Origin of the sequence: Mesorhizobium sp. M2A.F.Ca.ET.043.05.1.1, assembly GCF_003952445.1 — a bacterium.
In the GTDB taxonomy this organism is placed as follows: Bacteria; Pseudomonadota; Alphaproteobacteria; order Rhizobiales; family Rhizobiaceae; genus Mesorhizobium.
Genome location: NZ_CP034446.1, coordinates 1,582,646 through 1,640,316, shown reverse-complemented (window position 1 = coordinate 1,640,316; position 57,671 = coordinate 1,582,646). Strand labels below are relative to the sequence as shown.

Sequence of the window (57,671 nt, the reverse complement as noted above, 5' to 3'; positions counted from 1 at the left end):
AGTCGTGCTTGGGCCGAATGGCGCCGGCAAATCGAGCCTGATCAAGGCCATCGCCGGCCTTGTCCCGATCAGCCGGGGCAAGGTGCTGCTCGATGGCAAGGACATCACCGCGGCGCCCGCCCACACCATGGTCCGCCTCGGCCTTGCCTTCGTTCCGCAGACTGAGAACGTCTTTCCACGGATGTCGGTGGAGGACAATCTGAAGGTCGCCTGCGGCATCCTCGAACGGCGCCAGGCGCCTGCCCGCATCGAAGAAATGTATGCGGCCTTCCCCGACCTTCTGCGCCAGCGGCGGACCCCCGCCGGCAACCTCTCGGGCGGGCAGCGGCAGATGCTCGCGGTGGCGCGGGCGCTGATCGTTCATCCGAAGGTGCTGGTGCTCGACGAGCCCTCGGCCGGACTGTCGCCGAAATTCGTGTCGATGGTGTTCGAGATGCTTTCGGACATCCGCAAGCACGGCGTCACCATCCTGTTGGTCGAGCAGAACGCCAAGGCAGCGCTCGCCATCGGCGATCGCGCATACGTGCTGGTCGAGGGCAAGGAACGGCATGAGGCGGCCGCCTCGACGCTATGGGACGATCCGGTTATCGCAGAGCTCTATCTTGGCCAGCGGCCGCTCCGTAAGGACAGCGCACCGCACACCGAGACGGGAGGCGCGGCATGAGCCTGCAATTCGTCGTCGACGGGCTGCTCACCGGCTCGATGATCGGACTTGGCGCCATCGGCGTAACGCTGACCTACTCCATCCTGCGCTTCTCGAACTTCGCCCATGGCGATTTCATGGCCTGGGGCACCTATGCGACCTTGACCGTCGTCGGCGCCATTGCCGCCATGTTCGGCAAGGTAGCGCCGATCGCGCCTTTGTCATTCGGCTGGCCGCTCATCGTCGCGCTGGTCGTCGGCGTGGCGTTCACGGCCCTGCTCGCGCTACTGCTCGACGAGGTGCTGTTTTCGCGACTGCGCAAGCAGGAGCAGGCGATCATTGCGGTTATGGGAAGTTTTGGCGCCTCAATGGCGCTCAGAAGCCTGCTCGAATTCATCTTTACCTCGCGCCCGACCTATTTCAGTCGCGCCATCCAGATCGCGATGCCGGTCGGCTTCGGCATCCGCATCACGCCCGATCAGATCGCGCTCCTTATTCTGACCGCGGCGCTAGTGCTGGGCGTCCATCTTCTGACGACACGCACCCGGACCGGCCGCTCCATGCAGGCGATGAGTCAGAACCCGGCGCTTGCCCGCATCGCCGGCATCGACGTCGCCAGCGTCGTGCGCGTCACCTGGGTCATCGGCGCAGCGCTGGCCTGCTTCGCCGGCGTGATGATCGGCGTGTTGGTTCAGATCCGTCCACTGATGGGTTTCGATATGCTGTTGCCGATGTTCGCCGCCGCCATACTGGGTGGCATCGGCAGCATTCCGGGCGCGGTGCTGGGCGGTCTGATCATCGGCCTCGCCGAGGCCGGCGCGGTACAGCTGATCGGCGCTGAATGGCGCGCCGCGGTCTCCTTCATCATTCTGATGGTAGTGCTGATCGTGCGCCCCATCGGGCTCTTCGGGGTGCGTGAAAGATGATCGATCTGGTGGGCTACGGCGCCTTCTTCCTGACGACGGCATTGATCTTCTCGCTGGTCACGCTCGGCCTCAACCTACAATGGGGTCTGACAGGTCTGTTCAATGTCGGCCCCGCCGGCTTCGTCGCCATCGGAGCCTACACCTCCGCGCTGCTCACCACTCCCGACGACCCCGCCCGGCTGGGCGGCCTCGGCCTGCCGATCCTCGTCGGCTGGCTGGGGGCGATGCTTGTTGGCGGGGTTGCCGCCGCGCTGACCGGCGTTGCCACGTTGCGGCTCAGATCGGATTATCTGGCAATCACGACTTTCGGTGTCGCGGTCGTCGTGCAACTGGTCGCGCTCAACGCACAGAAGCTCACGGGCGGCCCGTTCGGCATCGGCTTCATCCCGCGACCGTTCGGCGACCTCGCCGAAACACCGCTGCTCTTCAACCTGTCAAATCTGGCCATTGTCTCGGCGGTGATGCTCGCCGCATATCTGGCGCTCGAACATCTGACGCGCAGTCCGTGGGGCCGTGTCCTGAAAGCGCTGCGCGAAGATGAGCGCGCCGCGATCTCCCTCGGCAAGAGCGCACGCTTCTATCGTGTCCAGGCCTTTGCCGTCGGCGGCGCGATCATGGCACTTGCCGGCGCGCTGCAGGCGCATTTCATCGGCTTCATCGCACCCGACAATTACCTGTCGATCCTCACCTTCCAGGTATGGGTGATGCTGATCGTCGGCGGCTCCGGGAGCAACGCCGGCGCCATTGCGGGCAGTGTATTGGTCTGGGCGATATGGGCGGGCTCTGGCGCGCTCACAAGCGTGCTTTTCGCGCCAGAACAGCAGGCGCGAGCCGCATCTCTGCAGATCGTCGCAATCGGCGTGATGCTGTGCGTTATCCTATTGGTTCGGCCGAACGGATTGTTCGGGAAGCGGCCACGGCGGGCGCGTTTCGGCAAGCGGACGAAGGCCACAGCCAGCGAAAGCGGATCCTGAACGGAATGGCGGGGCAAGAAGCGCTTTCCCTTTGGCATGCGGTCAGCCGCGACCACCGCCTCCGGCCGGCGTTGGAAGATAGCCTCGATGTCGACCTTGCCGTTGCTGGCGGCGGCTTTGCCGGCCTGTCGGCGGCACTGCACGCGGCCAGCAAAGGTCTTTCGGTAGCTGTGCTCGAAGCAGAAATCATCGCCTGGGGCGCCAGCGGCCGCAACGCGGGCTTTGTCGTCCCAAATTTCGCCAAAATGGATCCGGACGCCATAGTGGCGCATCTCGGCGCGGAGCGCGGCGAGCGGCTGATCGGGGTCGCCGCGGGCAGCGCCGACCTCGTGTTCAACCTGATCGGACGGCATAACATCGCCTGCGACGCCGTCCAGAACGGCTGGATCCAAGCGGCGCACTCATCGGCTGCTCTCGAAAGAATCGGATCCCGCGCCAAACAATGGGCGGAGCGCGGCAGGCCTGCGGTGATGCTGGACCGCCAGCAGACCGAGGCACTGACCGGCGCGCGAGGCTATGTCGGCGGCTGGATGGATCGCTCGGGCGGCGTGCTCAATCCGGTCGAATTCGCGCGCGGACTGGCCGAAGCGGCCGAAACCGCCGGCGCGCGAATTTTTGAGCACACGCGCGTCACATCGATCGACCGTTCCTCCGACAACTGGACGTTGACGACTCCCTCAGGTTCGCTGCGTGCCGGCAAGGTGCTGATTGCCACCAACGGCTATGGCGGAGCCCTCAACCCGACTCTGGAGCGCACATATTTTCCGTTGAAGGTCTTCCAAATCGCGACGGCGCCGCTGCCATCGAAGGCGCGTCAGCACCTGCTGCCCGGAGGCCACGGGTTCTCCGATACCAGGCGAAATCTCATCACCTTCCGCTTCGATGCCCACAACCGGTTGATCAGCGGCGGCATGCATGTAGTGGGCGCGGGCGCCGACGGACGCGTGCCGCGGACAATCTGGCGGCGGCTGGTGAAGCGCCTCGAACTCTCCGACCTGACGCCGATCGAGTACAGTTGGTCGGGGATCGCCGCCATTGAGCCGGACTTCCTGCCGCATCTGATCGACCTCGGCCCAGATCTGTTGGCGGCCCGAGCCTGCAATGGACGCGGCATCGCCATGACCACGGCGATGGGCAAGGTGCTTGCCGACTGGGCCGCTGGAACAGAAGCCCGCGACCTGCCGCTGCCATTCGCCCCGCCGGCGCCGATCCGCTTTCACGGCTTGCTACGCTACGCGCCCAACATGCTGCTGCCCTGGAGCATGTTGCGCGACTGGCTTGATCGGACTGGTTAGGACAGGTTTGAATCAAAAAACCCTAGATTCTGTTTCACTGCAAAATTCAAGCCATCGCCCATTTCGACATCCCAAAAAACGGCCCCAATATCCGACCTTGCCCATGAGCAGCCGCAATTCGGGCTGAAGCGCGACTCAGAAAGCTCGAGAAGGTTCCAGAAACCCCGGCAAACCGCACGCCACACCGGACACTAAGGTCCCGCGGACATCGTAGCGAACGTCCTCGACCGAGCGGCCAATTTCGTCGCCAAAGGTGCGTCCGAAAAGGACTGTCGGCGGCTCTGTCGTGAGAACGAAAAAAGAAGAGAAGCAGAACTTTCGTGTGCGATTTTTGCACACGACCTCTCGTAAGTGGCTGGTTTTGCTTAATTGTCCGTCCAATCCATCATGGGCGCAACGGCTACCCTATGCTCCTGATTTTCAGCATTTTTCATTTAACATCAGTTTCTTAGGACCTGCCGAGTGCACACGAATTTGCGCCAGAATACGACCCTTTTCGCCAAGTTTCGATCTCTCAGTGCACGCGGAGCGCACACGAAAAAATGGCCACCTATACGAAGCTCTGATCCGGTTCCTGGCGCGTGCAGGTTCGTTGCAAAGGTCGCTACGTCAGCGAGACGTTCTTGCGCCGAGAAACGCACGACGATGGCCAACCGAAACCGAACGCCAAGTCGACCGCGGCGAGACACCGACCAAGTCTCGTGTAGCGCGCCTTAAAACTTTCGGCGAACTCATCGACCTCCATATCGGCGACATCTGCGATGTAGGCAAGTCCCCTCGCCGCTCCAAGGCCGCCGCCCTCGATATGCTCCAACGACACCTGGGGAAATGCAACATCGCGGCTCTCGATCGCGAACGGCTCATCCTATTTGGTCGTGAGCGAGCCGCCCAAGGTGCCGGACCGCTCGGCATCGATATCGGGATTATAGAGCCTATCCTGTCTCATGCTGCGGCCGTCCACGGCCATGAAACGATCGACTGACATCGGCGTAGCATCCTCTCATGGCAGATTGCATAGGGTAGATCCCACAATGATCGGCAACTTTCTGCAAAAGGCTACGATGGAGGATGGTGAAATCGATTCCTGGTTTCCGACCGGCCCGAACACCAACATCCGATCAGCTTAGACACGTCTCCCCCTTTTGGACGAACCCTCGATCCACGAGTCTCATTGACGAAGGACAATTGACCGATAGCTTGAGGCGAACTGAAAGTCGCCACCGGTTTGAAGCTATTGTTCGGGTTGCAACTTGCTGCATCTTTCCCACAGTCGGGGCATTGTCGAGAAGACAACTATTGCGGCGGCTAGCCTCACACCACTCGCCGGCGCAGCCGCAGGTCGGCTGCTCTTTGAAAACTCGCTATCGATTCTGAACAGGACCGGTGCTTGGCACATCGCCAAAGACCTTTGCCAGGAGTTCGTGCCCCACCACGCACAGGCTCGGTACTGGCGCCTTGGTTCGCGCGGCCCCGAAGGCCTAGCCCGCAAAATCGCGGCTCGCCTGATGATGCTGGAAATCAGTTGGCTCAAGGACAGCCGACACTTCTTGATCGGCGGCAAGACCGCCGGGGGCGACACCAAGGTCTTTCTCGATCCGCTCTTTGTGCTGAGATCAGAGCTGACTGAAAAAGATATCGTGCTCTGCCATGACGTAGGCCCTTTGAGTCATAGCTTCCTGTATGACACCGTGACGGTTGCGAATTATCGTATTGCGTACGAAAAAATTAGCAGAGAAAGACCCGGGATTGTTTTCGTGAGCGATTGGTCAAAGGATAAGTTCGTTTCCCTCTACGGGCTAAACTTTCGATTTCTTACCACCATTCCGCTATACGTGCGTACAGGCTTGTTTGACGGACCCTTGGAGCCCCTTTCAGGTATCGACGGGCCGTTCTTCTTGACTGTCGGCGCTTTTGAAACACGCAAGAACCAGATCGCTGCGCTCGAGGCGTATCGGGACTGCAGGTTCCGCGAGCAAGGTGTGCAATACGTTCTTTGCGGTCCGCGAGGCGACGGACGTGAAAAGATCATTGATCTTGCGAAATCGATACCGGGAGTTGTGATGCCGGGGTACGTTCCTGACAGCCAGTTGCGCTGGCTCTACGCGCACGCCGAGGCATTCGTTTTGCCGAGCCTCCTCGAAGGGTTCGGCATGCCCGCTTTGGAGGCCGCCTATATGGGCTTGCTTCCGATCGTATCCGAAGGCAGCGCATTGGTGGAAGCCGTAGACGGCGTCTGCGCACAAGTACCACCCAAGGACGTGGCCGCAATCGGACAGGCAATGCGGCATGCGCTTTCACGAAGCTCAGCCGAGAAAGCGAAGACTAGCCGCGAGCTGCGCGAGGTTGCCTCACGCGCCTCGAAAGAGCGCTTTCTGCAGCGCTGGAGAAGCCTGTTGCAGGCGCGGTAGGAACAAAATTCCACCTAATTTGCCCAAGGCATGTCCATCGAAGTCCGATGTTTCGAGGCACGAAATACATCCCATATTAGGCGTTATCCAAAAGTGGTAGCCGTGCTGCATCAAAATTGGCAAATAGCCGACAACGTGACCGCGCTCTTACATTGAGTTTTGGGGTTACTATCTGCGCTGCAGCGTTCAATGTATCTCGACCAACATGCATCATTGCCAAGACATGAAAGCGTCGCTTGAACCTCTTTCGGCGCGAAGCGCCTTGAGAATTCGCGCTAACGGAATCTAGATGAACACATGCGCCGACATCCATGTAGACGATCTGGCGGCGACGCCGCCCGCTGCCACGCGAGGTTGGTTGTCCCGCAAGGAACGCCCGGCAAGCGCGACTTCCACAATTGCCCTCTTCGGGAATTTTGGAAGCAACAATTTCGGCAATGAAGGATCGCTTCTTGCAATGGTGGAGTTCCTCCGCCGCGAGCGGCCCGAGGCGAGGCTTTTTTGCATATGCACCGACCCCTCCGCCATCAGGGACTCACTTGGAATGCCCGCCATTCCAATCCGGCGATCCGGGCGCTTTGGTGAGCTATCGCATAAGATTGTCAGGACTCCTCTCAAGGTATTGGGCAGGGTTCGCAACCTCGCCAAGGCATTCCGAGATATCCGGCGCGCCGACGTCATGATCATTCCCGGAACGGGAATTCTTGACGACTTCGGTGAGCCGCCGCATGGGATGCCTCTTGATATCTTGATGTGGTGTTTCGCTGCACGGGTGTCAGGCACGAAGGTGGCTTTTGCCAGCATAGGAGCCGGTCCGATTGGCCATCCCGTTAGCCGATGGCTGATGGTCTCGGCCGCGAAGCTGGCGCATTATCGATCCTACCGCGACGCCCGCTCGAAGGAATTCATGCGGAATGCGGGTTTGGACGTGGAGAACGACGCGGTTTATCCCGACGTCGTTTTCAAACTGCCTACCCCGAAGCCGGCCAATTCGGCGGAGTCGACCTCGGTCAGTTCAAGAACCGGCGTCCTGACCGTCGGCCTCGGGGTGATGAAATACGATGGCTGGTACGGATTTGCCCACGACGGCGGGGCAGTCTTCGATCTCTATCTGGATAAACTGGCACAGTTCGTCAACCATCTGCTGGAACGCGGACATCGCGTCAAATTGCTGACGGGAGAAACCACCGACATGGAGGCCGTGGATGCACTGCTTGCACGGCTGCGCGTGGTCGCCGCCGGCTCTGCGTCGGAACGCGTATCCACCGGGTTGGTGAGTTCGCTGCATGATCTGATGGAAGAGATTTCCGAGACAGATATCGTCATCGCCACACGCTTTCACAACATCGTCTGCGCGTTGAAGATGGAAAAACCCGTTATCTCCCTGGGATATTCGGCGAAGAACGACGCGCTGCTGGCAGAGATGGGCCTCGATGAATACTGCCAGCATGTCGACACATTCGACGTCGAGGTGCTTATCGCCCAATTTGAGAAGGGCATCATCGAGACCCAGAAGATCAAAAACGCGATCCGTGCGGGTAATCTCGCTTTCATGGAGCAACTCGATCTGCAAGACAAGCGACTTCTGTCGGAAATTTTGTCGTGAACATGCTGCTGGCTAGCAGTTTCTGGAGACTCTGGGATGCCAAGTGTGGACGTCATAATCCCCTGCTACAACTACGCGGATTATTTGCCTCAATGCGTCGACAGCGTGCTCTCGCAAGGTGTCTCCGAGGTCAGAATTGTCATCATCGACAATGCCTCGACTGACAACAGCGTCGAGGTTGCAAGACATCTGGCTGAGTCGGATCCGAGAATAGAGCTCGTCTGCCATCCGGAAAATCTCGGCCCGCATGCCTCGTTCAATGAAGGGATCGACTTGGCACGCGCAGACTACTTTGTCATTCTGTGCGCCGATGACCTCATGCAGGCAGGATCTCTGAAGCGTGGGATCGAGGCGCTCGAACAAAACCCTGGTGCGATTTTTGTTGTCGGCGCCAGCACGCCGTGGGCGGGCCAAATGCCACCCGAACCGACGGACCAGCCTGAAGGCTGGAGCGTTCAATCCGGGCTGGACTATATAGAGCTCTGCTGCCAGGCAATAGGCAAGAATCCCGGGGTGCACGCAATACTGGTGAGGACTTCGGCGCAAAAAGCAGCAGGGCATTACCGAGCTTCGCTGAAGCACATGGACGACCTGGAGATGGCCCTCAGACTCGGCTGCATGGGATCGGTTGTATGCCTTCACGCGGCCTTGGCAATTCAGCGCCTACACGCTGCGAATTTGAGTAATGCTCTGTGGGAAGATCGTCTCAAGGATCTTCGGGAGCAACAGGCAGCCTTCGACAGCTTCTTTCGTCGGGAAGGGCGAAATATTCCGCGTTCTCTTGAACTACATCGCGTAGCGACACGGCGAACAGCTGAAACCGCATTTTGGTCGGCGGCTTCGCACATCTACAGAGGCAAGACCGCCGTTGGCCTTGGCCTGTTCAAATACAGCCTCAGCCTAAGACCATCATTGGCACTGATACCGCCGGTAAGCCACTTGTTTCGCACGAATGGTGCCCTCAAGCGGGTAGCCGAACTCTTATCGGCCGGAATTCGCTGAACTCGCAAGTCGCCGAGCGTTACTGCTCGTCGCTGCAAATGCCTGCCCTGCTACGCCGTTTCCCAGGGAAATTGCCGCAAGACCCGCAAGACAAGGCGCAATGTGCCGTAAGCAGCGGAAGCTGTCTTGTCGGACGGGCAGCAAACAGCCAGGGCCACCAAAAAATAGGCGTGCCAGAGCCGGTTACGAAAACATGCAGCCTCTTTGAACAGCGCTATGGATTTGTTTCGATATCCTGATCTCAGTGCGAGGCAGGCCGTCTCGTAAATATAATGCTTCCGCAACAGCGAGAGTTCGGGATCACTGCGATTTTGGTTCCAATGAAGCTGGTCAAAATATTGCAGACGATTAACGCGAAAAGCGTAGGCGTTCGGCCCCGTCGCAAGGTGATCTTCCTTGAGGGGATCGGAATGCAAACCATGTTCGTGTTTGCGTGCGGAAGGTAACGAGATGAAATTCGTGCGGAAATGACGAGCGAGTAATGCCTGGAAGGGATAATCTTCCGCGCTGCGCTTGGAGGCGTCGAAGCGGCCGACGAGCTCCAGCGCCTGGCGAGTCATCACCGTGGCCGGAAGCCAAGCGAAATACCCCCAACGCGTGTAGCGAAAGATGTGCCCCTGGTAAAGAAATGCTTCGGACGCTTCCCTGTCGGTCGAGCATCGCGTCGCCCAAGTTCCGAGCGCGCGCTTTGTATGAAAAACGCGCAGATAGTCGTCGGTTTGGCCATCCGGGAGTTCGAACGCATCAGAGCCAATCACGCGGGCTATGCTCCGATAACAATTGACGATCGTCCCCTTGATCATCCGATGGTCGGTATCGTCCTGAAAAAACTCGAAAGTAAGGTACTGATCGTCCGGAAATTCATTGAAGAAGGCAACCGATAGGGACAGGAAATGCGGAAGCCACTCGTCATCAGAATCGAGGAAAGCAATCAGTCGACCAGTGCTGGCTGCGATGCCGGCGTTGCGCGCGGCGGCCACGCCCTGGTTGCTCTGCCGAATTAAACGGATACGCGAGTCGAACTCAAAAGTCAGTTGCGCGGTGTAATCGGTTGACCCGTCGTCAACGATGATGAGTTCCCAATCTTCGAAAGTCTGCCCAATTATACTATCTATCGCCCGCATGACTGTGTCAGCGCGATTGTAGGTTGGTAGTATAATAGATACTTCAGCGCGGGGTCGATACATCAAAGATCACTCTCGAATGTTGCCTGCACCCCCCGGCGTCGTGGCATGTTCGAAACGGGTAAGTCACCGTCTACTGTGGCAATGCGCCTAGGGTTGTCCAGGACAACACTTCCTCATGCCGGACCCTAGGTTCGGCAGGAGATGCGGCATCGACATAACTGTAGCTTTCATTTCACCTCGCTCGGCAGGACCGCCGCAGCCTGGACGGGTTCGGCGATCACCAACAAATCCGGATGGGGCTGCCGCCCTGTCCGCAGCATCCGGGCCAGCCACTCGGCGACGTGGTCTAGTTCGTGCATTGCCGGATGTTTGACTAGCCAGATCGCCAGCACCCAGCCTAGCCCCGAAAGGACGGCTGCAACCACTGCGGCAGCCAGGTGGATCTGCGCAGGGTAGCACGCAAGGGCGACCACGGCGGGACCAATGGCGCTGCCGATCGTCACCGCTGCACTCTTCCACAAGGCAAAGACGAACTCTGTCCAAGTCATGCTTATGTGGCGTCGTACGAAAAGTAGCGAAACCATAGCTTGGAAAGGAACCGTCAGAAGCAGGCTGAGCACCATGCCGCGCAAACCGAAAGGAGCAGCGATCAAAAGCAGGACGGCGCAAACCGGCCATATGACAAGCGAACGCAAGAAGGCATCGCGAATGGCGCCAACCGCCAGGAGCACGCAGTAGTTCAATGCATAGCTGAACGAGAAAAAGGAGGCAATCGCAGCGATCCGGACCAGCGGCACTATCTCGAGCCACTGGTCTCCATAGAGGAACGTCACGACTGGGTGCGCCAGGATAGAAAGCACGCCGAGCGCCGGCCAGTGGACCGCCGTGGTGTAGGTCAGCGCGGTCAGGTAATGATGTTTGAGGTCCCCACCTTTCCTTGCCTCCGATGAAAATCCCGAGAAAACAACGGAGATTGAACTGGCCAGAAAGATCTTGTCGGGCAGCTGGGCAACCGTAAGCGTCCGGTTAAAAAGGCCCGCTGCATTGAATGAGAGAAATCGTCCCAGCACCAGATATGGGATCTGGTCGTACATTCGGGCAAGCATCACGATGAGGCCATTGTAATAACCGAAGGCAATCACGCCCCGCCAATTGCTGAACAGCGGCTTGAATATCCAGAACTCACTCCGGAGCAGGAGCGCGAGGATGCTGCCGAAAGTGGCCGAGACGAACCACGCCATGGCAAAGCTCATGTAGCTGAACCCGAGCGACGTGAGGGTGAGGACGGTGACCGCGCTGGAGACAGCAATCGCAATGTTCACCAAGGCAACCTGTCCGAATGCCATCTCGCGCCGCATGAGCGCCAGTATGGGAGCGGCCACCACCTCGATGACAAGAGCCGCCGATATCAGACGTAGATAGGGCCCAAGGCCATCCTCGCCGTAGACATGGGCGATCAACGGGGCAAATAGAAGGAGCCCTGCTGAGATCAAGGACGTAAGCGACAACATCACGGTAAATGCTGCGCGCACGTCCTCTTTCGAAAGATTGGGCCGCTGAACTATGAATGCAGTGCTGGAAAACTCTCGCAGCGACAACGCAAGACCGACAACAGCCGATCCAGTCACCGATATACCGATTTCGCTCGGCGTAAGAAGCCTCGACACGACCATCGTCAGGCCAAAATTGACGGCAAGACCGAAGTATCGATCAGCAGTGGTATAAATTAGCGCTCGTCTAACTGAATTCATTGATCGACTTCACAGGATTGGAGTGTCTGGCGAAGGGTCTTGATCTCCGATTATTCCGCAGGCCGGTTGATATTTGTTACTCTACGCAGCTTTCGCACTGCCCGGCCGAACTGGTATCTCATGATGTTGCCGCAGATTCGCATTTCGTGCTTGACTCCTTTAACCGGAGCAAAACGTTGCTTGTAGTCGTGGCCCCCACCCAAGTCGATACCTCGCAGATTGAATCTGCCGACCATCTCGAATGTCAGATAGATTAAATATGTCCCTATATCAAAGCGATCGTATTCATGATCTCTGAAATATACTTGGGCAACTAGATCATTTTCATGTATCAGGCAAGTCACGCCCCCGACTCGACGATCACCGTCGCTGAGCAGGATGGACACAAGACGGCCGGTGGCCTCCATGTACTCCGCAGCCGCGACACGGTCTGCTATCTCCGCGCCATCGATCCCCCAGGTCTTACCCCACTCTTTGACAATCAATCTCGCCGCGCCCGGCTGATTGATCCCAACGGAGAAGCCGCTGCATTTTCTGCGAGACTTTCGTATTGCGTCCCATCGACCAGTCTTTCGCCAGTACGCTTCAAAGTCGTCCGTGGCATCCATTCCGAAGGTTGGTTCAGACCACAGCGCCCGCACCGCGCCGTGGCTTTGCGGTTCCTTTTCCAGGCGCCAGAAGCCAAGCTCGACAGTAACGCCTACGCTTGCCACGGCATCCAGAAGCCGGCCAGGTTGCGACGGCAAGACAAATCCGGGAACGATGTAGCGGGTTACGGGCACCCAACATCCATCAGGCGTCCGGCGCAAGGCCACTATTGCGACAGGCGCGTCCCGCTCACGCACAAGCGCGATGAGCTTTCTATTGTCGATCGAATTTGTGGCCAGTATCCGGAACAGCTCATGCGGGCACGCGTCGGATTCAGGCAGCCGCGACAATGCATCATCCAGTTGCGAATTCCATTGCCTGAACGAGGTGACGTGAGGACGGGACCGTTGGGCGCGCGCCGGCTGGTTCTCCTCAACGACCGGCTGGATTGGTCTGGTCCCTATCGCTTCGGATTGCGCCTGCATGCGACTACTCCGGATTCAAATGTCGCGTTCACACTACGGGCCGGCGGATAGCGTGCAAACCTCCCAAAAAGGCTGCGATTGCGTACGAAAGCAGTAGTTCAAATTTCTGCGATGGTTTGCCGCAATTCACTTGAACCTGGCGAGACAACTGGCGTGGTTGCGGAGTGTCATCTAACCTGCGCGGCGTCGATGGCGCGCGCAAAAGGCGTTATTTCCGGATACTGGCCACCGGCTCGGTCAAACGGTTGCGTGGCGCCCAATGCGCGCACCCGTGCGACCCAAACAACGGCCAGCGCGACGAAGAAGAGAATGCCTGGATCGGCATTGCCACCTGATATTGAGGCGGCGACTAAACCGGCAAGAGCGGAATTCCTGACACTCGTCACCACAGCGTCCGTCTCGGGGTCCAACCACCGCCGCACCCCGCCTACGCCTCGAGCCAAGACACCAAGCAGCATCGCCATCATCAATGATCCGAAAAACCCGAGCTGGGACAGGACCGCGATCGGCCAACTCGATGTCCTCGAACTGCCGAAACCCACGCCGAGGCCGTTGGTGTCGATGACGGACTGCAGGCTTTTCAGGTTCCAATAGGTTCGCTCATGGCCTGACCCGGAATTCGCTTTGTTGACGATGGTTTTGTTGAAGAGCCCAACAAAGGAATCCAGGACGTTTGCCTTGTAGAGGCTGATGCCCAACACCGCAGCCGTGCCGACAATCATCAGAACGGCTATCAGTATATCCTCGCGCTCAATTTTCCCCTTTAAGACCGAGGCTAACATCGAGAAGGCGACGGGAACGCACAGCACCATAAGCCCAACATAGGCGGTCGACGACGTCGACAGAATGGTCAGGAAGAGCAAGATGCCCGACAACCATTGGGCAACGACCGACTTGGTCTTTCGCCAGTAGGTATAGCAGAACGCAAGGCAGGCCAGAGTAGCAGCGGCGAAGGAAGATGCCTCGGAGAAAGGCCCCGTGATGCGGGCGAATCCAGCCTCGTACGCACCCGTTATAATCGCATAATTGGCAGTTCTGATGGGGGCGAGGAGATCACCCAGCCCTGCATTTTTACCGACAAAGTCAATCAATCCCATCCCGGCGTGCAAGCAGCATAAAACGAAGAAGCCGCGGCGAATCTGATCGATACGGTCAGAGCGCAGCGTCAGGACGCAAAGCGCGATGGCAGCAAGCCCGCCAAGGATAAAGTAGCCCGTCTGCGAGATGTTGCCTGAAACTGGCGCCAAGGACGCTTCCACCACCGCTCCCCTGGTCTTCGACTGGACGAAGACGACGGTCTGCCCGGCGAAGAACCTGGGAAACAGCCACGATCCGATGATCGCGTAGACCATGAGACTTGCGAGTATCCAGACCGGGCGGATACTCCCGAAGACGCTTCCGAGGTCGAACCATATACGGCGTCTGGCTGCGACGGCCGCGACGAGTAGAGCCTCGAACATGGTGTAGATGAGCGGAGATGACCCACCCAGGAAAGTCAGGGTCATGACGGCCGTAGCGCCGAATGCCTGGGAAGCAATCAGCCCGATAATCAGCACTCCCCGGGCATAGTATGCAATGGCAAGAACGGCCACGCACACCAGCAGACCCGGCAAAGAAACCTGCATTGTTGATCGAGCCTTTCGCTCGGTTGGTCCCGCCAATGTTGACGAAAGACACTACCCGACGGCGGGTATCTTTCGACGGGCACGTACCTTGGGCAAGTGAGCCAAACGGCGTAGTCCTGCATTCCGCAAGAAGCCGTAGGTCTCCTTGAGAACCGAAAATACCCCACGGCTTGCAACCAGGCTCGGCCCGTTGAGGCCCGTCAACCGACCGCGAGCCACGATCGCCGGCTGCATGCCATCCGCTGCGGCTGAGAAGCGCTCGTGTTTGGGCTGCTGGCGGTTGCAGGCTCAGAATGTGTCGACACGTCGGCCTGCCGGGATCCTGCCTACCCCTTCCTGCAAACGGCTAACTCGCGAACGCACACTAAAGAACGGCTCGACGGCGAGTTATGTCCCCCTTATACACAGGCTCGCGGGCACATTTCTGCTTACGATCGTGAAATGTCGTGATAATTGGAGATATCGGGAGCTCTGGGCAATGGAGTGGGTTCTCTAGAGTTCCAGCATGAGGAGGACAATCCGTATGACCACCCGTGTTGTACACGGCGCATTTGGACCAAAGCAGGTGAAGCAACTCAAGGAAATTTATGAGCGAGCGCAGGCTGTGACCGCCCAGTATCCTGAATCGCACGTCGCTAACAAAGCCGCCAAGAAGTTGATCGATGCGTTTGAGACAGTGACCCGTAGCCATGAGGCGGTCTGCCGTTGGCTGAGCGAGACTGAACCCCAGGGACACGCCTGAGGTTCCAATCGTCAATTCTGGGAGCATCTATCCGCCTGCCAGACAATGCTGGCAGGCGGATTTTCTGCTGTGCCGCTCACCGCAAAAGCGATAGGGGAGCCATTGGGGCGGGCGAATGGCTCCCCTACCCTGTCTTCGCTTTATCCGCAGACAGACCGGCGTACGCCCGGGCAAACGCTGGCAAACAGATGTTCTTCTTTGGCAATGCATGACGTCAACGAAGCCTTTGGAGTAAGAAGCCGCCGTGGATTAACGGTCCTGCTTCCGCCTATCGGATGAGCTTGGCGGCGCTGCTTTGCCTGAAATCATTTTTGTGCACGACTCCAGGAACCCGGCCCAATGGCTTCGGCCCGCATGGCCTGCCCATCAGCGGGATCCCTTGAGAGCCAAAAAAATTTACAAAAAATTAACTTAGATTAGCTCTCGCTAGTAAAGCATCAACTACTGAATTTTAGGTGGTGTAGGGGAGAAGCGATGAGCGTCCAAGCTGGGGGGGCCTGGCTGGACTCTCAGATTGGTAGAAACTTTCAAAAAAATCTAGGATTTGAGGGGGCTGTCGGCCGCCATGAGGCGGTCGTTTTGGGCAAAAGTTGGGGTGCTAGTATGAGTTCTGCAATCGGACTGCATAATCTTGCTTCGACAAATCAATCAGAAATCTCGTCGAGCAGCGCAAAGAGCAACGAACAACTAGACAAGGAATGCCTACTTATTCTTGACGGAAGGGCGCTAGACCGGGAATGTCTAGCATCGGCTCTGGAGGATCATGAGCTTGGCATGACTGTTGCCGCCATGGGCCGGATCGAAGAATGGCGAATAAAGAAGGAAGCATACCCTCCTCTAGCCGCCATCCTATTTAATCTTGGTGGACGCAAAGTTACCGATCAAAGCATAGCTGAAGAGGTCCGCATGATCTCTTCAGAGTTCAGTTCTGTTCCAGTGATTCTGCTGGCTGACACGGAAGATCTTACACAGATACTGACCGCCCTTGAAAGCGGCGCGCGCGGATACATTCCGACTTCTGTTGGCATTGACGTCTGTGTCGAAGCCGTCAACCTTGCGGCGGCTGGCGGCATCTTCGTACCGGCCAGTAGCGTGCTGTCCATGCGGCATCTGATCGATTCAGGCAGCCGCGACGCACGTCCGCTGACGACTATGTTCACGCACCGGCAAGCTGAAGTGGCTCAGGCGCTTCGGCGCGGCAAGGCGAACAAGATCATAGCCTACGAACTGAACCTGCGCGAAAGCACCGTGAAAGTTCACATCCGCAATATCATGAAGAAACTGAAGGCGACCAACAGGACTGAGGTTGCCTACAAGGTGAACGACCTTTTCGGGGAAGGTGCTCTCGCGGAAGAATGACAGCTGGTTTCAGACGGCCCGCCAGAGTTCACTTCTGCGGGCCGTCTTTGTTAGCCTCGTTTCGCGATCGGCTGTTCCGCAGCCGCTGCAAAATGGCGTCTTCGTCATAAAACGCCGGTATTGGGCTCCAACATCCACCATAAGTGCTAAATCGGCAGCCATTTGGTGATCGCGAAATTTGGGACCGGACATGTAGACTTTCCAGCAGCTGGAGTGTGGTACATGTCTGAGCAGAGCCCTTGTTTTCGCAAATCTGTCCGTTTGCAAGGTCGCGCGCGCCAACTGATCCCAGGTGGCTGCCATACATACGCGAAGGGCGATGATCAGTATCCCATTCTCGCCCCGGGTTTCATTGAGCGTGGACTTGGATGTCATGTCTGGGACGTCGACGGCAACGAATATATCGAGTATGGCATGGGCAATCGTTCCGTTGGATTGGGGCATGCCTACCCGACCGTCCTGAGAGCGGTTGAGGCAGCGTTGAGTGGCGGTTCCAATTTCACGCGACCGGCTAAGATCGAAGTCGACTGCGCCGAGACGTTTCTGGAGCTTGTCGACGCGCAGATGGTAAAATTCTGCAAGGATGGCTCGGATGCGACGTCCGGCGCCGTGCGCCTGGCCCGCGCTTATACAGGGCGCGACTTCGTGGCCTGCTGCGCCGACCATCCATTCTTTTCGACGGACGATTGGTTCATCGGCACGACACCGATGAATGCCGGTATTCCGGAGGTGGTCCGAAATCTCACCGTCACCTTCCGATACAACAACATCGCCAGCGTAAAAGATCTGTTCGACAGATATCCGGGCAAGCTGGCCGCGCTGATCCTCGAGCCATCCCGCGGAGACGACCCGGCAGACGGCTTCCTGCATGAAGTGCAACGTCTCTGCCGGGAAAACGGCGCGCTGCTCATTCTCGACGAGATGATCACCGGTTTCCGGTGGCACGCGGCTGGAGCTCAGAAACTCTATGGCATTGAGCCGGACCTGACGACGTTCGGCAAAGCGCTCGGCAATGGCTTCTCAGTGTCAGCATTGGCGGGCAAGCGCGAATATATGCGGCTTGGCGGGTTAGAGCATATGGACCGCCCAAGGGTATTCCTGTTGTCAACCACGCACGGCGCGGAGACCCATGCGCTCGCCGCGGCCATCGCGACCATGCGAACATACCAGTCCGAACCTGTTATAGAGCACCTGCACCTCCAAGGCACAAAGCTCAAGGACGGTATCACCGAGGCTGCCAAACGCCACGGCGTTGGAGACCACTTCAAGGTCGTCGGCCGCCCCTCTTGCCTGGCATTCGCCACACTCGACCCCAACGGCAAGCCGTCGCAGGCATATCGCTCGCTTTTCCTTCAAGAGACAATCAAGCGCGGAGTGCTGATGCCGTCACTGGTCGTCAGCTACACTCACGACAACCCGGCGATCATGAAGACCATAGAGGCGGTCGACAGCGCCTTGGCGGTGTATGCCCAGGCCCTGGAAGCGGGGACGGACCGGTTTTTGGTCGGCCGGCCATCCCAGGTGGTCTTCCGTCGATTTAACGAAGGGGCCGAAGTACGGGTTTCCGCCGCGGCCAGCTAACCGAGCGGCGTGCACTTGCGCCGCTGCGCGGGTCCGCTCGGGGCGGAAGTCCCTTCGGCGATGGGCATTGCTGACTGTTAGAAAATCCTGGCTTTTCTGACCGTGAACGCCTCGGCGAAACGCTCGGGCGCTCTGCATTCCATTCCGCGCAATCTGGCAAGCCCAACAAAAGTGTCACGGTCGAACCAGTCCTTGGAGCGCTGCGTCCCGAAGTACTTATGGAGAAACTGGATCTTGCGTTCCAGTACGTCGGCCGCAAGCGGAACATATGCATTCGGCCGGCCGAGGTCGCCATCCCACTTCGGGATCTCGTATTCGAGCACCAGATGGTCGCGAAAGACATTCCAGGTCAATTGATTGACTTCCCGATGGTCCTGGTGGGCATCGAGCCTGGCATGCGTGAGCACTATGTCGGGATTGATGCGCGACCTCACATCGATCAACCAGTGTTTTATCGATCGGCTATGGATTGGGAAGTAGCTGTCTTCAAAATCCGCGATCTCGACTTTGGACGAGCTCGACCCTTCAAGGAAGGCCTCGGCCGATGCCTTGGCTTCGGCCGAACGGGAGCCGCCGCCGCTCAACACGCACCAATGGACGTGGAGCTTCACTCCTGAAGCGATCAAGCTGAGAATTGTGCCGCCGGCGCCTATTTCAATGTCGTCGGAATGGGCTCCAAGGCAGAGGAGCGAGAGTTCCTCCCCTCGGCGCGCGAGGCCAAGCCCCTTCATGATGCAGCCATCACCATGCTACGCTTGATCTTCTCGGCGGTGACCTTGCGATTCCAGGGCATATCGCCTTTTTCGACCATGTCCTCGAGCGACTGCCAGTCGCGCAGCGTATCCATCGAGCGCCAGAAGCCTTCGTGCTTGTAGGCCATCAGCATGTTGTCGTCGATCAATCGTTTGAACGGTTCGAGGACGAGCTCCTCGCCGTCGCGCATGTAGTCGAAGATTTCCGGCCGGAAGACAAAGTACCCACCGTTGATCCATATCTCGGATGTATCCGTCGTGCGGAACTCGCGCACACGGCCATCTTCAGCGATGTCGGCCAGATGGTATGTCAGCGGCGCGCGCACGGCGAGGAAGCAGCCGATCTTGCCGCTGGCCTCGAACTTCGCAATCACGTCGTCGAGGTCGACATTGGTCAGGCCATCGGAGTAGTTGGCCAGGAACATCTTCTCGTTCCTGACATGATCCCTGGCGGCCCAGAGTCGCTCTCCAATGTTGCGCCAGATACCCGTGTCGAGCAGCGTAATGCTCCAGTCCTTTGGAGTATCGCCGAGCAGCTTCACATCCCGACCGCCTTGCGTGACGACGCAGTCAGAGAAGGTCTGCGGCCTGGTGTTCAGGAAGAAATCCTTGATGACGTTGGCCTTATAGCCCAGGCAAAGGATGAACTCGTCATGCCCGTATTCGCTGTACCACTGCATCACGTGGCGCAGGATCGGCTGGTGGCCCAGAGGAATCATCGGCTTCGGTATGCTGTCGGAATAGTCACGTATGCGCGTGCCGCGCCCGCCGCAGAATAGGACGACTTTCATCTCGGCAACTCCGATGGATCGATCACTGTAACGAAAGGAATCGGCACCACGAATTTCGCGCCCCAGCTGGCGACGTGATGCATCTGCTTGATGATCTCGTCCTTCAAGTTCCATGGAAGGATCAGGATGTAGTCCGGCTTGGCATGGTCGATCGCCTCTATCGGCTTGATCGGTATGTGCATGCCGGGCGTGAAACGACCGTGCTTGTAGGGGTTCCGGTCGACCGTGAAGTCGAGAAAATCGGGGCCGATTGCGCAATAGTTAAGCAACGTGTTGCCTTTGCCGGGCGCGCCATAGCCGCAAATCTTCTTGCCCTCGTTCTTGGCCGAGATCAGGAAGGCGAGGAGATCTCGCTTCGCTCGCTGCGCCTTGTCGCCGAAGGAGGCGTAGGTCCACATGTCGGTCAGCCCATGCCGCTTTTCGCGATCGAGCAGCAGTTGAACGCGGTCGTTCACGGGCCAGCTGCTTTCCTCGTTCGCGAGATAGATGCGAAGCGAACCGCCATGGGTAGGCAGCTCCTCGACGTCGATCAGCCGCAGCCCGTGGCGGGTAGCCATAAGGTCGATGGTCAATAACGAGAAGTATGAGAAATGCTCGTGGTAGATGGTATCAAACTGGTTCTCGGCCATCAGTCGCTCGATGTGCGGAAACTCGATGGTGATGACGCCTTCCGGCTTGAGCAGGACCTTCATTCCTGCGACGAAGTCATTCAGGTCGGGCACTTGGGCCAGAACATTGTTGCCGATGATAAGATCGGCGCGCAGGCCCTCGGCCACCATCTGGAGCGCCAGGCGAACCCCGAAGAAATCAACCCTGGTCGGCACACCCTTCTCAAGCGCGGCGCTCGCAACGTTTGCGGCAGGCTCGACGCCTAGAACGGGAACGCCAAGCGGAAGAAAGTGCTGGAGCAGGTAGCCGTCGTTGCTGGCGAGCTCGACCGCGAGGCTGTCGGAACCAAGGCCGAGGCGTTTCGTAATGGCCTCGCAATAGGCTTTCGCGTGGGCCACCCAGCTTGTCGAAAAAGAAGAAAAATAAGCATACTCGCTGAAAATGGTTTCGGGACTCATGTATTCCTTGAGCTGCACCAGATAGCAGGTGTCGCAAACCAGGACGTTCAGCGGATAGTATAATTCCACCTGATCCAGCTGATCGGCCCGCAGGAAGTTTTCGCAAGGCGGCGACATGCCGAGATCGACCAGCGTATGCCGCAGACGCGTACCACAAAGCCTGCAGCCGACGCCGCGGCGTATCGGGTTTTGGTCGCGGACGACTTCGACGGCTTGTATGTTCATTGGCTGCTCCTTGTCCGCCTGCTGGAGAAAAATTGGAGACGCGGTGGCCTGACGAAGTACCTGCCGCCGTCGCGCCTCCGTGGAATGTACGCAAGCCTAAGGCGACGCGCCTTCGAGTCCGATTTGCCAATGCGTCGGCTGCCTTAATCCTTAAAGGGCAAGGGGGTGAGGCAATGACCCCATCAGGCAAGCCGAACGAGTAGGATTGACCATCGGGCATACCGCTATCGATGAAGCCACCTAAGGCTTTGGTAGCTCTTCCAGCCGGTACTCGCGACGCCAAGAATTCCCTCGGTTTTTGCCCGCCAAAGGGGCTTGAAGCGACATGCAGTTTGCCGAGACCGAATTGAAAGGCGTGTGGCTGATCGAGCCGACACCCGTGGTCGACGATCGCGGCTCCTTTACGCGCCTGTTCTGCGAGAAGGAAATGGCCGATTGCGGGTTGGCGACGCGTTTTGTCCAGCACAGCCGGGCACATTCGGTCAAAAAAGGAACGCTGCGGGGGTTACATTTTCAGGAGGACCCCTATGCCGAGGTGAAACTCGTCTCCTGCGTCCGTGGCGCGATCTTCGACGTCGTGGTTGACATGCGCGCGAACTCGCCGACGCGCTACAAGTGGTTGGGCTTCGAACTGACGGCCGCAAACATGAGGCAGGTCTATATTCCCACCGGATTCGCGCATGGACTGCAGACACTTACAGACGATACCGAGGTTTCGTACCTGATATCGCAGTTCTACACGCCGCACTCAGCGACGGGCGTCCGCTTCAACGATCCCGCCTTTTCGATAAACTGGCCCTTGATGCCGACCGCGATGTCGGAAAGGGACAGGACATGGCCGCTGGTCAAGCAGCGGGCCGCAATCGAGGCCCTATAGGGCCGCAGCCAAGAGGCCATGCTCCGACAGCAACCTGGCAGCGGCTGCCAGCTCCTTGAACGGCAGTCCAGAGCGCTCGGCCATCGACAAAATCGAGTGCTGTCCATCGGCCAGATTGAGCACCCATAGCAGGGACATCGAAGTTATGCCGGACGCCTTCTGCCCTCCCAAGGCGCTGTAGAGGCCCCGCCTGCCGAGTTGCGGCTCGCCCTTGGGGAAGAGATTCAAGGGCGTCCAGTCCCCTTCGACCACGTCGATCAGATCCATGAGAACCGCCAAGGAATCCTCAAGGTACTCCGGCGCGATGAAGCTGAGATTGTCGGCCGACGTATGGTACTCGGGGAAGGTGCCGTGGACGCTCCGCTGGAACATGCCGACGGGAAGATTGAAGCCCGGCGAGCAATATTGCCTTTCGTCGTAGCCATAGGGGGAGAAATCGATCAGCTTCGCCCCGGGCCGATCACCGAGCAGGTGCGCCATAGCCCGGTCAATGAAGGCGTCGCCGCGACGGCTGCGCTTGTATGCCGGGCATCCAGCATCACCCACGCAAGACACTACCAGCCCATGATCGATGAGTTGTATGCGGTTCTCATTGCGTGACAGCCATGTGAGCGCGCCGATCGTTCCTGGAGCAAAGAGGAAGCGGTAGCTATACTTTGTCTTCCGGGTTCTGAGGGTCCTCGCCAGCGTCGCCAGGAGAGCGAGGCCCGAGCAGTTATCATTGGCCAGTGACGGATGGCATATATGGGCTGAAAGAAGAAATTCCCGCTCGGTCTGTCCGCGGTGCAGGTATTCTCCATAGGTCAAGCTGCCGTCCTTGAGCTCAGCATCAATCTCTACCTGGTAGAGACCGTCGGTCATCTCGAGCAAACGATCATGCGCCATGCAGAACCCCCATGTCGGGGTGTAGTAGTTGGTGCGGTAGGGAATCACTTCCGGCTGTTCAGGCAAGGTATGGATATGCTGCCTCAACTCATTGAGCGGCAAGGTACCTTTGAAGGGTACGCTGTAGTTGACTACGTGGAGGTTGGAATCGGCAAAGTCCACGATCGTCCGACCGTCGGGCGCGGCGATCCTGGCCGACCGGATGTTCCATTCTTTCGGAATCGTCCAATCGAATACCTGCGTGCCAGTGGAAACCTCATGCCGCCGCAAGTCAATGTGCCCGGACAAAACGTCCAAGGTCTTCCGCACGCCATCGCCGGTGATGCTTCGGCAAATCGGAAATAGCCGTTCGGCCAGGTCATAGATCTCCTGGCCGGCCCCGGCGGCGGCCGGCGGCGCCGAGCCGAGCCCAGCTGGACCCACATACGTCATTTGGATTAGCCCGCCGCAGCCTCCAGGGCTATTGAGGCCTCCACGGCACGCATGCGCTCGTCCAGAAGTCCGTTCGCCAACAGATATCTTATGTGGCCGATGCGCTGGAAGCGAGGACCCTCGAACTCCTCCAAGGTGACATTTGATTGCCGATAGGCCCGGTAGAGCTGTTCGGCGCCTTTGCGGGCGTCCCATTGCGGCCGGAAGCTCGGAAGAGCTCGCGCAATCTTCTCGAAGCTTACCCGATAGGAACGTTTGTCGGGGCCGGCATCGGCCGCGAACTCCAGGCGGCAGCCGGGCACCACATCGGCGACGATCTCGGCTATGTCGCGGATCCTGTAATTGTGGGCCGTCTGCCCCACATTGAAAGCCTCGTTGTGGATCACATCCCGCGGGGCTTCGAGGCCGGCGATGAAAGCGCGGGAAATATCCTCGATGTGAACGATGGGCCGCCAAGGGGTCCCATCGGATTTGAGCAGGATCACGCCTTTGGTCACCGCCCAGGCAACGAGATTGTTCAGCACGATGTCGAAGCGAAGCCGGCGCGACAAGCCATAGGCCGTGGCGGGCCGGAAGTAGGTCGGAGAGAAGTTCCCGTCGGCGAGTTCGGAAATATCGCGTTCGGAAAGTACCTTGGACCAGCCATAGGGCGTGACCGGATTGAGCTCTCCGGTTTCGTCCACCATGTCATCGCCCGCCTGTCCGTAATTGCTGCAGGACGACGCGAAGAGAAAGCGTGACACGCCCGCTTCCTTGGCCGCTTTCGCGAAGCGAACGCTGCCCTTGTGGTTAATCTCGTATGTGATCTCCGGATCGAGATCGGAGAGCGGGTCATTCGAGAGGGCTGCCAGGTGTATTACGGCGTCGAAACCTTCGAGATCGCGAGGCTGCACGTCCCTGACGTCCTTTTGAATGGATGGAACGGATGCTCGCTCCCCTCCCGCCGCAAAGGTGCAGCGCCGGTAAAGGTCGCTGTCGTAGCCGGTCACCGCATGCCCCGCGCGAAGCAGCATCGGCACCATCACCGACCCGATATAGCCTTGATGGCCGGTTACCATGACTTTCATCGTACACCTCTCAAGAGTGGATTGATTACCGTGAAAGCTACTTGGGCGGCCAAGGCTCGGGGAGAACGCCAATAGGCGGTCAGGACGCCCTGTTGGACGAGCCGTCGGCTACTTCTTTCGGGGAGGTCCAGGCTAAGCCTTTCGAAGGCGTATCTGCCGGCGATGGCCTGAAGTTTTGTGGCAGGTGGCATGGCAATGGACTTGCCAGCCACCAGCCATCCCATGGTCGCTTCCTCGCCTAGCCGGGCGCGGGCATGTCCGAAGCGTCGCGCATGACGGCGTGCCGCGATTTGAACTCACTAGAGCCGACGATGCCCAAGGCAATGGCGTCGCGCGTCATTGATCCTCCGCGCAACTGTCGGGAATAGGTTTCCATCCCGTAGCCGTCCGCTGGGCGATCCAACAAAAGCATGTAAAGAAACCCAATATAGGCGCGGTCCGTCAGGCCTATAGTAGCATATTTGGCCTCGAATTCTTCGGAGCGAATCAACTCCATGACCACGTCGGTAAGCCGAGCGTCTCCGTTCTCGAGCGCTGCCGACCAGCGATCCAATCCTGCGGTGTCGCCGTCATGGCCAAGGACGAGACAATAGGCAAAACTTGCCTGGTGGACATAAGTGTCCCCATCGGCAAACGTCGCCTCGGGGTTGCACCCCCGCTGCGGCTTGGGCAACGGCTGCGGGCCGCGCGTGATATCGCGGACAGCCTTATAGGCGGGTTTCGGTTCGCCGGTTATCCATTTGCCTTTGTTATTCGAGACGAGTCTAACCAGACCCATATTGGCTTCGAAGCTCGGGGCCCAGTAAGTCTCGTCCAGCAGCTCATAGATATGCGCTGCCTCCAGCTTGTACTTCTCCTGGAGATCGCGGAGCCGTGTCATCGTCTGTTTGACGCCGTCAGCCTGCTGCCGCTCGCTCCGCTGACTTCCGTAGGGGTTATTGAATTCGGTAACCCAAATCGGCTTGCCGTAGGAAGAAATCTCGCGGAAAGCCCATTCGGGGTCTTCCCCGTACATGTGCCAGACAGAGATGTCCCAGGCGATCCCATCCTGCTTCATCCGCGCGAAGGCGCCGGTATGGCCCCAGCCAGCCGTGCCCATGGCTTTTTTTATGCTGGGGTCAACGGCCGTCATGCCATCGGACAGCCCCTTAAGGACTGCGCTTACCTTCACCCAGCGCGGACCGTAGTAGTCGAGCACTCCAGTTCCACCTGCCGGCCCCCAGCCGCATGGATATTGCGATCCATCGTCACGCTGCTCGCACGGCTTTATGATGGCGTAGACCTCCATCTCGTTGCCCAGTTCCCAAACGCGGATGTCGTTCTTGAACCTGGTGCCGAGCGCAACCGCCAATTTCTGGGCCTCAACATAAAGTTGGTCCGGTTTCTCCTTGTCCAGGTCCATCCCGGGTGTAATCACTGGGAGGATTTCGATCCCTCTCCTTTTCCCGGCCTCGACGACTTGGGCCAGGGTATCTGCCTCGTCTTCGTCCGTGATGTTGACCCTATATGATTTGAGACCGAGATCCTTGACGAAATCGAGTTGTTTTTCGATTGGAACACCCGGGTAGGAAACCACCGGATGGCCGTTCACCCCCCAGAGCAAATCAGCAGATGCGGGCGCGGCTGTTGTCAGCAGCAAAGCAGCCGCAGCTGCGAAACGAAACGACATGGCAATCATGCCTCCCTACGCGACTTTCAATATCGGGATAGTCGGAACTGCAGGAGTCGGAAGCAATTTGCCCATACGGGTATGAGAGGCCGCGCTTTACCTCTTTTGGAGGCTGTAGCCTAGCCATCAGGCGGCATGACTATTTGATTGCGCTTCTCGAGTCAGCGCTCGGATGATTGGCGGTGACTGCCGCGGATGAATCGAATTGACATTCGCTTCGTCCGACAACCACCGGGCCGGCTACACCTTCTGAGCCTTTATCCGTAGACTTCCCCGAAATCCGCGTCGACCTGGATCATGAGCTCAAGATACTTCCATGCAATCCAGCGCCAGGAATAGCTGCTCGCCCTGGTATGGCCCTTGCCAACCATTCGCTTGCGCAAATCCGGGTCGAGCGCCAGCTTCCCAACGTTTTCCGCCCACGATTGGACATCGTCCGGATCTGCATAGAGAGCAGAATCGCCACAGACTTCGGGCAGACACGGCGAAGTCGAGGCGACGACCGGACATCCCGACGCCATCGCCTCGACGGCGGGCAACCCAAAACCTTCGATGCGGGATGGAAACAGGAAGCAAACCGCGCCCTCAAGCGCTTTTTTGAAGTCGTGATCGCCTATGCGCCCGAGAAGGATGATGTTCCCCGGCAATTCGGGGACGTGCCGCAAGATCGTTTCCTCGTCGACATCGCCTGGCATCCAGAGGTCGAGTCCCATTTCATCGAGACGAGGGGCAAGCTTAGCCAAAAGTCCCATGTTCTTGTATTCTTGATCACCTCGGCCAAGGCAAACGACATATGGCCTGTCTCGATTGACGACGAGGGACGATCTGGTCGCATCCCACTTTTTCGCATGGTCGCTGCCATTGTAGGTAACGACGATGTTTTTCTCAGGTGCAATCCCAAACCTTACTAGATGGCTCCGCGAGAGTTGCGAAACCGTGGTGATCCGTGCGGCTCGCCTGCCAACCAGCGGAAGGATCAGGCGATGCGCCCAACGGAATCCCCGCGCATAGCTCGACGGCATCAGCCTCGTGTGCATGTCATGGATGCATGCGATCTGACGCCTCATCACGACTGGCGCAAGGTTGCAAAAGCTGAGCAATCCGCCAGGCACATGCCAAGGCAGTTGCGCTTGCACCCAGAACTGCGGAAGTCGCGGCCTATTGAACTCGGGAACGACCCGGACTGTTATAGCTTTCAGAGGAAGAGGTTCGACAAGCGGGCGCGGCACCACGAGATCGATTTCCAGATCACGGCCAAGCGGATGCCCTTCCGAAATGAGGGCGTCGAGAGCCGTCGTCACCTCCAGTCCGTAACGCGCTACCCCGTTGCGCCGAAGCGTGGTGAAGTCGCCATTTATCGTCCAACGTCGTCTTGGCGGCTCGAAGTCCGCCGATGTCCTGCCGGGATGGCCAATCAGGTATTGCGAGCTTTCTGGAAGCGACTGGGCAACCAGTGCGGCAGTGCTGTGGCCGTTCAAATGCCTGGACCGCCCGGCCGGCGCCGCATTGAACTCAGAATTGCCCATCGCCTTCTCCGCCTTGCCGAACGAGCAGCCACCCTAACACTCCGGGAGACACGACGGCCCTCAAACGTTTGAGGTAGTTCCAGCGTCTGCCCCTCGCCTGGCTGGATGATCCTCCGCGCCTGCGAATGACCCAACGGCCGTAGTGACCGCACGCGCCGGCGGTCTCAAACTAGGACATCGAGAGGGTGACATGGCACGGCGCTGGACTATCAACGGACGTTTCCTTTCCCAATCGACAACTGGCGTCCAGCGTTATGCAAGGGAGATCGTCCGTTCACTGGACGATTTAATCGCCGAGCGTGCGCCACTTACCCGTGGACTCGAGATCAGGCTCCACTGTCCGCCGGGCAGCTCGGACGTCCTGCTCAATTCCATCGAACGTTGCGAAATTGGCGGCACCGGTGGGCATCTGTGGGAGCAGACCCAACTAGCAACCTCGTTGCGCGGAGGCGGGCTGCTCAGTCTGTGCAATACCGGACCGCTTCTGTCTCGCAAGCATATTGTCTGCATTCATGATGCAAATGTGTGGAATGCTCCACAGAGCTATTCACTTGGATTCAGGGCCTCTTACAAAACGCTGCTGCCATGCCTTGGCAAGACAGCATGCAACATCTCGACTGTTTCCAATTTTTCGCTGGGCGAATTGGTTCGCCGGGACATTGTCCCGGCGCAAAAGGCCTTCGTTGCCCCGAACGGCCACGAACACGTCTTGCAGTGGAAGCCCGAACACTCGGCAGCGACGCGGCTGGCGGCCTCGCGGGATACCATCGTCATGATCGGCAGCGCCGCGCCACACAAAAATGTGGACCTCATTCTGGGCATGTCCGACCGCCTTGGCAAAGCCGGATTTAGAATCGCGGTTGTCGGCATGCCGGGTTCGCACATTTTCAAAACAGGATCAGCCAGGGCTGAAGCTGGAAACATCCATTGGCTCGGACGCATTTCCGATAGCGAGCTGGCTGCGCTGCTGACCGACTCGCTCTGCCTGGCCTTTCCTTCGCTGACCGAAGGCTTTGGTCTTCCGGTTGTCGAGGCGATGGCGCTCGGCTGTCCGGTTGTGGTGTCGGAACGTGCCAGCCTGCCGGAGGTCTGCGGAAATGCAGCTCTTTATGCCGCTGCCGACAACCCACTGGCATGGCTCGACCGCTTCATGGGGTTGCGCAACTCCAAAGCGCTGCGCCTGCGGTTGGCAGCAAAGGGAAAAGCCAGAGCCGAGGCATATAGCTGGAGAGCGAGCGCGATGCGCTACCTGCAGGCGATGGCCGCTGCCGACGGCATCGATACAGAGACCAAGGTCGTCAGGCTGCACGAGCTCACATGATGCTATGCAGGGACTGGACCGCGCCGATCGATTCCAGGATGGCCCGGTCGAAATTCTCTTCCGAAAAGCGCTGTGCGTTCGTGGCGCAGGCTTTGGGCGTGATAAGGTGGCTGTTTTCCTCGAACCGTTTGACCGCTTCCTTCAGATGCTCGATGGTCTGAGCCCTGAACAGCACCCCGGTCGGTTCGGGATCTGCTCCGAGGCGCCGCGCGATATCGATCGCGCCGCCGCGGCCGAAGGCAATCAGCGGCGTCCCGCAGGCTTGCGCCTCGGCCAGCGCAATGCCGAAGTCCTCGCACCCCGCAAAGACCATCGCCTTTGCCCGGGCAAGCGTAGCAACATACTCCTTGCGGGGAAGGAACCCCGAAAATGTGACATTCGGACCTGCCAGCGACCGTAGGCTAGCTGATTGCTGGCCTTCGCCAACGATAACCAGCCTTCGCGATGGCATCTCGTTGAAGGCCTTGATGACGAGGTCGGTGCGCTTGTAAGGCGCCAGGAAGGACGCAGAGACGTAGCAGTCGTCCTTGTCGTCGACACATGGCAACTCCTTGAGCGCGACGGGCGGGAAAACAACCCGCGCGTCCCGTCCATAGATATGCTGTATCCGGGAACGGACATAGTTCGAATTCGCCAGCATCAGGTCCGGACCGTGAGCGGTTCTCGTATCCCACGTCCTCAGTCGGTGCAGCATGTACCGATAAAGCATTCCCTTCGGGCCAAAGCCGAGCTTGCCTTGTTGGAGATAGGAAAACTGCTCGTCCCAGGCATAGCGGACGGGGCTGTGCACGTAGCACAGATGCGGCTGATCAGGTCTGGTGATCACGCCCCGCGAAAATGCGGCCGAAGAGGAGATCACCGCGTCATACCCGGTCACGTCGAACTGTTCGATCAGGAAGGGGCAAAAGAAAAACAGAGACCGGTAGAACTTCTGGACCATCGGTATCCGGTTGGCCGCGGAGGTGTGGAATTCCACGTCGCGGAAGTATTGCTCTTTCACCTCGGTCGGGAGGAAATCGAAAAGTGTGAACACCTCTGCATTGGGAAATTGCTTGCAAATCTGCGCCAAGACCCGCTCGCCGCCCCGAAAGTTGGGGCACCAGTCGTGGACGACCGCTATCCTGGCATATCTGTCGAAGTCGGGCGGCGGGGCAGCCGGAAAATCCTCAATGGGCATTTCGACCGTGGCTGCGACGGCTAGGTCGGAAGAGCGTTCATGCAGCATTGATGTCCCCTTCCACCTTGGAGCCTCAGTTTCTGTTTTGTCCCACGAGCATCGCAAGTTGTCCGATCGGTTACGGATTGCTCCGAGTCATTTTCCACCTACCGCTTATGGTCGCGAGCTGCCGGTGACCAATACTTCAAAAGCGGGTGCCCAGGGGTAGGCCGAGTTGATCGGGCCCACTTTTATGCAGGCTGTTTGAGCCCTCGCGTCGTCCTAGGGTCAGTGCAAGCGACACCTGGACGAAAAATGAAACTTGCGGTGATTATCCCGACCCTCGGTCGCAGCGAGCAAGTTGCTCGCCTGCTGGGATATCTGGGTGGCCAGACAAGGCTTCCCGACGAGGTCATCCTGTCGGCACCCGATGCCACGCACATCGAACTCCCGGACCACTGCCCTTTCTCGGTGTCGAGTGTTTTCGGGCCCAAAGGATTGGCTGCCCAACGCAACACTGCTCTTGTGCCCTCGTTGGGTCGCTTCGACATCATAACGTTCTTCGACGACGATTTCGTTCCGTCCGCCCGATACCTGGAGCAGATCGAGCAGGCTTTTGCTGGAAATGACGGATGGGCGGTAGTGATGGGCAGGGTCGTCAAGGACGGCGCTACCAATGCCGGTCTGACCTGGGACGATGCAGAAGCTGCGCTAAGGAATTCAGAAGGCCGAGAAACGACTGGACCATCAGTGGTCGATCATGTTGGCGCCTACGGATGCAACATGTCGTTCCGCGCGTCGCTGATTGGCGATTTGCGATTCGACGAGCGCCTGGTCCTCTATGGCTGGCAGGAAGACATCGACTTCACCAGTCAAATGCGATCCAGGGGTCGCGTTGTATGCGTGACGTCGATCACGGGCGTCCATCTCGGGATCAAGACGGGTCGCGTCAGCGGAAAGCGATTCGGCTACTCCCAGGTCGCCAATGCGATCTATCTAATAAGGAAAGGCACGGTCCCTGCCTCCTTTGCCCTGCCCCTCATGTTCAGGAACATAACGGCCAACCTCGCAAAGAGCCTTTGGCCCGAGCCGTATGTCGATCGCAGAGGCCGGCTCGTCGGCAACGCGCTCGCGATCCTGCACATCGCCATGGGCCGGATCGAACCCGAATACATCCTGAAAATCTGACGGCGAGAATGACAATGCGCAAATGGCTTTCAACAGTGGCAGGGATTTCATTAGCCGCAACAGCTGCCTGCCCCTCGCCGGCGTCAGCTGCAGAGTACCTCCTTGGACCGCAGGACAAGGTCAGGCTGAAGGTTTACGAATGGCGCGCATCGCGTGATGTGATCTTCGAATGGACGGCTCTCAACGACAGTTTCGTGGTCGGCGCTGACGGCACCCTCTTCCTGCCTTTTGTCGGGCAGATACGCGCCGAAGGGACCGCTCCCGGCGATCTGGCCCGCTCCATAGGCGATCGGCTGATGCAACATATGGGCCTTGGCCGCCCGCCGGACGTGGCGGTGGAGATCGCGCAATACAGACCGTTTTATATTGTCGGCAACGTGAAGCAACCCGGCGAATTTCCCTACCGGCCTGGCCTGACGGTGCTACAGGCGCTGGGTATCGCCGGCGGTTTGCCGATACGCGAGGATGATGTGTCTCGGCTCCAACGAGAGGTCATCTCAAGCCAGGGCGAGGTCGGACTGCTCGCTCTGAGCAACGTCAGCCTGCTTGCTCGCAAGGCCCGGTTGCAGGCAGAATTGGCCGGCAGTGAGGATATAACTTTCCCCTCTGAACTGAGGGACAGGGCTTCGAACGAAACCGTCGCGCTGGCAATGGACCAGGAACGCAAGATTTTCGCCATCCGCAAGGATTCACTGGCGACCCAGCTCCGCTCACTGCGCGAACTCAAGGACTTTCTGCAAAAGGAACTGGCCTCGCTCGAGCAACAGCTGACCTTCCATGACAAACAGATCGAGCTCATCCAAAAGGAACTCGCCGGCGTCTCGAATCTCGTCCAGAAAGGTCTTGCGGTTGCGCCGCGGGAACTTTCCCTGGAGGGGACCGTCGCCCAGATGCAGAGCGACCGGTTGGCGGCCGAGACCTCGATGCTGCGTGTCAGGCAGGACATGAGCAAGACCGATATCGAAATCCTCAACCTCGGCAACCAGCGTTCCAGCGAGATCGCAGAGAGCTTGCGCGAGACACAGCAACAGCTCAATGAGGTCACCAGCAAATCCGACACCGCGGTGCAGTTGCTGCACGAGACACAAGTTACTGCCCCCGCTCTGCTGGCGCTCCGGCAAAACGCCGCAAAGGCCAAGCCGATCTTCACGATTGTGAGGCCGAAAGACGGTGGCACGGAAGAGCTTGCTGCCCAAGAGACAACTCTTGTCGAGCCGGGCGATACCGTGAAAGTAGAAATCCCGCTGCCGAAATCGGGTTTGGATAGCTTGCCTGCAGCGGATGCCAGCGTCCAGGCGGAGACAAACGCTGTTGGAAGTACGAACTGACCGGATCTATATCGGCGCCGACCCGTTGCTACATCCGGCTCGGCCGATGCCGTTCCTGCTGCAGGTCGCGGTTGGATGATCGGTCACAGTCACGCATGGTGATGTCGTCGGCCATTGTTGGAAAACGCCAACCTCTGCAAGAGCCGGTTTCGATATTTCGAACGGCATTCCCAAGCACTTTCCTTAACACTTGCCTTGCACTCCGAGGGCGCATATCAGTTGGCGCACGCTGGGCTGTTGATCCCTGACGAAACTGCCTGCCGCGGCAAGCCAAACCGGTTCTGCGGGTGCCACTGGAGATATTGGTGCTCACAAGCATACTCGCCGTATCGGTGGCAGGAATACTACTGGGTTTTCGCTTCAGGGTTGCGGCGCTGCTCGCGGCGACTGCCCTGCTGGTGATCGGAATCGTCGCCTGGAATAGCTTGGGATCGCCAGGCTATGTGACCGTGGGCAAATCTCTGGTTCTGATATTTTTCTTGGCCGGCGCCTACCTCGTAGGCCTATCCCTGTCGGTCCTCCGGAATCGAAACGAAGAGTGATCCGGTCGACGTTTCAAGAGGCCCTGTCGACCCGCATGACCGCGACGATAGTCCTCAGCAAGATCACGATATCGAGCCATATCGACCAGTTCCGCACATACTGGCTGTCCAGCGCGACGCGGTTATCATAGTCCATGCTGCTCCTTCCGCTCACCTGCCAAAGGCCGGTGAGGCCGGGTCTCGTTGCGAGATACTCTCCCTGGTGATCGCCATAACGCCTGAGCTCGTCCCTGACGATCGGTCGTGGACCAACGCAGCTCATCTCCCCGCGCAGTATGTTGATGAGTTGGGGGAGCTCATCCAAGCTGGACTTGCGCAACAGTCGCCCGAAGAACGTAACGCGGGGATCGTTCCTGATCTTGTGGGTATCTTCCCACTCCTTGCGTGCATCAGGGTTGGCATCGAGGTATGCGTCGAGAACCTGGTCCGAATTTGCGACCATCGAGCGAAACTTGTAGCAATTGAACGGCCGTCCACCGAACCCGACACGGCTGTGCGAGAATATCGCCGGACCTCCGGCCGTAATCCTGATCAACACCCCGACGAGAACCATGACAGGCGCGGCCAAAACGAGTGCTATCCCGGCTATGACCAGGTCCATGATCCTTTTGACCAGACCTCCAACCGGAGGGTTTGTCGTTCCCCCGTTGATGACATTCGACAGGTCATTTAATACCGCCCCGGCACTGGCGTAATCGCGCGAGGAAACGACATTCAGGACAGCCCCGCTCTCGACCGCCGCCGGCACAACCGACTGCCCCCAGATCAGCGCCCCCTGGTGCGACTGCTTTTCGAAGGCGTTTGTCATGTGGCGGCCATTGTTCTTAGTTGTTTGACGCCGACAGTCTCCCAAGTGCGGAACTCTAGGGCAAGAAATGCAAAGGAGGTAGCGCGATACTGCAGGGGCTACGCCCTAATCCTCACGTATGAATTGCTCTACACGCTTTGCCGACTTCCGAAAGCGCCATGGCTGGTCGCAACCCTACGGTACTTGGACGTCATCGACCGCGCGTTCGTGAGAAGCACGCCAAATATCTGTGTCCTGGAGGCTTGCAGTGTTCTGACGAGTTCTCGCAGCGTATCGACATGGGTTTTGCCCCACTCCGCTACGACCACGACACCGTCGAGCACCGATCCAACAACGAGATCATCGGGTCCGGATTCAAGCGTCGGCAGGTCGACGATGACTATGTCGTAGGCAGCCAGCTCCTGGGCAGCCGGATCGCCGGCGGTAACCTCGCTGAGGAAAGCCTGCATATTCCCAGGCACGAGCAGATCTCTTGAAACCACGACGAAACTTGAAAGCACGTCGAAATGCCGCCCCAGAGCGCGGACGATGTTGTATCGAACGGGATTCTGACACTCCATGCCCAGGCCATCGGAACGCCCGACCAGTCGTGTGGTGGTCGTCGGTCTCCGAACATCGGCATCGATCACCAAAGTCTTCAGCCCGGACATCGAGTAAAGCGTGGCGAGATTGCTTGCGACAGCACTCTTCTGGCTGTTGTTCGAGACCGCGGTTAGTCCAAGGACCTTCATCGGGTTGCTCGTTTCAGCGAGGCTGATTTCCGTCCGCGCTTTCCTCAGGCTCTGGCTGTACCGCGACCAAGGATGCCTGGTCACCTCGTCGGCGTTTCCGAATTCCCTCCGCTTGCTCGTAGGGGGCAATTCACCCACGCACTCCATTCCCAGATTGTCGCGAATATGACGTGGCGACCGTATGGTCCAATCGAACGAATGCCGCACGAAAGATACGCCAATGCCAAGAATGAGCCCTGCGACAGCCGCGAAAGCCAGCACCAGCTTCGGCTTCGGGGCACTAGGAGAAAGCGGAGCTGTCGCGGCTGTGATCACCCTTGCATCGGCGACCGGGTAAGATTGCTGGCTTACGGAATTGGTATAAGCCTGCAGGAAGCTTTCATATATCTTCTGGTAGGTGTCTGCAGTCACCTCCAGCTCTTCGAGAGTTGGTTCGGGATTGATACCGTCACCGGCCTCACCGCTCACGCTGTAATCGTGTCGGGAACGGAACTCTTGTGCCCTCGCCCTCGCCTCGTTCATCTGTGTGCGCAGTTGCTGGAGGCGTTTTTCAAGCCACGCCCCACCTTCCTTTGCCGCCTCCGCCTTGGTTTCGATCTGTTCATGCACAAAGGCATTGGCAGTCGCGTTGGCAATATTAGCGGCGCCTTCGGGGTCGGCGGAGGTGAAAGAGATGTCTATCGCGTACGAGACGCCCACCCTCCGAATGTCGAGGTCATTGCGGAAAATCGACATACTGCGCCGGGACTTCTGGTATTCGGTCAGCGTCACGGGCACATCGGGTTCGCTCAAACCGAGACGTCGCTGAAGGGATGTGGCCCAGGTGCTGTTCCCAAGAGCCCCGACAAGGATTTTCCCGACTTTTTTGAATCTCTCCGGCAATGTCGGAGCCTTTGGCTGATTGAATTTGGGATCATCGACAAGTTTCAACTGGTCGATGACCATCGACGCGATCTTCTCGGATTGCATCACGGCGATCTGGCTTTCCACCTGGGCGGTGTCCAATGACAGATTCACTTCGCCGCCTTCCTGCAGATGTTGCGGCAGTTTCGGCTCGATCAGAATCTGCGCGCTGGCTGTAAAAACCGGATCCGTGGTCAAATTGTAAAACCATGCCACCAAGAAAGCCGCCGCAAGGCAGGCCGTGATGGTTCCGACGTAGTGCCTCAGAAATCCGGTTATGTCCGAGAGGCCGATGAATTCCTGTCCGGCACTGGCCTGCTGATCGGTCACCAAAGGCCATTGGTTGGCGAAAAGGCGGTTCATTCAACGTCTTCGACGTGCACGAAGGACAATCCCTCCTGCACAACGCCCTGATACAGGTGCTTCATGGCGGCCCCGCGATCCCAAACTATGCAAAAAGAGTACGCCGGCGCGAGGGAAGGTAAACGCCACCAATTGGCGTAGACCTACGCCCTATGAGAACGCAGAAAGTTCGGCATGATGTCCCTTATTGTGGTCAGCAATGACATCTGATGCCCCAGCAGCAACTGTCGTGCCCGATTTGCCTCGAGGCCCCGGGCGAGAGTATCGAGCTTGGCAGACATGCCTTCGCTCCGCTCGCCATTTTCCACCATCTCGAGGGAAAATGCCGCACAGTCCATCATCCGGTTTCGAGCCCGGCGAAGCTGCTCCGCTTCCTTTTCGACCTCCGACTGAATGCCGTCGAGCACACGTGCCAAGCTTCTGAAGCGCCGGTCATCGACACTCTTCCGAAAAATCAATTCGAGAGATGTGAGCGGCATCATGCAGCCACAACCAGGGTCGGCACCGATGCGGACCAACCCTACGATACCTGATGGCTATGACCGGGCGAGATATCCTTTCGATCACCGATCGGTATCACCTATTGGATGATAGCGCGCGAACCGGGGTGTAGAGCTACCCGAATTCATGAAGGGGCCGGGGCACGCCGCCATGCTAGAAAAGTTGCGACAATTTCGGAGTGGTAGCCGTGACCTTGAATATAGTCAGCCAGGCCAAGCCGAACACATTCGCGTTCGAAAACAGCGCGCTCATCAAGGCCACTGGTTTCCGGGAATATGACGCGCGCTGGTGGTTCGGGCATCCGGGCTCCGAGAACGAGCCCGAACTCAACTTGATGGGCGCCCAAGCGCTGGGCATCGGTCTCGGCACTCTGATCCGCCGCATGGGCGTCGGCCCGGAAATCATCGCCGGTCACGACTTTCGCAGCTATTCCATGTCTATAAAGATGGCGCTGGTTTCAGGGCTGATGGCGGCTGGCGCAAGGGTCAAGGATATCGGGCTGGCGCTTTCCCCGACCGCTTATTTCGCGCAGTTCGCACTCAACACCCCGTCCGTCGCCATGGTTACGGCTTCTCACAACGAGAACGGCTGGACAGGAGTGAAGATGGGCGCGCAGAGGCCGCTTACATTCGGCCCTGACCAAATGACAGCCCTCAAGGCGCTCGTGCTGAACGGCGATTTCGACCTTGTCGGTGGTGGCAGCTATGAATTCGTATCCGATGTCCGCGAGAGGTACATCGAGGACTTGACCGCCGGAAAGAAGCTTCGCCGAAAGCCGCGCGTAGTCGTCGCCTGCGGCAACGGGACGGCTGGGGCCTTTGCTCCGCAGGTGCTGGAAAAGATCGGCTGTGACGTGATCTCACTGGACGTAGAGCTTGATCACACTTTTCCGCGCTACAACCCCAATCCCGAAGACATGCAGATGCTGCACGCGATCCGGGACAAGGTTTTGGAGACCGGTGCCGACCTGGGCCTCGGCTTTGACGGCGACGGCGACCGTTGCGGCGTCGTGGACAATGAGGGGGCCGAGATCTTCGCGGACAAGGTCGGCGTCATGCTGGCGCGAGACATTTCAAGCCTGCATCCACGATCCACTTTTGTCGTTGACGTGAAATCAACCGGACTTTTCATGACGGATCCCGTTCTCGCGCAAAACGGCGCACGCACGGACTATTGGAAAACGGGCCATTCCTACATCAAGCGACGGGTTGCCGATCTTAACGCAATCGCCGGTTTCGAGAAGTCGGGGCACTTCTTCTTCAACCCACCGATCGGGCGCGGCTATGACGACGGCCTCGTCACGGCAATCGCCGTCTGCGAGATGCTTGACCGGAATCCGGGAAAGACGCTGGCCGAACTCTACCGAGCCCTGCCGGTAACCTTTGGCACCCCAACGATGTCGCCCCATTGTCCCGACGAAGTCAAATACCACGTGGTCGACAAGGTGGTTGGCGACTTCATGAAAATGAAAGGTGACGGTGCCGACTTCGCGGGTCAACCGCTGGCCGACCTCGTGACCGTCAATGGAGTGCGCGTTGTGGCTCAAGACGGCACCTGGGGTCTGGTCAGAGCCTCGTCGAACAAGCCCGAGATCGTCGTCGTCGTCGAAAGCCCCGTCTCGTCGGAGCGGCGGCGACAGATGTTCGAGGCAATCGACGCGGTGCTGCGCCGCAATCCAGAGGTCGGAGCGTACAACCAGACATTCTGAGAGGAACTGAAGCATGGCACACCGGATCGTAAGTTTTGTCATGAGCGGAGGTGTCGGGTCGCGGCTATGGCCGCTCTCGCGCGAAGACAACCCCAAGCAGTTCCACGATCTGTCGGGGGATGGCTCCATGCTGGCGAAAACGGTCCGCCGCCTGAAGGCGTGGCCGAGCAGCGAAACGCCGATCTATCTGATAGCGTCCGAACGTCATGCCGAACGCGTTATCTCTGACATAAGTCCGCTCGGACTGAACGGTGGAAGGCCGATCTTCGAACCCCTGGGCCGCAATACTGCGGCGGCGGTCGCAATAGCGACACTGCAGACGATTTCCGAACACGGCAAGGATGCGCTTGTGCTTGTGGTCCCTTCCGATCACGAGATATCGACCGAAACGCAGTTCTGGGAGACCGTGGAGGCGGGCATGCCTGCCGCTGACTCGGGAAGCATTGTCGTGTTTGGCATCAAGCCCACTCATCCGGAGACCGGATATGGGTACATCGAGGTTGCCGCCAATGATGATGGGGCGGCCGCGGTTTCCCGCTTTGTCGAGAAGCCAGACATCGAGACGGCACAAAAATATCTGTCGTCGGGGAGGTTCTACTGGAACGCGGGCATCTTCCTGTTTCGTGCAGACACGATGCAGAAAGCTTTGATCAAGTTTCAGCCTGAAATCTGGCATACTGCGGAACGGGCCTTCAGGACAGCAAGGACCGACGTGTCAGGCCTCTACTTACCCCAAGGCTTCTATTCGGCGATCCCCTCTACATCCATCGACTATGCCGTCATGGAACATGCGCAGCGCATCGCGATGGTGACGGCTTCGTTCCGCTGGAACGATCTTGGGTCATGGCAATCATTGCTGGAGTCCAGCCCCGCGGACGGCAACGGAAACGTGGTAATGGGCGACGTCATGGCCCTGGACTGCGACGGTTCCTACCTCAGGAGCCAAGGTCGGCTGCTCACCGTGATCGGAATGAAGGATGTGGCGGTGGTCGCAACACCGGACGCAATATTCGTCGCCCCGGTCAGCCATAGCCAGAATGTGAAGAAAGTCGTGGAACAGCTCGAGAAAAGCGGGCGATTAGAGACAAAGTTCACGGCATCGGAAGACCGGGTCATTGTCAGCGGATCATGGCGCAAGCGCGTCGAGCACTGGCTTTTCAACGAGACTCTTCCGCTATGGTCGACCGCAGGGGTCGACACTGTTCATGGAGGCTTTCACGAAGCGCTCGGTTTCGATGCGAGGCCATTGGGCAAGCCCAAGCGGATGCGGACGATGGCCCGCCAGATCTATGCTTTCGCTGTAGCCAAGGAACGGGGCTGGGCCGGGGCCGCCGATAAGCTCATCGACCACGGAATTGAGTTCATCGCAAAACACGGCCGCACCGACCGGGGCGGCTGGGTGCGCGCCCTGAATTCCAATGGAAGCGTGGCCGATCCGATGGAGGATGCCTACGACCATTCCTGCGTGCTACTTGCGCTTGCCCACGCCTATAGATGCGGTCACCAGACGGCTTTGCAGCTCGCACAGGAGACATTTCATTTTATCGATTCCCACCTCGAGGATGGCAGCCTGAATGGCTTCCTGGAGACACCCGGCTGGAACGGCGTCCGGTCCTCGAACCCGCACATGCACATGCTCGAATCGTTCCTTGCCTGGCATGACGCGACCGGCGACCGTACATATCTTCGTCGAGCGGCTCGCGTGATCGATCTCTTCCGGTGTCATTTTTTCGATCAGGAAAGTTGGACGCTTGGCGAATATTTTGACGCCGACTGGCTGCCGTTGCCCGGAGACAAAGGGCAATGGACCGAACCGGGGCATCATTTCGAATGGGCCTCCCTGCTCGCGGACTTCGCGCGGGCCAGCGGGCAAAAGGACTTGGCTGCTTACGCCAGGAAACTCTATTCCTCAGCAGTTGCCAGCGGATTGAATCGAGCCACAGGGCTGGCGTATGCGGCCGTGTCTCGACAAGGGATGCCTCTCGACAGACTCTCGCGCAGCTGGCCGCAATGCGAGGCTGTCAAGGCGGCGATCGCGCTGGACAATATCGGCGGGCCTGATCTGAAACCCGAAATCGAAGCCCGTGTCGCGCGCCTTTTCAGATGGCATATCGATCCCGCACCGCTTGGCCTGTGGGTGGACAGGATCGACGAGCGCGGTCGGTCGCTTGCGACTGAGGTTCCAGCCAGCATCTTCTACCATCTGGTGACGGCGCTGACGCAGTATCTCGACAAGACCGAGGGACAGGTCGAACCGTTTCCGCTGCCTTCCCAGAAAAAGGACAGCCCCTCATCGAAGCAGGTCTACGGCTGAAGAAGCGACGGGGCCTCGCTTCGCGACGGCGGCGGATCTCCCGGCGGAATGTCCTTAATGCCGAAGAACACGAGCTACCGCTAATTCGGTATCCCCTTGCCTCTGGGTCACCGCTGTAAACTGGGTTACCGTCACCATTGGCTACACCCCTAAAGAGAAGGGTCCAACCCTCGGTCTCTTGGACTGCGCACACTCGTCAAGATCTTGAAAATAGGAAGCTTTTTGTCCGGGTAGTTAAGACGACGATGGCAAAAAAGAAATCGAGAGGCAGGCGTAGTGGCGATCTCCTGAAGTTGCTGGCAACAAGGCCGCGGGCGGTCGCGCTCGCTGCGCTGCATGTGAGTGAATCGGTCCTTTTGGAACTCGAGGCCTCGGAAGTGTTGTCGCCGGCGGAGATCAGGGGGCTGCTGAGGGACGCGTCGCTGACTTTGCGCAATGCTGCCGACCAGGCGGACAACCGGAGCTGTCTGGTTGCCAGTGAGATAGTTGAGTCAATGAGAGAGAACTTTAAGAGAAGTAAGTCATAGATGCTACCCGACCTCGCGGATATCAACCGGACCATAACTGGTTTTGAGCCAGAGTTAGCGCTCGGTTTGATGTCACAATGCCTTCCCGTTCCAGACTTAAAAAGGTTGCTCATCACGTGAAATTTCATATACATGATGAGGTTGAGGGAGGGATACAGGCAGTTGAGGGCGAGGGGTACGGATGACGTTTGCTTCACGTTCTTTTTCGAAAGGGGACGAGCACCGTTCGTCATACGTTGGACTTAACGATGACGACGCCGCGTTGATGAAGACGCTCGGGTTCGCTGCCAAGCGATATCCAGCCGACGCGGTAATCTTCAGCCAGGGCGACAGCAACGATCGTATATACATCGTTGAGTCAGGGTGGGGCTGCATTTCCCACGAGCTACCTGGGGGACAGCGACAAATTTTAGATTTTGCCTTAACGGGTGATGTGGTTCTGCCTCAATCATATGGAAGTGGCACCGTCGAAACGTTCGCGAGCCTAACCGAACTGTCGTTGTTGGTGGCGCCTACCAAGACACTCAGGCTGGCCGCTATGAAATCGCCTCATCTGTTCTCGTTCATCATGGACGTTCTGGTGCGCAACGGTGCTGTGATAGCTCAGCACCTCGCCAATGTAGGACGGCGTACCGCCTTGGAGCGAACGGCGCATTTGCTGCTTGAATTGACGGGGCGTCTGCGGCGTGTTGGCGCCGTTGACCGCAACGGCTTTGATTGCCCCCTCACGCAATACGATCTCGCTGACGCCCTTGGCCTTACCCCGATCCATGTAAATCGAATGTTGCGGGAACTCCGCGAGCGCAAGTTCCTCGAGTTCCGCCAGGGTCATGTCCGCCTGCTCGACGCTGCGGGCCTGACAAAGTTTGTGGGATTTGATGGCGCCTATGTGAAGGACTGAGCGCTCATCCAAAACGCTTCCTCGAAAATTCCGGCTCTACAAGCTAGGCCGACTTCCTGGAGAATGACGAGGAGCATCTTAACGCCGGTTACCTTCGCCTCCGCGCAGGAAATGTACAAGAAGGGCCTTGAGCGCCTGCCGCGGATATCGGCGCTGCAGCGCTCCCAGGCCGACATTCGCGCCAACCAGGCATCGAACCGCGCGCAGGTGGCGAAGAACGCCAACAGATTGGCGAGACTGAGTTCCAGCTCCTCTGCTCGTCTCGGTGTCGGCCGACCGGCTTACGGATGAGAAAACCGGCGAGCCCTATTTCCGCGCCAAGGTCAAAGTGGACACTGCCGATCTTGCAGAGCTCCATGATGTGCGCCTGTTCCCCGGCATGCCGGCGGAAGTCATGATCCTGACCGGCGAACACACTTTGTTCGACTATATGCTGGCCCCGGTGCAGGCTTCCCCTACTCGCTCTTTCAGGGACAATTGAGCGGATAGGACGAGGCATCCGAAAGCAGATGCCGCCAAAACGAGCGCGCAAGCGGCGCGCCCGTTATGCCCGGAACGATCTTCGCGGCATGTCGAGCCGTAAGGCTTCGGTCGTTCTATCGCGGTCGGCGGCCCTGTCGAAGAAGTATCCTTGAGCGAAGCGGCAGCCAAGGCGTTTGAGCTGCATCGCCTGATCGGCCGTCTCGACGCCTTCGGCAATGACACGCATGGCAAGCCCGTTCGCCATATCGATAATGGCTTTGACGATTATTTCGCCCGCGCCGCCATCGGACATCTGATCCACGAAGCTCTTGTCGATCTTGATGATGTCGACAGGAAAGTTCAGCAGATGAGTGAGCGAGGCATAGCCTGTTCCGAAATCGTCCAGCGCCACGAGCAGCCCATCGGCACGCAATTCCTCGATTGCCCGGGCGACCTTGCCATCGCTGTCATCCATATAAACAGACTCCGTCACCTCAAGAACGACGTGCCCGACCGGAATGCCATGACGCGCAAAGGCGCGAGAAATCCGCTCGCGCAGGCTCCCTTTCTGAAAATCCGCCATCGAGACGTTCACGCTGACATATTGCAGCGGTATCGCTTGCTCGAGCCAGTATTTGATGGCGCTCGCCACCTGATCCAGCATTCGGTCGGTCAGGAGATTTCCCATGGAAAAATCCTGCAGCGCGTCCGACAGCAGGCCGGCCGAGATGATTTCGCCGTCCCGAGTTCGAACACGGCAAAGCGCCTCCAGGCCCACCGTTCTTTCGGTGCTCAGATCCACGATCGGTTGATAGTGAGCCTCGACGCGGCCTTCAGCCAGCGCGCTTGTTGCCGTTTGAAGAATGCGGAACCGCTGAGCGATCGTGCTGGCAAGATCGTCATTGTAGAGCACGAAGCTTCCTCGTGCCGCCTGCTTGGCATGGTGAAGCGCAAGATTTGCATGCTGCAGGAGTATTGGCACCTGGCAGGACTGCGATTGATTGGACACCGCCCCGCCAGAACTGACCGACAGGGAGAATGTGGCCTCCTCGCCGGGAAAGGAGTGTTCCTCTGTCGCCTTCAATATCTGCGAGGCGATCCTCGACAGGCTGATGGCCGGGCTCATCCCCTCGATCAACACGGCAAATTCATCCGCATCCACCCTGAAAGTCTTTTCAGGCGCGGCAATCCGCGCAATGGTGCGGCCCACTCTGCGGATCACTTCGTCGCCGGTCGCATGACCAAAGGTGTCATTGACGCGGCCGAGGTGATCGATATCAACCAACAAGATTGCGAGTGGATCCTCGCCCGCACTGGAAGCCAATTCCAACGCCTTGATGAAATGCGCGCGATTTCCCAGCCCTGTGAGCAGATCATAATATGCCAGGCGCTGGTTTTCGGCCCTTGCTTCCTCTCGCTCCAGCGCGAGTGAGCAAAGATCGACGCATCGGTTGACGATCAACCATTCTTCGTCTGTCGGTCCTCGATGCTCCCGATAATAAAATCCGAAGGCTCCGAGCACGCGGCCATCACTTTGCATGATCGGACTGGACCAGCAGGCCTTGACGCTATGATCCCTGGCCAAAATGCCGGCAAGCGCCTGATAGGGACCCCAAAGGGGATCGGTGAAGATGTCTTGGACCGCGACAGGCGTCCGCCGAAAGGCGGCGGTTCCACATGAGCCGACATTGGGTCCGATCGGTATCCCGTCCAATGCCGAGGAGTAGTCACTCGATATGTTTGGCCCGGCCAGCGGATGGATGATCCCTTCGCGATCGATTGTAATGATCGAGCAGAGCGTGTCTGCCGAAAGTTGTTCGGCATAAAGGCAGATATGGGCAGCGGTTTCCTCGATCGATCGTCCCTTGGCGATCATATCCAGGACGGCTTGTTGAAGCTGCTCCGGCATCAGGCTCTTTCCGCAGTCACCTTTGCGTGGACTGTTGAACTGGCAGCATGATCATCCTGTTTCGCATGTTGATGTCCCCCCGCACATACTTCTTCGTCGTTCGGCGTACCGCACCTACATCGGGTAGATGTTCGGCATCGGCCGGTCCCGTGGCGCAAATCAATGTGACGAGGCAAGGTGCCATGGGTTGCATGTTATATTGCCGAACGCGGTGGCGTACCGAGGCGGCTAATATTTTGCCCGGCTAAAGTTAACATCTTCGAAAATCTCCTGTCGCAGCTCCGCCTTTTGAAAGCCGTCGGCCGAGCGCGACGACGCTGGCAGGCCGCATCGCGATCAGGCGCAAGGCCGAGTTGGCACTATTGACCTGTATACAGGAGTTCAGGTATGCCGATCGTTAACAGGAGGCGACCTGCAAATGACTTCATCCACCGAGACGGCGATGCGCCAGGATCTTGCGGCGGCCTACAGGCTCGTTGCCCATTTCGGCATGGATGACCTGATCCACACACATATTTCGGCGCGATTGCCGGACGAGCCGAACCACCTGCTGATCAACCGTTACGGCGACCTGTTCCGGGAGGTCACCGCGGACTCGCTCGCGGTGATCGACCATCAAGGACACCAGGTGCGCGGCACGCAGGTTCCGATCAACACGGCAGGCATCGTCATCCACACGGCGGTCCATTCGGCACGGCCCGACGCCATCTGCGTCATGCACACGCACACCGCCGCGGGCGTGGCGGTCAGTTGCCTTGAAGAGGGCCTGCTGCCGCTCAACCAGACCGCCCTGCTCTTCTACGGCCGTGTCGGATATCACGCGTTCGAGGGGATCGCTCTCGACCGGGACGAGCAGCAGCGCCTGGTCACCGATCTCGGCGACAATCGCGCCATGATCCTGCGCAACCATGGCCTGCTGACGGTTGGCCGTTCCGTCGGCGAGGCGTTTTCCCTGATGTATAATCTCGAGCAGGCCTGCCGCATCCAGCTTGCCGTGCTTGGCAGCGGCCGGCCCGTGCATCTTCCGTCCAGCGACGTGTGCGAACGCACCGCCGCGCAATATGAGGCCGATCCGGACGGCGCCGCCGAACTGGAGTGGCTGGCATTGCGTCGGCTCTCGGGCCTCGTCTTCCACGGCCGTTGACGCCGTGCGGGTCGTGCTTGCCGATCCTCTCGCTTATTCGGAGGCGTTCGATACCGCGTTGCGCTCGGCCTGTCCCGGCGTGGAATTCCGCCGCTGGACCGAATGCGCGCCGGACACCGACTACGACCTGCTGGTGACCTGGGCTTTTGCGCCGGACATGGCGAAGCTGCCTGCCTCGACGCGCGCTGTGCTCTGCCTGGGCGCCGGCATGGATCAGTTGACCTCCGATCCGCGCCTTCCCGGCGATATGCCTGTCTTGCGCCTGCGCGATCCCGCGCAAGCACAGCAAATTCTCGACTACGCCATGCACGCGGCATTCGCCCGCCAGCAGGACGATTTTTCCGTTCGCCGCAGCCAGGGCGCACGCAGGTGGCAGCGGGCTGTTTCCGAGATCCGCGACCGCGGCGCCTTGTCGGTCGCGGTGCTTGGCCTGGGCATGATCGGCGGCCATGTCGCGTCGGGCCTCGCGGGAGCGGGCTTCCGGGTCTCGGGCTGGTCGCGCACGCCCCGCGAACGTGTCGGCGTGACCGCCTTTCATGGCGAAGGCGGACTGGTTCCGGCCGTCACGGGGGCCGATCTCCTTGTCAACCTGCTGCCGTCCAACCAGCACACGCGCGGCATTCTCGACGGGCGGGTCTTCGGCCTGCTAGCGCCCGGCGCCTATGTGGTCAATCTGGGGCGTGGCGACCATCTCCACGAGACCGCGCTCAGGCAAGCGCTGGACAGCGGCCATATCGCCGGCGCCTGGCTCGACGTTTTCCTCCAGGAGCCGCTGCCGGCCGATCATTGGGCCTGGGCGCATGAAAGCGTGCGCATCACACCCCATTGCGGCGGCCTGCCAACGCCCGAGGGGACCGCGGCCGCGATCGCGGAGGCGATCAAAGCGCTCGACGATCCATGAAATCCGCTGGTTTCCGGCAAACCGCTTCTTGACTCCCAAAACTCCTGAATGCCAGTATACAGATATGCTGAAGCTGAACGCACCAGTCCTGACCGAGCAGAACGAGCGACGGAACACGATATCGGCCAAGGCCTATCAGGAACTGCGCGAGGCGATCATCACCGCGCGCGTCCTGCCCGGCGCGAGCCTTGCCGAGACTGACGTCGCTCAGGCGATGGGCATCAGCCGCACACCGGTGCGCGAGGCCTTCACCCGGCTCTTCGACGAGGGGTTGATCGAGATTTCGCCGCAGACCGGCACCCGCGTCTCGCTTATCGACATGACCCGTGTCCGCGAGGCCGTGTTCATCCGTTCGACCCTGGAAAGCGCGGTCATCGCCAACAGCGGCGTCCATCCGGACCCCGGCACGCTCGACGAAATCGAGCTGTCGTTGCGGGCACAGGAACGGCTGGTCGACAGCGACGACATGGGCGCCCTGCATCGCGCCGACATGGCCTTCCACTCGGGCCTGACGGCTGCCTTCGCGCATCCCCGCGCCTGGGCTGCCTGCCAGCATATATCGGCGGACATGATGCGCGTTCAGTTCCTGATCGGCATGAAGCCGGATCACATCCGCTCGATCATCGCGGAGCATCGCGCGATCCTCGATGAAATCCGTGCCGGCAAGACTGGCGAGGCCGCGCGCCTCATGGCCGCGCACATTCGCAATGTCGACTTCGACCAGGCCACCCTCAAGCGCGAGCATCAGGAATTCTTCCGTGCGGGAGACGTCCTGTGACCGCTCCCGTCCCTGCCCTCGCCTTGTCAGGTCCGGAACCGGCGGCCTCTTTTTTTTGGGCGGTCTACGAAACCGGTTTACCAACCAAGTTCAACATTGTCCTGCCGGGAGCGTTGAAGCGTTTGTCGGATCGATTGAAGATCACCATCCGGGATGTCGCGCGGGCGGCGGGCGTCTCGGTAACCTCCGTGTCGCGCCATCTCAACGGCCGCATCAGCCTGCCCGACTCGACGGCGCTGAAGATCGAGCAGGCGGCTGCCCATCTCGGTTATCGTCCCAACGCCATTGCCCGGCGGCTGACGCGCGGCAGCAGCGAGACGCTCGGCTTGATAACCTCGGACATCGCCTATCCGCTGTTTGCCGCCATCGCCTCCGCATCCGAAGCGGAGGCGGCGCGGCACGGCTACAACCTTCTGATGCTCAACAGCCGCAACCTGGTGGATCATGAGCTCGCCTTCCTGGCGCGTATCGAGGACCATCAGGTGGACGGCATCCTGCTTCTCACCAACCATTCGGACGACGGCCGGCTGGTCAAATGCATCAACCGGACCGGCGGCGTGGTGCTGCTCGACGAGGATGTGCCGGGCGCCCGGGCGCCGCGCCTGTTTGCCAGGAACGCCGACGGCGCCCGCATGGCAACCAGTCACCTGATCGAGAAGGGCCATCGCCGCATCGGCGCGATCGCCGGCCCGCATGGCCTGCTCAGCACGACCGAGCGGCTGTCTGGCTATGCCGAGGCGCTGGAAGCGGCGGGCATGGCGGTCGACAACCGGCTGGTGGTCCATTGCGACTACGATGAAAACCAGGCTGTTGGCGCTTTCAAGGAGCTGTTCGAGCAGCCGGATCCGCCGACCGCCGTCTTCACCTGCGGCGACATGCTGGCGCTTGGCGCCATGCGCGCGGCGCGCGGCATGGGCCTGCGCATTCCCGAGGATGTCTCGCTCATCGGCTTCGACGACATCAGCAATGCCGACCTTCTTTCGCCGGCGCTGACGACGGTGCGGCAGTCTCCGGCCGAATTCGGCCGGCGCGGCGTCGCCATGCTGCTGGACCTCATCACAGGCAGAAAAACAGAAGCGGTCACCGAACGCATCGGCGTCGAGCTCGTCGTCCGTGCATCGGTCGCGCCGCCATCAGGCCGCCGGCTATGGCGGTCTGCAAGCAATACCGGTTCCGAGCCGCCAACCGGCGGCTTGGCGCCGGCCCGGGAGGAAGTCACCGAAAACTAGGACTCCAGACGGACATAAAAAGGGGAACAGCCATGTCCAGCAACCGCTTTGGTCAAGACGCAGCGTTAATAGCAATCGAGAAGTTCAAATCCGGTCGGATCGACCGTCGCTCCTTCATTACCGCTATGGCCGGCCTCGGCCTCGCTGTCGCGATGCGGCCCGGCGCGGCATCGGCGGAAGCCAATGAGATCGTCGTCTGCAATTGGGGCGGCGCCGCGCTCGACGCCTTCCAGAAGGCCTATGGCGAGCCCTTCACCAAGAAGTCGAGCATACCGGTCGTGATCGATGGCGCCGGCCCGGAGACGGGAGCGATCCGCGCAATGGTCGATTCCAAGAATGTGACCTGGGACGCCACCGACGGCGGCATGACCGACGCGCTCGTGCTCGGCAAGGGTGGCTATGTCGAACCGATCGACTACTCGATCGTCGACAAGAGCCTGGTCGGCGACGGCCTCGCCGCCGAATTCGGCATCTGCAACTACACCTATTCCAACGTGCTCGCCTACGATTCCAAGAAGCTCTCGACCGCGCCTTCCAGCTGGGCCGACTTCTTCGATCTCGAGAAATTCCCCGGCAAGCGCACGATGTGCAAATGGATCCAGGGCCAGCTCGAGGCGGTCCTGCTCGCCGACGGCGTCAAGCCCGAGGATATCTATCCGCTCGACGTCGACCGCGCCTTCAAGAAGCTGGAGCCGCTTCTGCCGAACCTGATCTTCTGGGAGTCGGGCGCGCAGAGCCAGCAGCTCTTCCGTGACGGCGAGGTGGTGATGGGCAACATCTGGCACACCCGCGCCAACCTGCTGCGCAAGGAGAACCCCCAGTTCACCTGGACCTGGAACAACAACCTGATGTTTGCCAGCGCATGGTCCGTGCCGAAGGGCAACCCCGCCGGCAAGAAGGTGTTCGACTTCATCAACTCGTCGATGGAGCCGGAAGGCCAGATCACCCTGCTGCGCATCATGGGGAACGGCCCGTCCAATCCCAAGGCGCTCGCTCTCATGACCGAGGAAGACAAGGCGGTCTATTCGCTGGCGCCTGAGAACGCCAAGACAGGCTTGAAGATCTCGGCCGCGTATTACGCCGACAACGAAGCCGCGCTGCAGAACAAGTTCCTCGATTTCATCTCTCGCTGATCAGGGACGGCCACCGGCTTCCAGGCCGGTGGCCGGGTAGCCGCCATGTCGTCTTTCCAGCGTTGGGCCTTCGGCCTGACGGTGCCGGCCGCGCTATTGACGATCTGTCTCTACGTGGTCCCCATCCTTCAGGTGCTGGCGCTCTCATTCACCGAGCCGACCTTCGGCTTCGGCAACTATGTCGGGATGTTCGGCAGCGCCGCGATCGGGCGGGTGGTGCGCACCACGATCATCGTCTCGGCGGTGACGACCGTGCTGACGATCATCATGAGCTATGCGGTCGCCTTCGCGCTGGTCCACATGCGTCCGGCCGCGCGCCGCGTCGCGCTGTTCATGGTCATGGTGCCGTTCTGGGTCTCGGTGCTGGTGCGCGCCTTTGCCTGGATCACCATCCTGCGCCGCAATGGCGTCCTCAATTCGGCACTGGTCGGCAGCGGCGCGCTCGCCGAACCGCTGGAGCTCGTCTACAATCAGTTCGGCGTGATCGTCGGCATGGTCCACTATATGATGCCGTTCGCGATCCTGCTGCTCTACGCCAACCTTTCCGAAATCGACCCGCGCATCATTCAGGCGGCGCGGTCGCTTGGGGCGAGGCCCGTCACGATCTTCACCCGGGTCTGGCTGCCGCTCAGCCTGCCCGGCCTTGCGATTGCTAGCCTGTTCATCGTCATCTTCTCGCTCGGCTTCCTGGTGACGCCGGCCATCCTCGGCGCCGGCCGCGTGCTCATGGTCGCCGAATACATCTCGGTGCAGATCTCCTCGACCTTGCGCTGGGGGGTGGCAACCGCCCTCTCCACGACGCTGCTGCTTGTCGTCGGGGTGCTGGTCGCGGTCGCCGCGCGCAGTCCAGCACTTCGCGCCGCCTTCGAGGGCGGACGCCGATGAGCCCGCGTTTGCGTCGCATAGGCGAGCGCTGGCTGCCCTGGACCTTGGCATGGCTGCTGCTTGCCTTCCTCTTCGTGCCCGTGCTGGTGGTCGTGCCGGTGGCGCTGACGGCGAAGGACTATTTGTCATTGCCGACCAGCGGCATCTCATTCCAGCACTTTGCCTCGCTTGCGGACTGGCGCGCCGGCTGGCTGCCGAGCATCCTGACCAGCCTGGGCATAGCGCTCGCCTCCAGCATCGCCGCAACCGGCGTGTCGGCGGCCTTCGCCATCGGCGCCTGGGTCTATGCCGGGCGATGGCCCTCGACCCTGCGCATCATTCTGCTCTCGCCGCTTATCGTGCCACCGATCATCTATGCCGTCGGCATGGTGCGGCTGTGGTCGAAGCTGTCGCTGCTCGACAGCTGGCTCGGCGTCACCATCGTCCATGTCATCCTGGCGATGCCGCTTGCCGTTCTGGCGATCGGCGCCTCGCTGTCCAATCTCGATCCGCGCCTCGTCCAGGCCGCGCGCTCGCTGGGCGCCCGCCCGCCCACCGTCTTTGGCAGGGTGATCCTGCCCAATATCCTGCCGGGCACGATCGCCGGCGCCATCCTGGCCTTCATCGTCTCCTGGGACGAGATCACAGTGACGCTCTTCATCACCAGCCGCCGGCTGGTGACGCTGCCGCGCAAGATCTGGACAAGCATCGCCGACGCCGTCGACCCGGCGCTGGCCGCCATCGCCACCGTCATGCTCGTCGTCACCATCGTCTGCCTGCTGCTGCGCATGACCGTTTGGGAGCGTCTTGCGCAGCGCCGGTCGTAAACGGTCATCCAGTCCGCAAGTTCAGAAAGGAAATCAAGGACATGTCAGCACACACCGCCGCAATGAGCGAACACGAATATCGCGAGGCGAAGTTCTTCCAGACATTCGGATCGGTGCCGACGCCGGCTTTCCACGATCCCGAGGAACAGACACGGGTCTGGGGCGCCCATGGGGTTGCATCAACGATGTCGGCAAGCTGCGCGCGGTGCTGATGCATCGCCCTGGCGAGGAGATCAACGTCGTCGACAAGAACAAGCCGATGCCCGAGATCGGCGGCTTCGGCGACCCGGAGAAGGGCTGGTACTTCATGGGCAAGACGCCGCCGGATCTCGCCGCCATGCAGGCCGCCCATGACGCGTTCACCGCGCTGCTTCGCTCGGAAGGCGTCGATGTGATCCTCACCGAGAAGGCGGCGCCCGGCGCGCTCAAGTCGACCTTCTGCCGTGACAGCGTCATCAGCGTCAAAGGCGGCGCCATCGTCACCCGCCTTGCCCGGCGCGCTCGCCGCGGCGAGGAACTGATGGTCACCCAGGCCCTGGCAAAGGCCGGCTGCCCGATCCTGGGAACGTTGCATGGCGAAGCGGTGTTCGAGGGTGGCGGCTTCGCGCTGATCGACGAAAAGACGGCGGTCTGCTCGCTCTCCGTCGCCTGCAACGAGGAAGGCATCCGCCAGGTCGAGATGATCCTGAACAGCCTCGGCGTCGAGCTGATCAAGGTGCCGATGCCGGGCTATCGTATCCACATCGACGGCAGCTTCATGATGATCGATCACGAAACCGCCATCATCAACATCAACGAGCTCCCTTACTTCTTCATCGACCGCCTCAAGAAGCGCGGCATGAATCTGATCGAGCTGCCGCCCGAGGACAATGCCTTCTCGTTGAACTGCCTGGCCATCGCACCCGGCAGGGTCGTGATGCATGCCACCCGTACTCCCCGGCTCGCCGAGCGGCTGGACAAGGCGGGCATCACCATCTTGACGCTCGACTATGAATGCATCGAACTGAACGGCGGCGGCATCCATTGCTCGACAGGGCCGCTCGCTCGGGACCCGAACTGAATGGCCTTCCTCGACATCCGCACGCTTCGCAAGGCCTACGGATCGGCAATCGCGCTCGACGGCGTCGACCTGTCGATCAACGAGGGCGAATTCGTCACCTTGCTCGGCCCATCCGGCTCGGGCAAGACAACCCTGCTGATGTCGATCGCCGGTTTTACCAGGCCGGACTCCGGAACGATCCTGCTCGACGGCGCCGACATCACCGGCGTCGATCCCGAGGACCGCAACTTCGGCCTGGTTTTCCAGGGTTATGCGCTGTTTCCCCACCTGTCGGTGGCAAACAACATCGCCTTCCCCTTGCGCGTGCGCAAATGGGACAAGGCGCGCATCGCCGCGCGCGTTGATGAAGTCATGAAGCTGGTCGGCCTCGACAAGCTCGCCGCACGCAAGCCGCGCGAACTGTCCGGGGGCCAGCAGCAGCGCGTGGCCATCGGCCGCGCGCTTGCCTTCGGGCCGAAGATCCTTTTGCTCGACGAGCCTCTCTCGGCGCTTGATCGCAAGCTGCGCGACACCATGCAGCGTGAGCTGAAGCGTCTCCACCAGGAAACCGGCGTCACGTTCGTTTTCGTCACGCACGACCAGGAAGAGGCCTACGCCATGTCGGACCGTATTGCCGTTTTCCAGAACGGCAACATCGTTCAGATCGGCAGTCCGCGCGAAATATACCGGGCGCCGGCCTCGCGCTTCGTCGCCGGCTTCCTCGGCGGCAACAACATCCTGTCGGCTCAAACGGACGGCGCGCAACTCGATTTGTTCGGCATCCGCATGCCGATGCCCGCCGCCTATGACCGGACGCGCCACGGCGACGGCGCGATCACGGTCTGGGTCCGCCCGGAAGACATCGCCCTCGGCGATGTGGCGCCTGGCGCGGTCTGCTTCTCCGTCAAGGTCGCGGACGTGTCCTTCGTCGGCACGTCGGAACGCGTCACCGTCATCACGGCAGACGGCCAGGAACTGAGCGTGCTCGCGCCCTCCGCAATAGCCCGCGAGTTGACCCCCGGCAGCACGGCAACCTGCGCTCTCCTGCCGTCGGCCATCGGATTTCTGGCGCGCGAATAGCGTGCCTGCCACCCAAGCCGGTCGTCCATCGCGGCGCCATCGGCACAGCATCAACGAGGACAGAAATGACCGTCACCCTGCGCAACGTGGACATCCCGGATTTCGGCCTTCCGGTCGAGCGCCCCGCCATCCCGGCCGCGACGTATGAAACGCGCTGCGCCCGCGCCATCGAGAAGTCCGGCGCCGACTGGCTGGTTGTCTATGCCGACCGCGAGCACGCCGCCAACATCGCCTTCCTGACAGGCTTCGAGCCTCGCTTCGAGGAGGCTCTGCTGCTTCTGGGCAAGGCAGGCCAGCGCGTCATAGTCACCGGCAACGAGAACATCGGCTACACGCCGATCGCCGGCCTGCCCGGCATCGTCACGATGCTTGCCCAATCACTGAGCCTGATGGGCCAGGATCGCAGCCAGAAGCCGGATCTTGTCGCGGTACTGCGCGAAGCTGGGCTGGGGTCCGGCGCCACGATCGGCATCGTCGGCTGGAAATATCTCGAAGGCGAGGAGTGGGATTTGGCGAAGCCGACCTTCTTCGCGCCGTCTTTCATCGTGGATGCGATCGCAGCGATCGTCGGTCCGTCCGGCGTCGTGGACGCCACCCGCGTGCTGATGCACCCGGTCGAGGGCCTGCGGGCCGTGGTCGACGCAGACCAGATCGCCGAGGCTGAATGGGGAGCGTCGAGGGCATCGATGGCGGTCTGGCGGATCGTCACGGGCTTCACCCTTGGCGACAGCGAGCTCGCGGCCGCGTCCCGCATGGGCTATGCCGGCGAGCCGATGAGCTGCCATCCGATGTTCGCCTCCAACGATGCGAGCGGCCCCGTCATCGGCCTGCGCAGCCCGACAGCCCGCGTGCCGCGGCGCGGCGAGGGTGCCACCACCGCGGTCGGATACTGGGGCGGCCTGACGGCCCGCGGCGGCCTGATCGCCGAGGCCGACACCGCCTTCCTGGAGGTGGCCAAGGCCTATTTCGACGGACTGATCGCCTGGTATGAAACGGCCGGAATCGGTGTCGAAGGCGGCGCGATCCACGAAGCGGTGATCTCTACCCTGGCCCGTGGCGGGCTGCGGCCGGCCCTCAATCCCGGCCATCTGGTCGGGCTCGACGAGTGGATGCATTCGCCGATACGTCCGGGCTCAACGGAACGCCTGGTCTCCGGCATGCCGTTCCAGGTCGACATCATTCCCGTGCCGGTGCCCGACGGCGTGACCCTCAACTGCGAGGACGCCGTGACGTTCGCCGACGCGGGCCTGCGCGCGACGATCGCCGAGCGCTACCCGGCGCTCGCGTCCCGTTTCGCCGCACGCAGGCGCTTCGTCGCCGACGAACTCGGCGTCGAAATTAAGGACGAGATGCTTCTGCTGTCGGCCATCCCGCTTTGCCTGCCGCCATTCTGGCTGACGCCCCAAAAGCTGTTGATGCGGAACTGACTTAGTCGGACTTTGTCGAAAAAGAGGGCCCGTCGCGCCGACATCGGTGCGGGGCCTCACCAGGATCGTCGCTCAGCCTGGCGGCGGGCCTCAAGGCGTAGACATTGCCCATCGACGCGCCACGCGAAATGGGCCGGTGCGACCGGCCCATTCCCCAATCATTCTTCCTCAACGGGTTCCGGGATTGCATCCGGCAGGTTTTGTCGTCCAACCCGGTCTGCGACGAGCATGGAAAGCATCATCTCGACAAGGCCATTGGCGGCCCCCTTCTCGCCGCCATTGGCGCCGATCTGGATCTGCGGCACGAGCGGCAGCCTGCCATTCTCGATCGCCTCGGCGAAGCGCATGAGAACCTGCGAGTTGAGCTGATAGTCCGGACCGCCGAAGGCCGCGACCTTCTTCTCGGTGGCCTCGGCCTCCGCCAAGCCAAGTGCGCGCACCTTCTCGGCCTCCGCAAAACCGGTCGCCTTGATGCGCTCGGCATCGGCAAGCGCGACAGCCTTGATCATATCGGCCTCGCCCTGGCCTGCGAGACGCACTTTCTCCGCCTCCGCCTTGGCGGTGACCTGGATGGTTTCCGCCTCCTGACGGGTGCGGGCGAGTTGCGCCTTGCCCTCGTTCTCGCTGATCTCGATGGTAAGTGCCGAGGTCGTGATCTTGGCTTGCTGTTCGGCCAGCGCTTCTTTCTCACGCAAGGTACGTTCCTGAGTGGCCGCCCTCTCCTGCAATTTGTAGGTCTCGACCTTTTCGACCGCGATCTGGCGCTCACGCAGCTGGATCAGGATCTGCTCTATGCTGTTCTGGCCATTGGCGGCACGCGGCGTGCCAATCAGCACTTCCTGCAGCTCGAGGCTGTAGGAATTGAATTTCTCGCGCATCTCTTCGCCCGACTTGCGCTGGATGTCGCTACGCTCCTGCAAGAGCTGGATCAGCGTCTTTGTCTGGGCGATGTTCTTGAAATAGGCGGAAACCATCGGATCGAGCGTCTGTTCGACCAGTCGCTTGATGTCACCGAAGCGCTGTACCACGAGCGGCGCCTTCATATAGTCGATATGCACGACGACGGAGAGCGGCAGCACAGGCTCGAACGCATCCTTGGTGATCAACGACACTTCGGACAGGTTCTCGTCCAGTCTGTGCTCGCCGAACTGCTCCTTCGTCCATTTGAGCACGAAGTTGGTGGTCGGCACGATGATGATATTGCCGGCATAGGTGTTGAACGCATACTTGCCCGGCAGCAGCGGCGTCGACCAGACACCGCGCGCGCCGATTTCGACCAGCTCGCCGTGACGGTACGCCTGCCCGGATATGTCCGCGCCGTGGCGGCCATTATAGGAGACGACGACACCCACCGTGCCAACGTCGATGATCGTCTTCTCGACCAGTTCGACGGTCGCAAAGATGCGATTGAGGAAATAGCTGCCGTCGGCCAGCACCTGCAGCTGCCGGCCACGGTAACCACCGGCTTTGAGAAACTTCTCCGGGTCCTGGAAATTGTTGTGGAAGTTCGGGTCGTTCGGGTCGTTGGCCACGGTCGGCGCGATGATCTCGCCGTCCGGCAGAGCCGGGCCGTCATGGATGGTGACGATACCGATCATGTCCTCGGCATTGTGGATGACGACCGGCTCAAAGCCGCCCCGCTCCGAGATCAAGCTGGACATGTTGGCAAAAAGACTTTGTTCCGACGAGCTCAGATTGACGGCATAGGTCGATTGAGCGGTGAGCACGACGAATTGGGCGAGATTGATGGCATAGGTGCCTTCACGCAAGATCTTGCGCTGCGGTCCTTTCTGTCCGCCTTTTTCGAGAAAGCCGCGCACATCCTGGAAATCATCGGCATCTGTGTTGGAAGCAAGTGTCTGTGTCGGCGGCAGCGGCTTGCCGTCACGCGCAAAGACGTAGCCGATCTGGCCCTGCGGGATGGTGACGAGATTGGCGCGGTGCATCGAATATTGGAACGGCATGAAGAAATGCAGGCCGCCGCGCACGACTTCCGGCTGGTAGCCTGCCTCGCGGTTGAGCGCTATGAAGCCATCACTGACGGAACCGCGAAAGCTCCATAGTTTTTCCAGGATGCCGAGCCTGTCGTTCGGGATGTAGCGGACCATGCCGCTCCGCCAGAACAGGATCGCCAGCACGATAACCGGCACGGCGATCTCGATCGCCGTCCATTTCATCGGGCCGAGATATTCTAGGGCTTCCATGTGTTGTCTCCTAAGGGCGCGCGGGTTCGTTCACCCGGCCGCCACCCAGCTGGTGTTGATTGACAAAGCGGGGAGATTTCGCGCCGAGACGCCCGACACACAAAAGGCGTGTCGAACGTTCGGGCTGCTCATTGTTTGGAAAGGTGACCGCGCCTCCCGAGTCCCCCGTGAGAAAGGCGTGGCGTAAGCGATGTTACATCGGTGTTGCCTTGATAGACATAACAACGATGACGTAGGGATAGCGCCAACAGGTTTAAAGATACTTCACGCCGAAATCGTATAAGTGTTTTCAACGCTTTTGTTGCTTCGAAGCGTCAACTTCTAGAAATTAGCGGAGAGCGAATGGCGCTCTCGATGAGTCAAACATCGGTTTCCGATCCGACCTGATGCGGAACCTGGAAACAAGCAACATCTCACATGCCGCGCCGTCGCCGACGCAGAACACCGATTTCAAAAGGAATTTTTTCGGCCTACCGCCGCAGCGCGTAGACATTGTCCATCGACGCGCCACCCAGTGGCAGCGCCATGTCGTCGTCGAGCAGCCGGGTGATGCGGGCGAAGCCGACAAAGGCTTTCCGCGCTTCCTCAGCCGACATCTTGCCCGACATAGCCGCCGTACAGCAATTCAGGGCGCATTGATAAACCGGGCCGCGTCTGCCCGTTGGCCATTTCCGCAGGAACACCATCGCCTCGGAGACGCTATCGACTTCCTCCACAGGGTATCCCTGCCCACGCGCAATTCGCACTGGGGTAAAGAAATGCAAGCGATCCATGATCATCCTCCCGGCCGACCGCAGTGCAGTCGAACCCGCATAAACGCACGTTCGGCGGATTGGTTCCAAACAAATTCGATTGCCGATGGAAAAACTTCGGAACCCGCCGGCCGCGTGCAGGATAGAGAGGCACCATCGCGACTCAGCTAGGTGCAGGCTTCGAGGCGGCGTATAACGGCGATTCTCATTGAATGTCTTTAAGGCGAA

49 protein-coding genes (1 of these 49 cut by a window edge) are annotated in these 57,671 nt (G+C 59.7%); 31 read left to right on the top strand and 18 right to left on the bottom strand.

Annotated elements, in window-relative coordinates; genetic code table 11:
- The 8 genes from EJ069_RS07790 to EJ069_RS07755 all read left to right on the top strand — a co-directional run.
- Nucleotides 1-664, top strand: partial view of an ABC transporter ATP-binding protein gene (locus tag EJ069_RS07790; RefSeq protein WP_126060804.1) — the 3' portion only. The gene continues 104 nt to the left of window position 1, outside the view; only the last 664 of its 768 coding nucleotides appear in the window; the start codon falls outside the window, past its left edge; the stop codon is at nt 662-664.
- A complete protein-coding gene (locus tag EJ069_RS07785; protein ID WP_126060803.1) occupies nt 661-1,569 on the top strand; it encodes a branched-chain amino acid ABC transporter permease in 909 nt (302 codons plus the stop codon). Before EJ069_RS07790 ends, EJ069_RS07785 begins: the two co-directional genes overlap by 4 nt.
- A complete protein-coding gene (locus tag EJ069_RS07780) occupies nt 1,566-2,543 on the top strand; it encodes a branched-chain amino acid ABC transporter permease (RefSeq protein WP_189476223.1) in 978 nt (325 codons plus the stop codon). Before EJ069_RS07785 ends, EJ069_RS07780 begins: the two co-directional genes overlap by 4 nt.
- A 5-nt stretch (nt 2,544-2,548) precedes the next feature.
- A complete protein-coding gene (locus EJ069_RS07775) occupies nt 2,549-3,838 on the top strand; it encodes an FAD-dependent oxidoreductase (protein WP_126064655.1) in 1,290 nt (429 codons plus the stop codon).
- Between the two features lie 286 nt (nt 3,839-4,124).
- Nucleotides 4,125-4,820: a hypothetical protein gene (locus tag EJ069_RS32655; RefSeq protein WP_189476220.1), complete on the top strand. Its 696-nt coding sequence runs from the start codon at nt 4,125-4,127 to the stop codon at nt 4,818-4,820.
- A 268-nt stretch (nt 4,821-5,088) separates the two neighbouring features.
- Nucleotides 5,089-6,246 carry a glycosyltransferase gene (locus EJ069_RS07765; RefSeq protein WP_245456457.1) on the top strand — a complete coding sequence of 386 codons (1,158 nt, stop codon included), beginning with the start codon at nt 5,089-5,091 and terminating at the stop codon, nt 6,244-6,246.
- A gap of 289 nt (nt 6,247-6,535) precedes the next feature.
- The gene (locus tag EJ069_RS07760; protein ID WP_126060802.1) at nt 6,536-7,852 is read left to right on the top strand and encodes a polysaccharide pyruvyl transferase family protein; all 1,317 of its coding nucleotides are present in this window, start codon (nt 6,536-6,538) and stop codon (nt 7,850-7,852) included.
- 36 nt (nt 7,853-7,888) lie between these two features.
- Nucleotides 7,889-8,854, top strand: coding sequence for a glycosyltransferase family A protein (locus EJ069_RS07755; RefSeq protein WP_126060801.1), 966 nt, complete (start codon nt 7,889-7,891; stop codon nt 8,852-8,854).
- 50 nt (nt 8,855-8,904) lie between these two features.
- Here the strand turns inward: EJ069_RS07755 and EJ069_RS07750 are convergent, their stop codons facing one another.
- The 4 genes from EJ069_RS07750 to EJ069_RS07735 form a co-directional block, all read right to left on the bottom strand.
- Nucleotides 8,905-10,041: a glycosyltransferase family 2 protein gene (locus EJ069_RS07750; protein WP_126060800.1), complete on the bottom strand. Its 1,137-nt coding sequence runs from the start codon at nt 10,039-10,041 to the stop codon at nt 8,905-8,907.
- Nucleotides 10,042-10,208: 167 nt separating this feature from the next.
- On the bottom strand, nt 10,209-11,732 hold the full coding sequence (locus tag EJ069_RS07745) for an oligosaccharide flippase family protein (RefSeq protein ID WP_126060799.1): 1,524 nt from the start codon (nt 11,730-11,732) through the stop codon (nt 10,209-10,211).
- A gap of 50 nt (nt 11,733-11,782) precedes the next feature.
- Entirely contained in the window at nt 11,783-12,805 is a 1,023-nt protein-coding gene (locus EJ069_RS07740) for a GNAT family N-acetyltransferase (protein ID WP_126060798.1), read from the bottom strand.
- A gap of 167 nt (nt 12,806-12,972) precedes the next feature.
- Nucleotides 12,973-14,430: a hypothetical protein gene (locus EJ069_RS07735; protein WP_189476217.1), complete on the bottom strand. Its 1,458-nt coding sequence runs from the start codon at nt 14,428-14,430 to the stop codon at nt 12,973-12,975.
- 523 nt (nt 14,431-14,953) lie between these two features.
- Between EJ069_RS07735 and EJ069_RS07730 the strand changes: the two genes are divergently transcribed.
- The 3 genes from EJ069_RS07730 (at nt 14,954) to EJ069_RS07720 (ending at nt 18,112) form a co-directional block, all read left to right on the top strand.
- Entirely contained in the window at nt 14,954-15,172 is a 219-nt protein-coding gene (locus tag EJ069_RS07730; protein WP_126060797.1) for a hypothetical protein, read from the top strand.
- A gap of 603 nt (nt 15,173-15,775) precedes the next feature.
- A complete protein-coding gene (locus EJ069_RS07725) occupies nt 15,776-16,531 on the top strand; it encodes a response regulator transcription factor (protein ID WP_189476458.1) in 756 nt (251 codons plus the stop codon).
- Between the two features lie 222 nt (nt 16,532-16,753).
- Nucleotides 16,754-18,112 (top strand): glutamate-1-semialdehyde 2,1-aminomutase, encoded by a 1,359-nt coding sequence (locus EJ069_RS07720; protein ID WP_126060796.1) that lies wholly within the window; start codon nt 16,754-16,756, stop codon nt 18,110-18,112.
- 77 nt (nt 18,113-18,189) lie between these two features.
- Here the strand turns inward: EJ069_RS07720 and EJ069_RS07715 are convergent, their stop codons facing one another.
- The 3 genes from EJ069_RS07715 to EJ069_RS07705 are packed head-to-tail and all read right to left on the bottom strand — an operon-like array spanning nt 18,190 to nt 20,947.
- Nucleotides 18,190-18,843, bottom strand: a complete 654-nt coding sequence (locus tag EJ069_RS07715; RefSeq protein WP_126060795.1) for a PIG-L deacetylase family protein — start codon at nt 18,841-18,843, stop codon at nt 18,190-18,192.
- Nucleotides 18,840-19,655 carry a sugar phosphate nucleotidyltransferase gene (locus tag EJ069_RS07710; RefSeq protein WP_042642461.1) on the bottom strand — a complete coding sequence of 272 codons (816 nt, stop codon included), beginning with the start codon at nt 19,653-19,655 and terminating at the stop codon, nt 18,840-18,842. Before EJ069_RS07710 ends, EJ069_RS07715 begins: the two co-directional genes overlap by 4 nt.
- Nucleotides 19,652-20,947 carry a class I SAM-dependent methyltransferase gene (locus EJ069_RS07705; protein ID WP_126060794.1) on the bottom strand — a complete coding sequence of 432 codons (1,296 nt, stop codon included), beginning with the start codon at nt 20,945-20,947 and terminating at the stop codon, nt 19,652-19,654. Before EJ069_RS07705 ends, EJ069_RS07710 begins: the two co-directional genes overlap by 4 nt.
- 325 nt (nt 20,948-21,272) lie before the next feature.
- On the opposite strand from EJ069_RS07705, the gene rfbC reads away from it, so the two are divergent.
- On the top strand, nt 21,273-21,824 hold the full coding sequence (gene rfbC / locus EJ069_RS07700) for a dTDP-4-dehydrorhamnose 3,5-epimerase (RefSeq protein ID WP_126060793.1): 552 nt from the start codon (nt 21,273-21,275) through the stop codon (nt 21,822-21,824).
- Here rfbC and EJ069_RS07695 read toward each other — a convergent pair.
- The 4 genes from EJ069_RS07695 to EJ069_RS07680 all read right to left on the bottom strand — a co-directional run bounded on the left by EJ069_RS07695 (nt 21,819) and on the right by EJ069_RS07680 (nt 27,403).
- Nucleotides 21,819-23,141: a DUF4910 domain-containing protein gene (locus EJ069_RS07695; protein ID WP_126060792.1), complete on the bottom strand. Its 1,323-nt coding sequence runs from the start codon at nt 23,139-23,141 to the stop codon at nt 21,819-21,821. The genes rfbC and EJ069_RS07695 overlap by 6 nt on opposite strands.
- Before the next feature lie 5 nt (nt 23,142-23,146).
- On the bottom strand, nt 23,147-24,208 hold the full coding sequence (locus tag EJ069_RS07690) for an SDR family oxidoreductase (RefSeq protein ID WP_126060791.1): 1,062 nt from the start codon (nt 24,206-24,208) through the stop codon (nt 23,147-23,149).
- Nucleotides 24,209-24,446: 238 nt separating this feature from the next.
- A complete protein-coding gene (locus EJ069_RS07685; protein ID WP_126064651.1) occupies nt 24,447-25,877 on the bottom strand; it encodes a DUF4214 domain-containing protein in 1,431 nt (476 codons plus the stop codon).
- Between the two features lie 257 nt (nt 25,878-26,134).
- Complete coding sequence (locus EJ069_RS07680) at nt 26,135-27,403, bottom strand: glycosyltransferase family 1 protein (RefSeq protein ID WP_126060790.1); 1,269 nt, start codon at nt 27,401-27,403, stop codon at nt 26,135-26,137.
- Between the two features lie 190 nt (nt 27,404-27,593).
- Between EJ069_RS07680 and EJ069_RS07675 the strand changes: the two genes are divergently transcribed.
- Entirely contained in the window at nt 27,594-28,724 is a 1,131-nt protein-coding gene (locus tag EJ069_RS07675; protein WP_126060789.1) for a glycosyltransferase family 1 protein, read from the top strand.
- Here EJ069_RS07675 and EJ069_RS07670 read toward each other — a convergent pair.
- The gene (locus tag EJ069_RS07670; protein WP_245456632.1) at nt 28,717-29,901 is read right to left on the bottom strand and encodes a glycosyltransferase; all 1,185 of its coding nucleotides are present in this window, start codon (nt 29,899-29,901) and stop codon (nt 28,717-28,719) included. The genes EJ069_RS07675 and EJ069_RS07670 overlap by 8 nt on opposite strands.
- Nucleotides 29,902-30,195: 294 nt before the next feature.
- On the opposite strand from EJ069_RS07670, the gene EJ069_RS07665 reads away from it, so the two are divergent.
- The 3 genes from EJ069_RS07665 to EJ069_RS07655 all read left to right on the top strand — a co-directional run bounded on the left by EJ069_RS07665 (nt 30,196) and on the right by EJ069_RS07655 (nt 32,938).
- Nucleotides 30,196-31,068: a glycosyltransferase gene (locus tag EJ069_RS07665; RefSeq protein ID WP_126060787.1), complete on the top strand. Its 873-nt coding sequence runs from the start codon at nt 30,196-30,198 to the stop codon at nt 31,066-31,068.
- A 14-nt stretch (nt 31,069-31,082) separates the two neighbouring features.
- Nucleotides 31,083-32,396 (top strand): polysaccharide biosynthesis/export family protein, encoded by a 1,314-nt coding sequence (locus EJ069_RS07660; protein WP_245456455.1) that lies wholly within the window; start codon nt 31,083-31,085, stop codon nt 32,394-32,396.
- A 305-nt stretch (nt 32,397-32,701) separates the two neighbouring features.
- A complete protein-coding gene (locus tag EJ069_RS07655) occupies nt 32,702-32,938 on the top strand; it encodes a hypothetical protein (protein WP_126060785.1) in 237 nt (78 codons plus the stop codon).
- A gap of 13 nt (nt 32,939-32,951) precedes the next feature.
- Here EJ069_RS07655 and EJ069_RS07650 read toward each other — a convergent pair whose 3' ends face one another.
- The 3 genes from EJ069_RS07650 to EJ069_RS07640 form a co-directional block, all read right to left on the bottom strand.
- Nucleotides 32,952-33,746 (bottom strand): sugar transferase, encoded by a 795-nt coding sequence (locus EJ069_RS07650; RefSeq protein WP_245456454.1) that lies wholly within the window; start codon nt 33,744-33,746, stop codon nt 32,952-32,954.
- 128 nt (nt 33,747-33,874) lie between these two features.
- Nucleotides 33,875-35,743, bottom strand: coding sequence for a GNVR domain-containing protein (locus tag EJ069_RS07645; RefSeq protein WP_126060784.1), 1,869 nt, complete (start codon nt 35,741-35,743; stop codon nt 33,875-33,877).
- 143 nt (nt 35,744-35,886) lie between these two features.
- A complete protein-coding gene (locus EJ069_RS07640) occupies nt 35,887-36,225 on the bottom strand; it encodes a hypothetical protein (protein ID WP_126060783.1) in 339 nt (112 codons plus the stop codon).
- 206 nt (nt 36,226-36,431) lie between these two features.
- Between EJ069_RS07640 and EJ069_RS07635 the strand changes: the two genes are divergently transcribed.
- From EJ069_RS07635 to EJ069_RS07620, 4 genes are all read left to right on the top strand, one after another.
- The gene (locus EJ069_RS07635) at nt 36,432-37,952 is read left to right on the top strand and encodes a phosphomannomutase/phosphoglucomutase (RefSeq protein WP_126060782.1); all 1,521 of its coding nucleotides are present in this window, start codon (nt 36,432-36,434) and stop codon (nt 37,950-37,952) included.
- Nucleotides 37,953-37,965: 13 nt separating this feature from the next.
- On the top strand, nt 37,966-40,266 hold the full coding sequence (locus tag EJ069_RS07630) for a mannose-1-phosphate guanylyltransferase/mannose-6-phosphate isomerase (protein ID WP_126060781.1): 2,301 nt from the start codon (nt 37,966-37,968) through the stop codon (nt 40,264-40,266).
- Between the two features lie 708 nt (nt 40,267-40,974).
- Nucleotides 40,975-41,694, top strand: coding sequence for a Crp/Fnr family transcriptional regulator (locus EJ069_RS07625; protein ID WP_126060780.1), 720 nt, complete (start codon nt 40,975-40,977; stop codon nt 41,692-41,694).
- Between the two features lie 265 nt (nt 41,695-41,959).
- Nucleotides 41,960-42,175, top strand: a complete 216-nt coding sequence (locus EJ069_RS07620) for a hypothetical protein (RefSeq protein WP_126060779.1) — start codon at nt 41,960-41,962, stop codon at nt 42,173-42,175.
- 63 nt (nt 42,176-42,238) lie between these two features.
- Here EJ069_RS07620 and EJ069_RS07615 read toward each other — a convergent pair whose 3' ends face one another.
- A complete protein-coding gene (locus EJ069_RS07615) occupies nt 42,239-44,065 on the bottom strand; it encodes an EAL domain-containing protein (protein WP_126060778.1) in 1,827 nt (608 codons plus the stop codon).
- Between the two features lie 418 nt (nt 44,066-44,483).
- Between EJ069_RS07615 and EJ069_RS07610 the strand changes: the two genes are divergently transcribed.
- The 11 genes from EJ069_RS07610 (at nt 44,484) to EJ069_RS07565 (ending at nt 54,487) form a co-directional block, all read left to right on the top strand.
- Complete coding sequence (locus tag EJ069_RS07610) at nt 44,484-45,209, top strand: class II aldolase/adducin family protein (protein WP_126060777.1); 726 nt, start codon at nt 44,484-44,486, stop codon at nt 45,207-45,209.
- Nucleotides 45,210-45,222: 13 nt separating this feature from the next.
- The gene (locus tag EJ069_RS07605) at nt 45,223-46,110 is read left to right on the top strand and encodes an NAD(P)-dependent oxidoreductase (RefSeq protein ID WP_189476214.1); all 888 of its coding nucleotides are present in this window, start codon (nt 45,223-45,225) and stop codon (nt 46,108-46,110) included.
- Nucleotides 46,111-46,174: 64 nt separating this feature from the next.
- On the top strand, nt 46,175-46,888 hold the full coding sequence (locus EJ069_RS07600; RefSeq protein WP_189476211.1) for a GntR family transcriptional regulator: 714 nt from the start codon (nt 46,175-46,177) through the stop codon (nt 46,886-46,888).
- A 134-nt stretch (nt 46,889-47,022) separates the two neighbouring features.
- Complete coding sequence (locus tag EJ069_RS07595) at nt 47,023-48,117, top strand: LacI family DNA-binding transcriptional regulator (RefSeq protein ID WP_126060774.1); 1,095 nt, start codon at nt 47,023-47,025, stop codon at nt 48,115-48,117.
- 32 nt (nt 48,118-48,149) lie between these two features.
- Complete coding sequence (locus EJ069_RS07590; protein WP_126060773.1) at nt 48,150-49,250, top strand: ABC transporter substrate-binding protein; 1,101 nt, start codon at nt 48,150-48,152, stop codon at nt 49,248-49,250.
- Nucleotides 49,251-49,295: 45 nt separating this feature from the next.
- The gene (locus EJ069_RS07585; RefSeq protein ID WP_126060772.1) at nt 49,296-50,135 is read left to right on the top strand and encodes an ABC transporter permease; all 840 of its coding nucleotides are present in this window, start codon (nt 49,296-49,298) and stop codon (nt 50,133-50,135) included.
- Nucleotides 50,132-50,941, top strand: coding sequence for an ABC transporter permease (locus EJ069_RS07580; RefSeq protein WP_126060771.1), 810 nt, complete (start codon nt 50,132-50,134; stop codon nt 50,939-50,941). The genes EJ069_RS07585 and EJ069_RS07580 overlap by 4 nt, the downstream gene beginning before the upstream one ends.
- Before the next feature lie 41 nt (nt 50,942-50,982).
- Complete coding sequence (locus EJ069_RS33155; RefSeq protein ID WP_245456453.1) at nt 50,983-51,153, top strand: hypothetical protein; 171 nt, start codon at nt 50,983-50,985, stop codon at nt 51,151-51,153.
- Entirely contained in the window at nt 51,153-52,001 is an 849-nt protein-coding gene (locus EJ069_RS07575) for an arginine deiminase family protein (protein ID WP_245456452.1), read from the top strand. The genes EJ069_RS33155 and EJ069_RS07575 overlap by 1 nt, the downstream gene beginning before the upstream one ends.
- Complete coding sequence (locus EJ069_RS07570) at nt 52,002-53,060, top strand: ABC transporter ATP-binding protein (RefSeq protein WP_042642498.1); 1,059 nt, start codon at nt 52,002-52,004, stop codon at nt 53,058-53,060.
- Between the two features lie 65 nt (nt 53,061-53,125).
- Complete coding sequence (locus EJ069_RS07565; protein ID WP_126060770.1) at nt 53,126-54,487, top strand: M24 family metallopeptidase; 1,362 nt, start codon at nt 53,126-53,128, stop codon at nt 54,485-54,487.
- A gap of 158 nt (nt 54,488-54,645) precedes the next feature.
- Here EJ069_RS07565 and EJ069_RS07560 read toward each other — a convergent pair whose 3' ends face one another.
- The gene (locus tag EJ069_RS07560) at nt 54,646-56,691 is read right to left on the bottom strand and encodes a flotillin family protein (RefSeq protein ID WP_126060769.1); all 2,046 of its coding nucleotides are present in this window, start codon (nt 56,689-56,691) and stop codon (nt 54,646-54,648) included.
- Nucleotides 56,692-57,161: 470 nt separating this feature from the next.
- Nucleotides 57,162-57,464 (bottom strand): DUF982 domain-containing protein, encoded by a 303-nt coding sequence (locus EJ069_RS07555; RefSeq protein ID WP_042642716.1) that lies wholly within the window; start codon nt 57,462-57,464, stop codon nt 57,162-57,164.
- Between the last annotated feature and the right edge of the window lie 207 nt (nt 57,465-57,671).

Coding starts and splice junctions, on each gene's coding strand:
- EJ069_RS07785 (WP_126060803.1), top strand. CDS start 661: ATGAGCCTGCAATTCGTCGTCGACGGGCTGCTCACCGGCTCGATGATC.
- EJ069_RS07780 (WP_189476223.1), top strand. CDS start 1,566: ATGATCGATCTGGTGGGCTACGGCGCCTTCTTCCTGACGACGGCATTG.
- EJ069_RS07775 (WP_126064655.1), top strand. CDS start 2,549: ATGGCGGGGCAAGAAGCGCTTTCCCTTTGGCATGCGGTCAGCCGCGAC.
- EJ069_RS07760 (WP_126060802.1), top strand. CDS start 6,536: ATGAACACATGCGCCGACATCCATGTAGACGATCTGGCGGCGACGCCG.
- EJ069_RS07755 (WP_126060801.1), top strand. CDS start 7,889: ATGCCAAGTGTGGACGTCATAATCCCCTGCTACAACTACGCGGATTAT.
- EJ069_RS07750 (WP_126060800.1), bottom strand. CDS start 10,041: ATGTATCGACCCCGCGCTGAAGTATCTATTATACTACCAACCTACAAT.
- EJ069_RS07745 (WP_126060799.1), bottom strand. CDS start 11,732: ATGAATTCAGTTAGACGAGCGCTAATTTATACCACTGCTGATCGATAC.
- EJ069_RS07740 (WP_126060798.1), bottom strand. CDS start 12,805: ATGCAGGCGCAATCCGAAGCGATAGGGACCAGACCAATCCAGCCGGTC.
- EJ069_RS07735 (WP_189476217.1), bottom strand. CDS start 14,430: ATGCAGGTTTCTTTGCCGGGTCTGCTGGTGTGCGTGGCCGTTCTTGCC.
- EJ069_RS07730 (WP_126060797.1), top strand. CDS start 14,954: ATGACCACCCGTGTTGTACACGGCGCATTTGGACCAAAGCAGGTGAAG.
- EJ069_RS07725 (WP_189476458.1), top strand. CDS start 15,776: ATGAGTTCTGCAATCGGACTGCATAATCTTGCTTCGACAAATCAATCA.
- EJ069_RS07720 (WP_126060796.1), top strand. CDS start 16,754: ATGTCTGAGCAGAGCCCTTGTTTTCGCAAATCTGTCCGTTTGCAAGGT.
- EJ069_RS07715 (WP_126060795.1), bottom strand. CDS start 18,843: ATGAAGGGGCTTGGCCTCGCGCGCCGAGGGGAGGAACTCTCGCTCCTC.
- EJ069_RS07710 (WP_042642461.1), bottom strand. CDS start 19,655: ATGAAAGTCGTCCTATTCTGCGGCGGGCGCGGCACGCGCATACGTGAC.
- EJ069_RS07705 (WP_126060794.1), bottom strand. CDS start 20,947: ATGAACATACAAGCCGTCGAAGTCGTCCGCGACCAAAACCCGATACGC.
- rfbC (WP_126060793.1), top strand. CDS start 21,273: ATGCAGTTTGCCGAGACCGAATTGAAAGGCGTGTGGCTGATCGAGCCG.
- EJ069_RS07695 (WP_126060792.1), bottom strand. CDS start 23,141: ATGACGTATGTGGGTCCAGCTGGGCTCGGCTCGGCGCCGCCGGCCGCC.
- EJ069_RS07690 (WP_126060791.1), bottom strand. CDS start 24,208: ATGAAAGTCATGGTAACCGGCCATCAAGGCTATATCGGGTCGGTGATG.
- EJ069_RS07685 (WP_126064651.1), bottom strand. CDS start 25,877: ATGTCGTTTCGTTTCGCAGCTGCGGCTGCTTTGCTGCTGACAACAGCC.
- EJ069_RS07680 (WP_126060790.1), bottom strand. CDS start 27,403: ATGGGCAATTCTGAGTTCAATGCGGCGCCGGCCGGGCGGTCCAGGCAT.
- EJ069_RS07675 (WP_126060789.1), top strand. CDS start 27,594: ATGGCACGGCGCTGGACTATCAACGGACGTTTCCTTTCCCAATCGACA.
- EJ069_RS07670 (WP_245456632.1), bottom strand. CDS start 29,901: ATGCCCATTGAGGATTTTCCGGCTGCCCCGCCGCCCGACTTCGACAGA.
- EJ069_RS07665 (WP_126060787.1), top strand. CDS start 30,196: ATGAAACTTGCGGTGATTATCCCGACCCTCGGTCGCAGCGAGCAAGTT.
- EJ069_RS07660 (WP_245456455.1), top strand. CDS start 31,083: ATGCGCAAATGGCTTTCAACAGTGGCAGGGATTTCATTAGCCGCAACA.
- EJ069_RS07650 (WP_245456454.1), bottom strand. CDS start 33,746: ATGACAAACGCCTTCGAAAAGCAGTCGCACCAGGGGGCGCTGATCTGG.
- EJ069_RS07645 (WP_126060784.1), bottom strand. CDS start 35,743: ATGAACCGCCTTTTCGCCAACCAATGGCCTTTGGTGACCGATCAGCAG.
- EJ069_RS07640 (WP_126060783.1), bottom strand. CDS start 36,225: ATGATGCCGCTCACATCTCTCGAATTGATTTTTCGGAAGAGTGTCGAT.
- EJ069_RS07630 (WP_126060781.1), top strand. CDS start 37,966: ATGGCACACCGGATCGTAAGTTTTGTCATGAGCGGAGGTGTCGGGTCG.
- EJ069_RS07625 (WP_126060780.1), top strand. CDS start 40,975: ATGACGTTTGCTTCACGTTCTTTTTCGAAAGGGGACGAGCACCGTTCG.
- EJ069_RS07615 (WP_126060778.1), bottom strand. CDS start 44,065: ATGCCGGAGCAGCTTCAACAAGCCGTCCTGGATATGATCGCCAAGGGA.
- EJ069_RS07610 (WP_126060777.1), top strand. CDS start 44,484: ATGACTTCATCCACCGAGACGGCGATGCGCCAGGATCTTGCGGCGGCC.
- EJ069_RS07600 (WP_189476211.1), top strand. CDS start 46,175: ATGCTGAAGCTGAACGCACCAGTCCTGACCGAGCAGAACGAGCGACGG.
- EJ069_RS07590 (WP_126060773.1), top strand. CDS start 48,150: ATGTCCAGCAACCGCTTTGGTCAAGACGCAGCGTTAATAGCAATCGAG.
- EJ069_RS07585 (WP_126060772.1), top strand. CDS start 49,296: ATGTCGTCTTTCCAGCGTTGGGCCTTCGGCCTGACGGTGCCGGCCGCG.
- EJ069_RS07580 (WP_126060771.1), top strand. CDS start 50,132: ATGAGCCCGCGTTTGCGTCGCATAGGCGAGCGCTGGCTGCCCTGGACC.
- EJ069_RS33155 (WP_245456453.1), top strand. CDS start 50,983: ATGTCAGCACACACCGCCGCAATGAGCGAACACGAATATCGCGAGGCG.
- EJ069_RS07575 (WP_245456452.1), top strand. CDS start 51,153: ATGCATCGCCCTGGCGAGGAGATCAACGTCGTCGACAAGAACAAGCCG.
- EJ069_RS07570 (WP_042642498.1), top strand. CDS start 52,002: ATGGCCTTCCTCGACATCCGCACGCTTCGCAAGGCCTACGGATCGGCA.
- EJ069_RS07565 (WP_126060770.1), top strand. CDS start 53,126: ATGACCGTCACCCTGCGCAACGTGGACATCCCGGATTTCGGCCTTCCG.
- EJ069_RS07560 (WP_126060769.1), bottom strand. CDS start 56,691: ATGGAAGCCCTAGAATATCTCGGCCCGATGAAATGGACGGCGATCGAG.
- EJ069_RS07555 (WP_042642716.1), bottom strand. CDS start 57,464: ATGGATCGCTTGCATTTCTTTACCCCAGTGCGAATTGCGCGTGGGCAG.